Below are 55,723 nucleotides of genomic sequence, written 5' to 3'. Positions count from 1 at the left end.
TTCGAGCACCATTGGACACGGTGCGACCCGACGTCACCGCTTCGGAGATCGGAGAACATCGTGAGGTTCAGGGTCTGTCGGTTCCTTCCGCCCTGGGGACGATGATGAGGGAACTCGTCGTGGAGATCGAGGTCGTCGAAGAGCTGCTTGGCCCCCGAGTATGTGTCGACCTCGGCATAGAGCCGAACGAGGTCCTCGTCGGACATCGCCAACGAGCGTCCGACGGCGTGGAAGCAGGCCGTGGGGAGACCGTAGGTCGCCGCGAACCACGATTCCCACCACGACGCCTCGGCGGGCGTGTCGACCACCTTCAGGATCCACGCCTTGTCGGCATGCTCTTGGTTGCAGCGAACCCGCAGCCCGATGTCGAGACCGGCCTTGCCCGACCGCATCGCTCTGGTCTGCCCGATCCGGTAGCCACGGTCGTGGCGGTACATCAGATAGACCACGTGCTGCGACGGATCGAGATCCAGTCGGGCCGGGACGATGTGGTGCGGGGTGCCCTCGATCGTGTGGCCGCCGGCGGTGACGCGATAGCGGCGCCCGACGTGGCGAGACCGGTGCACGTGGGTGATCGGTCGGGCGACGAGATCAGCACCGCCGCCGGTGCCGAGCACCTCGTCGCCCTCTTCGAGGCTTTCGATCGGTCGCAACCCCGAGGGCGTCTCGACCATCGTGCCGGACGGGAGACACTGGTCGCTGTCGCCCACAACGGTGACCTGGCGGTGTTCCTCGGCGAGCATGAGCACCAGGTCGTTCTGGACCGGGTTGGTGTCCTGGTACTCGTCGACCAGCACGTGACCGAAGCGGCGCCGCCAGCTGTCGAGCACGTCGGGATGGGTGCGGAACAACTCGACGGTGCGCTGGAGCAAGTCGTCGAAGTCCATCGCCCCCGCAGTGAGCAAACGCTTCTGATACTCGAAGTAGACGTCGGCGATCTTGCGTTCGTAGATCTGCTGCACGGCTTCGGCATAGGCAGCGGCACCGATGTTGTCGTTCTTCGCGGCGGAGATGGCGCCGTGTACCGAGCGGGGCGGAAAGCGCTTCGGGTCGAGGTTGAGGTCGCGGATGACGTAGCCGACCAGGCGCACGGCGTCGGCCTGGTCGTAGATCGAGAAGCGCGACGGGAACCCGAGCCGCTCGACATCGCGCCGCAGGATGCGCACACAGGCCGAGTGGAAGGTGGACACCCACATCTTCTGGGCGACGGGTCCGACGAGCTCGCCCACCCGGTGCTTCATCTCGCCGGCGGCCTTGTTGGTGAAGGTGATGGCCAGGATCTCGAACGGCGACAAGCCCTCGTCCATCAGATGGGCGATGCGATGGGTGAGCACCCGGGTCTTGCCCGAACCGGCACCGGCAACGACGAGCAGTGGCCCGCCCGTGTGCACGACGGCGTCGAACTGGGAGGGATTCAGGCCGTCGAGCAGGGGGGAATCAGGCACCGGGCCACCCTATCGACGGCCGCTGACACCCACGGGACGGGACAGGTGTCTGACACCGACGGGACAGGTGTCTGACACCGGGGGGACGGGTCAGCCGACGAGTTTGTAGCCGAGGCCGCGGATGGTGACGATGAGCTCGGGGGTGTCGGGGTTGGGTTCGACCTTGGCCCGCAGACGTTTGATGTGCACGTCGAGGGTCTTGGTGTCGCCCACGTAGTCATAGCCCCACACCCGGTCGATCAGGGTCTGGCGGGTGACCACGAGACCCTTGTTCGCCATCAGCAGCGCCAACAGCTGGAACTCCTTGAGCGGCAGCTGCACGTCCTCGTCGCCGAGCGTGACCTCGTGGCGGTCCTTGTCGAGCACGATCCCGCCGACCCGCAACAGGCCGTCCTCGACGAGCTCTTCCTCGGAGCCCGACCAGTTCGAGCGGCGCAGCAGCGAACGCATGCGGGCGACCAACTCGCGCAGCCGGTAGGGCTTGGGCACATAGTCGTCGGCTCCGACCTCGAGCCCGACGACCGTGTCGATCTCCTCACCCTTGGCCGTGACCATGATGATCGGCACCTGCGACTGGCTGCGGATCTCACGGCAGACATCGATACCGCTGATCTTCGGCAGCATCACATCGAGCAGGACGAGATCAGGCTGGACCTCGGCGAAGCGGTCGAGTGCCTCCCGGCCGTCGCGGGCCACCTCGACGATGAAGCCCTCCCGCTGGAGGCCGACACGCAGCGCTTCGACGAAGCTCTCCTCGTCCTCGACGATCAGGATCTTTGCGGCGGAGTCGGACATCAGGGTCTCATCTCGTGGTCCAGGTCACCATCGGACCGGTCGTCGGGGGGCATCTCGGCATCGGGCGGCGGCACCGCCGGCAGGAAGATCGTGAAGGTCGTTCCTTCGCCCTCGACCGAATCGACGCCGATGCGGCCTCCGTGGTTGGCGACGATGTGGCGGACCATCGACAGGCCCAGGCCGGTGCCACCGCTGTGACGGCTGCGTCCGGAGTCGACCCGGTAGAACCGTTCGAAGACGCGGTCGAGATCCTTGCGCGGAATTCCGATGCCGCCGTCCTGCACCGTCAGTTCGATCTGTTCGTCGACCAGACGAGCCCGGATCGACACGACACCGGCCGACGGTCCGCTGTACTTCACGCCGTTGTCGAGCAGGTTGAAGACGGCCGAGGTCAACTGGCGACGATCGCCCATCACGACGAGCGGCTTCTCCGGCATCGTGACGCCGATCTCCACGCCCCGCTGCTGAGCGGCCGACCGCACCCGGTCGTGGGCGCCGGCCACCACACCCTGAAGTTCGATCGGCTCGAAATCGACATCGCCGCTGTGCTCGATCCGGCTCAACTCCAGCAGATCGTCGACCGTCGTGGCGAGACGGTCGGCTTCGCGGCTGAGACGCTCGGCCAGCGACTCGACCACCTCGATGTCGGTCTCGCCGACCAGCGTCTCGGCCAGGAGGCTCATTGCACCGATCGGGGTGCGTAGTTCATGGCTGATGTTGGTGATGAAGTCTCGACGGATCGCATCGATCCGTTCCTGTTCGGTCACGTCGTCGATGAGTACGAGAGTGCCGAGAGACCGCTCGTCGTCGAGGATCTGCGCGGCGGTGACATGCAGGCGCCGACGGGGTGGACCGTAGAGCTGGATCGTCTCCTCGTGCGTACCACCATCGGCACACAGCGCGAGGAGGCGGTCGATCGCATGGGCGACGACCGCTTCACCGTGGCGGCCCTCGCGGAACCACGCCGCGGTGTCATTGACGAAGAGTGGGAGTTGGTTGGCGTCGACGACGACGACGCCGAGCGGAATGGCCTCGAGCGCGGCCCGGTAGCGGTGCTCGTGCGCCATGTCGACCACCGAGGCCCGCCACGTCTCCACGGCCACCTCGAGGCGCTCCGTCGCCGTCATCGGCGAATCGGACGGGCTCTGGTTCCTCCCGAGCCCGACGGCCAACCGGTCGAGCCGGTGGGTCACCCGTCGCCGCTCGCGTCCGGCCATCACCACGAGCGCGAGCGCGACGATGAGCGATGCTCCGGCGATTCCGATGAAGAAGGCCGTCACGATGCGACCCGCCGGCCGAGATCAGTCGGCGTCTGAATCCTGCGTCGCGTCAACGACTTCCTGCTTCCGTGCGTTGGCCCGCATGGCACCGGTGTGCTCGGGGTGCCACCCGTCGACCATGTAGCAGACCCGTTCGCCGATGTTGACGGCATGGTCGCCGATGCGCTCGTAGAACCGACACACGAGGGCCAACTGCACGCCCGCCTGAAGGTCGTAGCTGTGGTCCTGTTGCGCTTCGAAGATCGCCTGGATGGTCTCACGATGGAGTTCGTCGAGCCGGTCGTCGATGTCTCGCAGCGCCGCCCCGAGGCCGCTGTCGCCTTCGGCGTAGCTGTCGATCGCCAGACGGAAGAGTCGGGCGGCCTCCTCGCTCATCTGCACGATGAGACCCCGCACGCGGGGATCGATCGTGGTGCCGTAGATGCGGCGGGTGGCCTTGGCGATGTTCGCCATGAGGTCACCCGAGCGTTCGATCTCGGCATTGAGCCAGAGCGCACTCGTGATGGCGCGGAGGTCCGACGCCATCGGCTGCTGGAGGGCGAGCACGCTGTAGCAGCGCTCCTCCAGCTCGATGGACAACGCATCGAGGATGTCGTCGTCCTCGATCAGGTTCTGTGCCTCGTTGAGGTCGGCGGCCAGGAAGATCTCGGTGCCCCGGGGAATGAGCTCGCTGACCAGCCCCGCCATGCGGACGATCCCGTCGCGGATCCCGGCGAGTTCCTCGTGGTAGTTCTTTCGCATCTCCGCAGTCATGGAGGTTCCTCTTCTCAGCCGAAGCGGCCGGTGACGTAGTTCTCGGTCCGCTCGTCGGACGGGTTCGAGAAGATCTTCTCGGTGGCGTCGTACTCCACCAGAATCCCGGTTCGGGTGTCGGAGTCGGGGTTCACCTCCACCGAGAAGAACGCGGTCCGGTCGCTCACGCGAGCGGCCTGCTGCATGTTATGCGTCACGATGACGATCGTGTACTCGTTCTTGAGCTCCTGCATCAGTTCTTCGATGCGGGTGGTGGCGATGGGGTCGAGGGCCGAACAGGGCTCGTCCATCAGCAGGACGTCGGGATTCGTGGCGATGGCCCGCGCGATGCACAGACGCTGCTGCTGGCCACCCGACATGCCGAGTGCGCTCTCCTTCAGTCGGTCCTTCACCTCGTCCCAGATCGCCGCCTTGCGCAGTGACGTCTCGACGAGCTCGTCGAGGGCCGAACCCTTGCGGGCGAGCCCGGCGACCCGGGGCCCGTAGGCGACATTGTCGTAGATCGACTTGGGGAACGGGTTCGGCTTCTGGAACACCATGCCGATGCGACGACGCACCTCGACGGCGTCCACCTTCCGGTCGTAGAGGTCGATGCCGTGATAGTTCAGCTTTCCCGTCACCCGGGCGGTCTCGATGAGATCGTTCATCCGGTTGAAGCAACGCAGCACCGTGGTCTTTCCGCACCCCGAGGGTCCGATGAACGCCGTGATCTCATGCTCGTGAACCTGCAGCGTGGCGTCGTGCACGGCACGGAAGTCGCCGTAGTACACGTTCAGCTGCTCAACGTCGAACACGACATTCGTGGAAGGAAGGGCGGCAGCGTCGGGAACGACCTCGATCTCGTCCTCGGGCCCGGCGTCGAATCCGGTGGTCGTCTCGTCGTTCATCAGGTCTTCCATGATCGTTCCAGTGTGTTCTGACAGGTCTCGGGTCTCATCCACGTCGTTTCTCGAATCGGTTGCGGAGCAAGATCGCCGCGAGGTTCAACACCAGGACCAGAACCAGCAATACCACGATCGCGGCAGCGGCGGCGGTGCCGAACCCTTCATCACGACCCCGTTGTTGGACCCAGGTCACGATGACGATGGGCAGGGCCGTGAACTTCTCGGTGAGGCCCGAGGTGTCGAGCATCCCGGGATTGCGGGTGAGCCCGCCGCTGATGGCACCGACGAGGATCAGCGGCGCCGCCTCACCGATGGCACGCGACATCGCGAGCAGTGTGCCGGTGAGTATGCCGGGGGCGGCATAGGGCAGCACCTGGCTGCGGATCATCTCCGACTTCGTCGACCCGAGGCCGTAGGCCCCTTCCTTGAGCCCCGACGGCACCGCCCGGATCGCCTCCTGGGCGGTGATGATCACGATGGGGAGGACGAGTACGGCAAGCGTGAGCCCGGCCGAGACGACGGTCGAGCCGCCGGTGAGATCGACCAACCAACCGAGTCCGATGAAGCCGAAGAGGGTGTTGCTCTGCACGAAGAGGAACAGCCCGAGCAGGCCGTAGACCACCGACGGCACTCCGGCGAGGTTGCGGATGGCGAGCTGGATCACGTTCGTGAAGCGACCCCTGGTCGCGTACTCCTCGAGGTACAGCGCCGCCGCGACACCCATCGGAAAAGCGATGACGGCGACCATCACGCCGATCCAGAACGAGCCGTAGATGCCCTGATGGACGCCGAGCTGCCCGTCCTCGGAGCGCGATCGCAGCGTGCCGTTGAGGAACGCCCCGAGGCGAGACGAGAGCTGGTTCCAGCCGTCGCTGAGCACGTCGACGAGCAGCACCCCGAGAATCAGGAGGGAGATGAAGAGGGCAAGGGCGATCAACGACTCGAACGCACGTCCCCAGATGTCGACCCGGCGACCGGTCAGCGCGTCGGCGGCGATCTTCTCGCCCTGGCGGCGGGCTTGGCCGCCGATGGTGGTGACGGCCATGTCAGTACTCCTCACGGATGCGGGCGACCACGCGGTTGCCCAGGGTGTTGAGCAGCAGCGTGATCAGGAAGAGCACGAGGCCGACGAAGAACAGTGACTGGAAGGTGAGCGCCTCGCCGACCACGGAGTCGGTGCCCGACGCGAGCGAGGCCATCGCCGCCGTCATCGTGAGACTGCCGTCGTACGGCGAGTCGGTGAAGATGGCGGCGTCGGCTGCGCCGCCGGCCATGAAGACCACCATCGTCTCGCCGAGTGCTCGGGACACGGCAACGATGAGCGCGGCGACCAGGCCGGAGATGGCGGCCGGGAGCACCACCCGCAACGTGGTCGTGACCTTGCGGGCACCCATGCCGGCCGACGCCTCACGTAGTGCCGAAGGAACGGCCGCCATCGCGTCCTCGGAAATCGACGCGACGAGGGGAATGGTGAGGATCCCGACGCCGATGCCGGCGGCCATGATCGAGCCGCGACCGGCCTCGCCGCCGATGTTGCCCACGATGTTGGGAGCGATCCAGAGAAGGGCGAAGAACCCGAGCACCACGCTGGGGATGCCGGCGAGCACCTCGAGGATGGGCTTGAGGATCTTGCGGGTGCCGGGTCGGGCGTACTCCGAGAGATACACGGCCGCACCGAGCCCGAGCGGCGTGGCGACGAGCATGGCGATCAGCGTGGTCCAGAGACTGGCGATCAGCAGCGTCGGCATGTCGTAGATGCCGCGACGGGGGAACCAGCCGATCTGGCCCCACGTGACCGCCCAGTCGACCTCTCGCATGAAGACCCACGCCTCGGAGAGGAGGGCGTAGATGATCAGAAGGGAGACGACGACCGAGAACATCGCGGCCCCTTGGAGGGCAAGGCCGATGATCGACTCTCGTCGTGCCCGTCGCGGTGCCCCGGCGAGAGCTTCGAGGCTGACGATGGGGTGATCGGTGCCGGCGGTGGCAGTCATCGAGATTGAACCTAGTGGTCGAAGAAGAACGAGGACAGCGGCACCGCAGCGAGGCGGTACCCGGGTCCGCACCCCGGCAGCGGCCGCGATCCCGATTGGGAGCGCGACCGCTGCCGGCCGTGCGATTGGGGGATCAGCCGGCCCAGTTGGCCCGGGTCTCGGCCTTGGCGTCGTCGGAGAGGGCGACATAGTCGACCTCGGCCACGGCGGTGTCGAGGCCGTCTGCCATGTAGAAGTCGACGTAGGCGGTGAGCGCGTCGCTCTCGGCGGCCTTGTCGGCGTTGACGTAGATGAACAGCGGACGGCTCAGCGGGTACTCACCCGAGGCGATGGTCTCGGCCGTGGGAGCAACACACCCGGACTCGCCGTTGTCGACCTCGAGGAGCCTCACGTCGCTCGCGCTGTCGGCGAAGGCGAAGCCGACCCAGCCGAGGCTGGTGTCGCTGCCGGTGATACCGCTGACGATCACGTTGTCGTCGCCCGAGGGGTTGTAGTCGGGGCGGGTCTCGCTCTCCTGACCACGGTCCTCGTTGAACTCGTCGACGACGAACTCGACGAAGGTGTCATAGGTTCCCGACTCTTCGCCGGGACCGAAGATGTCCAGCGGTGCGTCGGGAAGCGCACCGTCGCCACCGAGTTCGGCCGAGAGCTCGTTGGCATCGGACCACGAGGCGAACCCCGTCGACTCCGGACCGGTGAGGGCGTAGAGGTCGGCGAACGAGACACACTCGACGGCGTCATTGGCCGCGTTGGTCATGACGGCCAGGCCGTCGATGCCGACCTGCAGCTCGACATAGTTGATGCCGTTCGCTTCACAGGTGGCCGCTTCCTCTTCCTTGATGGCTCGCGAGGCATCGGAGATGTCGGTTTCGCCGTCGCAGAACAACGCGAAACCGTCGCCGGTGCCGGGACCGTCGACCGCGATGTTCACGTCGGGATAGATGTCGTTGAACATCTCCTGCACGCGAACGGAGATGGGCTCGACGGTCGAGGAGCCGGAGATGAAGATCTCACCGGACAGGTCGGCCATGTCACCGGTGTCCTCATCGGCCATGTCGCCGGTGTCCTCGGAGCCGGTGTCGGTGTCCTCATCGGCTGTGTCGCCGGTGTCCTCGGAACCGGTGTCGGTGTCCTCGGCGCTGGTGTCGGTGTCGTCATCGTCGCCGCAGGCCGCGGCGACCAGCGAGAACGACAGGAGAATTGCGAGCAGCCAAGCCACGCGCTTCGAAATAGTCACGGAAGAATTCCTCCAGGTATGGATCGACGTACCACTTGTACGCCTGTTTGCCAGGAGTGAAAGCTACGGACGGGGCGTGACCCGCAAACCCCAACGAGATGAACACGGAGTAAACGGTTCTCGAACGGTCGGAACCGGGTGACATCGGTCGCACTAGCGTGGCCGGACCATGACGCATCCACTGCGCTTCGGCGTGTCCGCCGGCGCCCTGACCGACCCCCACGACGTCGTCGCCCTCGCCCGGCGGGCGGAAGCCGCCGGCTACGACACCCTCGCGATCAGTGACCATCTCGACGACGGCTGCGCGCCGCTGATCTCGCTGACCGCCGCGGCGATGGCCACCGAGACCATCCGCCTGGCCACCCTCGTGCTGGCCAACGACTTCCGCAATCCCGTGGTGCTGGCCAAGGAACTGGCCACGCTCGATGTGTTGTCACGAGGCCGCCTCGAGTGGGGCATCGGCGCCGGCTGGAAGGTCACCGACTACGAGAAGGCCGGCTTCCCTCTCCACGGGCCCGGAATCAGGATCGAGCGGCTGGCCGAATCGATCACGGTGATGAAGCGCTGCTTCGCCGACGGGGAGTTCTCCCACACCGGCACGCACTACTCGGTCGTCGGACTCGACGGTCTGCCTGCGCCGGTACAGCGCCCCCACCCGCCGCTGATGATCGCCGGTGGCGGGCCGAAGGTGCTCGGCCTCGCCGGGCGAGAAGCCGACATCGTCGGCATCAACCTCTCGCTGGCGTCCGGCACGATCGATGCCGCGGCCGGGGCATCGGGGTCACCGACCCGCACCGACGAGAAGGTCGCCGCCATTCGCGACGCTGCCGGCGCACGGTTCGACTCGCTCGAGCTCCAGACCCGCATTCACTTCGTACTGCCGAGCGACGATCGGGCCGCCCTCATCGAATCGATGGCGCCGGGCTTCGCCCTCACCCCGACCGAGGCCGCCGAGATGCCCCATGTCCTGGTGGGCACCGTCGACGAGATGTGCGACGACATCCGGCGTTGGCGCGACCGCTGGGGCATCTCCTACGTCACGTGGAGCGCCGACGCCCTGGAGACGATGGCTCCCGTCGTCGAACGCCTCACCGGCACCTGACGGCCCTCTCGCGCCCGAACCCGGTTCGTGGATGTCAGGCGGTACGGCCGGTGAGGGCGAGCAGGCGGGTGACGGCGTCGGCGTCGACGGGGGGTTCGATAGGGGTTTCGGGCAACACCCCGCCGCCGATCACCGCGTCGGCGTGGCTCATCCAGAAGTCGAGACACCATTCGGCGAGATCGGCGGGAATCTCGACCGGGGCGCCGAGCGCCTTGCCGATGTCCCACGCCCGCACCAGGTTCTCGCTCACCCGTTGACCGACGAGATCGGCGACGGCCAGCGATCCGTCGGGATGCGCCACCACCCGGTCGATCGCGCCGGGCTCGCGCAACGCGGCGATGGCGGCGACCGCGGTGCCCCGCCACGCGGCCACTGGCGCAGTGCCGAGGACCGCCGCGTCGAACTCGCCCACCGACCGCAGGGGTTCGCCGGCGACCGCGGTGGCGATGTGGGAGTCGCCGACGACGACCCACGCGACGGTCGTGACGACCGTCCAGTCATCGCCGGTCTGCGCCTCCCACTCGTGGTCGGCCAGCGCCGCGATGGTCTCGCCGAAGACCGCAGCGGCCCGCTGGTACGCGTCCACCGGCGAGAGGGCCGTCCCTTCTCTCACGTCTCCGGCCCCACTACTCCCACTCGCTATTCCCACTCTCTATTCCCATTCAATGGTGCCGGGCGGCTTCGACGTGATGTCGTAGGCCACACGATTGACGCCGGGCACCTCGTTGATCACCCGACTGCTCATGGTCTCGAGCACATCGTAGGGAATACGGGCCCAGTCGGCGGTCATTGCGTCCTCGCTGGTGACGGCGCGGATGATGATCGGGTAGCCGTAGGTGCGTTCGTCGCCCATCACACCGACACTGCGGATGTCGGGCAGTACTGCGAACGACTGCCAGATCTCGCGTTCGAGGCCGGCGATCTTGAGTTCTTCGCGCACGATCGCGTCGGCGTGTTGCAGCGTGGCCACCTTGTCGGGCGTGACCTCACCGATGATCCTCACGCCGAGACCGGGGCCGGGGAAGGGCTGGCGCTCGACGATCTCGTCGGGCAGACCGAGCTCGCGCCCGACCTGGCGGACCTCGTCCTTGAACAGGCTGCGCAGCGGCTCGATCAGCTCGAAGTCGATGTCGTCGGGGAGGCCGCCGACGTTGTGGTGGCTCTTGATAGTGGAGGCGTGCTCGCTGCCCGATTCGATGACGTCGGGGTACAAGGTGCCCTGGACGAGGAAGTCGGCCCCCTTCACCTGGGCCTTCGCGTTCTCGAACACCCGGATGAACAGCTCCCCGATCGCCTTGCGCTTCGCCTCGGGCTCGGTGATGCCGGCCAGCGCGGCGAAGAAACGATCGGCGGCGTCGACGTGGATCAGCTCGAGCCCGTAGTTGCGCTCGAATGTCTCGACGACCTGGGCGCCCTCGTTGAGCCGCATCAGGCCGGTGTCGACGAAGACACAGGTGAGCTGATCACCGATGGCCTTGTGGACCACCGCGGCGGCGACCGCGGAATCGACGCCACCGCTCAACGCACACATCGCCCGCCGATCGCCGACCTGTTCGCGGATCTGCTCGACGGCGGTGTCGATGATGGACGCCATGGTCCAGGTGCCCTTGGTCGCGCACCCGTGACGAAGAAACTGCTCGATGACGTGTTGGCCGTGGGCGGTGTGCATCACCTCGGGGTGGAACTGCACGCCGTAGAGCTTGCGATCGGCGTCTTCGAACGCGGCGACGGCCGCGTCGGGCGTGGACGCCGTGGCGGTGACGCCCGTCGGCGGTTTGACGATCGCATCGAAGTGACTCATCCACACCGGCTGCGTGGCCGGGGTGCCGCCGAGCAGAATGCCGCCGTCGCCGTCGAGCGTGAGCGTGGTGCGGCCATACTCACCGCGGTCGGTGCGGTCGACGAGACCGCCGTTCTGCTGGGCGATCAACTGGGCGCCGTAGCAGATGCCCAGGATCGGCACGCCGAGTCCGTAGACCTCGGGATCGATGGCGATCGCGCCCTCGGCGTGGACCGAGTCGGGCCCTCCGCTGAAGATGATGCCGATCGGCTCCTTCTCGGCCACCTCGGCCGCGGTGATGGTGGGCGCCACGATCTCGCTGTAGACGTTGGCCTCGCGCACACGCCGCGCGATCAGCTGGGCGTACTGCGCCCCGAAGTCGACGACCAGCACCTTCTCGTCACCCACGGGCGCTACCCGGTTCGCCGGCACATCGTTCATCGGACGACCACCTCTGCCTTCTGGAACGCCTTCAGATCGGTGTAGCCACACAGCGCCATCGACTCGCGGAGATGTTCGACCATGTCGCCGCCCTGCGGGTCGGCACCGATCAGGACCGACGAGTCGACGAGGACGGCGTCGGCACCACAGGCAACCGCCCTGGCTGCGTCAGCGCCGGAGCGGATGTCGCCGCGGGCGATGAGGTGGCAGTAGACGCCGGTTTCGTCGAGATGGCGGACACGGGCGGAACGCACGTCGCCGATCGCAGTGGCCAGCGGCACGCCGATGCCGAGCTCGCTGCGGTCGACACCCACGATCACGCCGGCCGCGCCGGTCCGCATCAGATGCAGGGCCGCCGAGTAGCTGGCGCAGCCACCGACGATGACCGGGATGTCGAGCGTGCGGATGAACGTCTTGAGATTGAGACCGGCGCCGTCGGCGGTGACGACCTCGGCGGAGATGACGCCATCGTGGATCACCAGGATGTCGGCCTCGGCGGAGATGGCGTGGGGGGCGAGTTCTTCCGCGTGGGGGACACCGACCGCGGCGGCCACGCGCACGTCGGCCGCCTTGATCTGCGCGATGTGGTCACGCAGGGCGCCGGCATCGGGACGAGCGGCCCAGAGCGCCTCGAGGTCGACCAGCGCAAGGCCGCCGAGTCGGCCGATGGCGATGGCGTCATCGGCCTCGATCGGCCGCTCGATGCCCGCGGCGAGGAACGGCAACGCGAACTTGTAGGCGTCGATCTTCCAGGACAACTCGACGTCGCCGACCGCACGGGTGCGCCGGGTGGGCACGATCGAAACCTCGTCGAGACTGATGCCCCGACGCCCGTCCTTGCCTCGCCCGATCTCGATCTCGGCCACGCGTTCCGAACCCTTCGTCGGGCCGCACCGACCTGGTGGGGCCCGAGTGGAAAGAGAGGAGCCTAGCCGCGGAGAATCGACTTCAGGAGCTGTTTGGCGACCTTCGTGTTCATCTCGTACGCCGCTTTCGCCCCGCCCTCGGAGACCCGGCGCACCAGGGTTCCGTCGGTGACTGCGGCGAGTCCGTCGAGCCCGGCGAGCGTGGCGTCGCGGCTCGCGTCGGTGGCCCGATGACCCAGCTCGGTCAGGCCTCGCACCAGTTCGCTGTCGGCCAACGGGGCCGGCGCAGCGGCAGCGATCAGGCGCAGCGCATCCTTGGTGAGCGCGGCACTCCCCTCGACGACATCGACCGCCGAGCGTTCACCCTCGGTCGACTCGAGCCAGACCGTGACCTGGCGCACGAGCTCGGGATGGGTGTCGGCGGTGAAGCGAATTTCGGGCACCCGGAGAGTCTACGACGCTCCGTGGCCTCAGCCCGGCCCACCGCGGATCGTGTCGTCGGTGCCGGTGGCGATGGCCAGCAGCTGGCGCAGCATGGCGCCTGTGGCGCCCCAGACGGTGTCGCCCTCGAGTTCGAAGAACGTGATCGCCCGCGGTGCCCCGAAGTGACGCAGCGGCCAGATCTCCTCTCGCCACACCTCGGCCTGCAGCAGCTCCGCCAGGGCCACGTGGCGCACGGATTCGACCTCGGCCGGCGACGGAACGAGTAGAGGGCGACGCTCGGTGACGGCCACGAAGGGCGTCACGAGGGTGCGCGAGCCCACGGTGACGAAGCTGTCGAGGGAGCCCACGCGTTGGATCGTCGACGCATCGAGCGCCACCTCCTCCTCGGCCTCGCGCACGGCTGTTGCCCACAGGTCGGGGTCCTCGGGGTCGCGGCGGCCGCCGGGAAAGGCCACCTCGTGGGCGTGGAGGCGCATCTTCGGCGAGCGCCGCGTGAGCACGACGTGGGGTTCACCGTCCTCCTCGTAGAGCAGACACATCACCGCGCTGTCGTGGGCATCGTCGGGGACGGCACCGAGGGTCCGGGGCGCCGACCGGCGTTGCAGGGCCGACACCACACGGTCGAGATCGGGCGACAGCGCCTCGGGCGGCGCCTCGTGCCACGGTGGCGGGCCGCCGAGGGCGGCACCCTCCGGGCGCGGGATGCGCTGTGGCCCGCCGCGACCGGGCGGAACCGGCGCGAGCGGTTCCGTGGCCTCCGGCCACTCCCCGACCGGCGCGGTCGGGTCGCTCAGGACTGCGCCTCGGCCAGCGCCTTCAAGAGGTCGGGGAGTCCACCGGTCTTGAGGTTGCTCATGACCCGGCCGGGCGGGGTCTCACCGCGCTCCCACTCCTCCCACTGGGACAGCAGCTTCGCGGGGTCGGGTGGTGGTCGATCCATGGAGATGAGGGTACTGATTCAGCCGCCGACCTGGTTGCGTAGTGCATCGACCGACAGCTCATGGAACTCGCTGTACGTCGCCACGAAAGCGATGCCATCGTCAGTACGGGCGATGGCCGTCTCGATACCCCATTCACTGACATGGTCGACATAGGTGAACCCGTCGTCGGTGACCACGGTGGTCCCGCCGACCCACGCGGCCAGCTCCTCGTCGGTCTCGAAGACGAGACCCTGCAGCACACCGATCTCCACATGGTGGTTCCCGGCGAGCACCGCCTGCCCGACGACGCCGGCGTCGAAGTCCTGCGGTACTGCGTCCGGGAACTGCACCGACCAGAACTCATCGCGGGCGCCGGCGACCAGGTCGTAGACGAACACGAAGTCCGGGCCGTCGGCGAGCAGGCCGACGTTCTCATCGGAGAACTCCGGATAGACGTCGAGTTCATCGGGAGGGTCAACGGGGTATTCGTCGATCTCGAAGAGGAACTCGTCGTCGAGGAACTCGTCGTCGAAGAAGGCACCGCCGAAGGGGTCACGGAAGAGCTCGGTCAGGGAGTCCACGGTCTCGGCCAGCGCCTCGGCGTCGAGCGCCTGCAGGCTCTGCACCACCAGCGCCGATCCGGTGCGAATCGGCGAGAGGTACCAGCGGCCGTCGACCTCGCGCACGATGATCCCCGCCCCGGAACCGCCCGCCCCCGTGAGTCCGGGCGAGGTGATCGAGCCGAGTCCCATCGCCGAGAGGAGGTCGCCGGCGCACGTCTCGTCGGTCTCCACTCCACGACCTTCGTCGACGGAGACCGTCACACAATCGCCCTCGGCGACGACGTCCACGGCGGCCCCTTCGACCTCGAACGACATGATGACCCGGTCGCCGGTGTACGAGATCTCGAACGAGGCGCCAGGACCGCCGGCGACGACATCGAGACGTTCGATGACCACCGTGGCCAGGTCGCCGTCGGTGTCGGCTCGCAGGTCGAGCTCGGTGATCTCCCACGACCAGCCCTCGTCGGCGGCGAAGTCGAGGAAGCCGTCGGCCGCGTCCTGGGCATCGCCGACGAACAACGATCCGTAGTCGTAGAGCACCGCCATCTCCTGCGGATCCAGCATGCCGACCATCGTGGCGAGGTCGAGCCTCTCCGTCGCTCGAACGAAGTTCTCGACCGCTCCCTCGGGGGTGGCGGCACCGATCTCCGCCAGGCGATCCGCGGGATTCGGTAGCGGCGCGCCCATCTCGAGACGGGCGTTCTCGGCAACGGAGTACCAAAGGCTGAGGTACCAGCGGCCATTGCGCTCGACGGCCACGATCGGTTGTTCGGCGCGTGTCAGTTGCTCGGTGGACTGCTCGGTCACCGCCAGCGTGTCGGCGTCGACTCGGTCGGTGATCAACGCCCCGAGGGGAACGGCGCTGCCGTCGAGACTCGTGGTCGCGGTGCCGCCGGTGATGAAGAGGTGCGCGAGACCGGGTTGCACCTCGATCGCGTCGATCTCCACGTCGGTGAACTCGAGATCGATGCCCTCGACCGAGCCGAGATCGAGGGACTCGTCGAACACCTCGAGCCGGATCAGTTCGTCGATCACGTCGAATCCGGCGTCGACCATCGTGTCGCGCTCGGCCGGTTCGACGAACTCGGCGGCGCCGACGAAATCTTCGGTCGACAGCGCGGCGAGCGCCCCGTCCAGGGCACCTTCCGGTGTCTCTGCGCCACCATTGGCCGCGCCGGCGTTGACGGCGAGGTAACCGCCGCCGCCGACGAGCATGACGGCGGCCGCCAGGGCCGCGCCCCGACCGATCCATCCACGACGGGGCGCGGGTTCGGCCTCGGCCGGTCCGGCGGTGATCGTCACGGGCGGCGGTGGCGGTAGCGACGAAAGTGGGCGCGCCGGCGGTGGCGGAAGATGCGCGAACGAGGGAACCGAGTCCCCGGGAGGCGACCACTCCGACGGCACGTCGCCCGGGTTGGCGGCCGGTCGACTCGGATTCGGTCCGGTCTCGTCGCTCATGAGGTGGGTGCCGCCTGTGTCGATCGGGTGAAGAGAAGTGATCCGGCCAGCGTCGTCGCCGCCGTGCCCGTCATCGTGCCGAGCCAGGCGCCCCAGCGGGCGTCGAACGGCGACCACACGACTGCCAGCCATGCCATTGCCATCAGAGGTCCTATCGGCACGACACACCACGCACTGAACCTTCGGTGCCCCCACGCAGCCGCGAGCGCGGCCGCTGCGGCGAGGACCGGCAGGAGAAACCACGCCCCCAGCGCGATCGCCTCGTCGCGTCCGTCCCACAGCTCGAGCGCGCTCGCCGACGACAGCAGGTCGATGGTGGATCGATCGACGCTCCCGCTGCGAACCCACGGGGCCAACAGGCAGAGCACGGCGAGGACGCCCAGGGTCGCCGGCAGCCCGATCGGTACCCGGATCAGCCGCCGTCCCCCGTGAGATGCCATCAGCGCCGAACCTAGTGACAAAACCGGAGCGGCCCGGGCAATCGCCCGGGCCACCCCTACATTTCGGTTCTGTGAGCTTGGATGGGCACGTGTGCGCCGTTCGAGCTCACAGAAGGGCTACATCATGCCCATGCCGCCCATGCCACCCATCGGGTCGCCGCCGCCCATCGGCATGGCCGGGGCTTCCTCGGGCTTGTCGGCGATGAGCGCCTCGGTGGTGAGGAGCAGACCGGCGATGGACGCCGCGTTCTGCAGCGCCGCACGGGTCACCTTGACCGGGTCGATGACACCGGCCTCGATGAGGTCTTCCATCTCGCCGGTGGCGGCGTTGAAGCCGTTGGAACCCTCGGCATCCTCGACGCGCTGGACGATGACCGCACCCTCGTGACCGGCGTTGCTCGCGATGAGCTTGGCCGGCGCCTCGAGCGCATGGAAGATGATGCGAGCACCGGTGGCCTCGTCACCCTTGAGCTTCTTCTCCACCTTGGCAACCGCGGCACGTGAACGCAGCAGGGCAGTGCCGCCACCGGCGACGATGCCTTCCTCGATCGCGGCACGGGTGGCCGAGACGGCGTCTTCGATGCGGTGCTTCTTCTCCTTGAGCTCCACCTCGGTGGCCGCACCGACCTGGACGACGGCAACGCCGCCGGCCAGCTTGGCGAGACGCTCTTGGAGCTTCTCGCGATCCCAGTCGGAATCGGTGTTGTCGATCTCGGCCTTGATCTGCTTGACCCGGCCCTCGACCTCGGCGGAGTCGCCGCCGCCCTCGATGATGGTGGTGTCGTCCTTGGTGACGACGACCTTGCGGGCGGTGCCCAGCAGGCTCATGTCGGCGGTGTCGAGCTTGAGTCCGACTTCCTCGGCGATGACCTGGCCACCGGTGAGGATGGCCATGTCCTGCAGCATCGCCTTGCGACGCTCGCCGAAGCCCGGAGCCTTGACCGACACCGAGTTGAAGGTGCCGCGGATCTTGTTGACCACCAGCGTGGCCAGGGCCTCACCCTCGATGTCCTCGGCGATGATCAGCAACGGCTTGCCCGACTGCATGACCTTCTCGAGGACGGGGAGCAGCTCCTGGACGTTGGAGATCTTGCCCTGGTTGAACAGGATGTAGGGCTCGTCGAGCACCGCTTCCTGACGCTCGGGGTCGCTCACGAAGTAGGGCGAGAGGTAGCCCTTGTCGAACTGCATGCCCTCGACGAAGTCGAGATCCATGCCGAACGTGTTGGACTCTTCGACGGTGAGCACACCGTCCTTGCCGACCTTGTCGATGGCCTCGGCGATGACCTCGCCGATGGCGGGATCGGCGGCGGAGATGGACGCGACCTGAGCGATCTTGTCCTTGCTGTCGTCGACCTGGACGGCCTGCTTGGCGAGGTCCTCGACCGCCGCAGCGACAGCCTTCTCCATGCCCTTCTTGAGGCCCATGGGGTTGGCGCCGGCGGCGACGTTGCGCAGACCCTCACGCACGAGCGCCTGGGCGAGCACCGTGGCAGTGGTGGTTCCGTCACCCGCGATGTCGTTGGTCTTGGTGGCCACCTCCTTCACGAGCTGGGCGCCCATGTTCGAGAAGTGGTCGTCGAGCTATATATCACGAGCGATGGACACACCGTCGTTGGTGATGGTCGGCGCGCCGAACTTCTTGTCGAGGACGACGTTGCGACCCTTGGGGCCGAGCGTGACCTTGACCGCGTCGGCCAGCTTGTTGACGCCGGCCTCGAGGCGACGACGCGCGTCGTCGTTGAACTTCAGTTCTTTGGACATGTATGACTCCTTCAGCCCAGCTTGGCGAGCACGTCGCGGGCATTGAGGATCAGGAGGTCTTCACCTTTCACGGTGATCTCCGTGCCGCCGTACTTGCTGTAGACGACGGTGTCGCCCACGGCCACGTCGACGGGGATGATCTCGCCGGTGGTGTCGGAACGACGGCCGGGGCCGACCGCGATGACTTCACCCTGCTGGGGCTTTTCCTGTGCGGTGTCAGGGATGACGAGACCGCTGGCGGTGGTGGATTCCGCTTCGCTGGAGCGGACCACAATGCGGTCCTCGAGGGGCTGCAAGCTCATTCGATCCTCCGAGATCGGTTTCTTCACGCTCGCCGGCATGGCGAGCGGGGTCGTTAGCACTCTGATGTGCCGAGTGCTAACGATACGACCAGCGCACGGCGCGGACAACTACGGGCGCGGGAGAATTTTCGACATCGTCACGACGCCGCGATTCCGTGAGGATCGTCGGCTGCGGCATCGGCGGCGAAAGAGCCGAGTACCGGTCCCTGGACGACCCGATCCCGGCCCTGGGTCTTCGCGGCCAGCAACGCGTCGTCGGCGAGCCGCACGAGCTCATCGGCGCCGGAGGCAGCGGACGTGTCGACCACACCCATGGACACGGTGACCGCCGGCGTCTCCGCCCGGTCACAGGCATCGGCCAGCCGGCCGCGGACCCGATCGAGCGCAACAACTGCTTCCGAGGCGTTCATGCCCGGCAGAACGAACAGGAACTCCTCGCCACCCCAACGTCCGATCCAGTCCTCACCTCGCAGGGCCTCGCGGACCGCTTCGGCGAACATGCGCAGGGCGCGATCGCCGGCGTCGTGACCGTGCCGATCGTTGAGAAGCTCGAAATGGTCGAAGTCGGCCATCGCGATCGACCCCGTCCCGCCGGTCGAGAGCAGCCGACGCAGCCGGTCCTCGGTGGCCCGACGATTCGGCAGCCCCGTCAACGGATCGATCGACGCCTGCATCTCCACCTGCGCGAACGACCGAAGGGTCCCGAGGCGGATCGACACCTGGCTCGCGACCATGCCGAGGAGATCGATCTCTTCCTGCCCCAGCGACTCGCCGACATCGTGGGTCGCGTGGAGCACTCCCATCGACTCGCCCATGAAGCTGATCGGGACGCAGGTCGCGGCCCGGGCGCCGCCCTCGCGGCCGGTCAGGTGGGGGCACGCGTTGATCGCCGCCGAGTCGTCGTACGTCATGGTCCGGCCACGCCGTACCGCAGGACAGGACCGCGTGGAGTCGACCGTGCACCCCGGACCGCCGTGTACCGGATGTACGACCGCCGAGGTGAGTGCGCCGCGTCCAGTGGGGCTGATCAGCATCTCGACCTCGTGGTCGGGGATCAGCTTGGCGAAGGCGCGACCGACCACCAGGTTCGTCTCGCCCTCGGTCTCGGCAGCCTCCAGGCCGTCACTCAGATGCGTCGCCAGTTCCTGGCGCCGCGCCTCGGCCTGGTGGACGAGGTTGGCGTCCGTCAACGCCGCCGACTCCAGCTCCAATCGCTTCCTCAGTGGCCGCAACAACAGGCCGACGAGCAACAGGAGGAACCCGACGGCGGCGACGAAGAGCAGGTGGCTCGCTGTTCGAGCGTCCGCGATGGCACGATCGGCGAGCGCTTCCTCGGCGCGGATCGCAGGTTCCACCCGATCCGCGATCTCGAACGCGATCCCCTCCAGCCGGCTCGCGGCAACGCGTGGTTCCTCGTCGAGAGCGTCAGCGCCCGCTGCACCGGAGCCAGCGAGAAGGTCGACATCGTCGAGGAAAGGGGTCACCTGTGCCGCCAGGCCCTCGCTCCCCGAGAGGAGCCCTCGAACGTCGTCGGGCTGATCGGCGAACGGTGCCAGCTTCGTCCAGCTCTCGCGGAGCGTCGTCGCGTGACGGGCCAGATCGGCCCGCAGGACCAGCGACTCCGGCGCGTCCTCGATCTGGCCGAGTGTCGCGCCCACGGACTGTGCATCGAGGGCCACGGCGGCGGCGATACGAGCGTCCTCGTTGGACGCCTGCACCGCGTCGAGTCCGGACTGTGTCGAGAACCAGACACCCGCGCCGATGAGGACACCGATCACGAGACCGATCTGATAGCCGCGAGCGAACCGCAGGTGCAGGGGCCTCATGCGAGCGCCTCGAAGGTCGCCCCGTCAGCTGCGACGGTACCGACCGGTCCGACGATGACTCGGTCGCGGCCCGCTTCCTTGGCCGCGTAGAGACACTGGTCGGCGAGCCCGATCAGGGTCCCCAGGCCGGTGCCGGCGTTCGTGTCGACAACGCCGATCGACACCGTGAACAGCGGCCCGTCGCCGCGAGCACAGGCGACCGCCAGGTCGGTACGGATACGGTCGAGAATCGAGACGCTCTCGCGAGCCGACATCCCGGGGAGCACGAGCACGAACTCCTCACCGCCCCAGCGTCCGGCGATGTCCTGCTCACGCACCGCTCCCCGCAAGACCTCCGCGAACACCCGAAGCGAGCGATCCCCGACCTCGTGGCCGTACGTGTCGTTGAGTGCCTTGAAGTGGTCGAGGTCGGCGATTGCGACTGCGCCGCTTGTTCGAGTGCCGAGGAACCGGGCGAGGTGGTCTTCGACTGCTCGGCGGTTCGGCAATCCCGTCAGCACATCGGTACCGGCCTGGATTTCGGCCTTCTCGAACGACCGGATCGTACCGAGGCGGACGGCCGCCTGGCCGGCCAGCGCCTCGAGGGCGAACACCTCGAAGTCGTTCGGTGTCCATCCGACCTCACCGGTGACGTGCAGGACACCCATCGAATCGTCGACGAACGCCACCGGCACGCACACCGCAGAGCACGCGCCCTCCGGGCGCCCGGAGAGATGCGGACACGCCCGCAGCCCATCGGAATCGTCGAACACCTGCGTCCGGCCGCGGCGCACCGCGGGGCACGACCAGGGCGACTGGACATCGCACCCCGGGGTCGGCAGCAGCGGGTTGCCGGCCTGAACCGCCAGATGAGCCTTCGACGAATCGGCCAGGAGCATCTCGGCCGGACGCGTCGGCATGAGCCGCGCCAGGGTCCGCTCGACGACCACACGGACACCCTGCTCGTCGTCGACCGCTTCCATGCCCTCGGCCAGGCGCGACGAAACGATCGATCGCATCTGGATCTCGACGCCCTCCTCGGTGGTGCGCCGGTACTCCTCGTTGTCGATCTCGAGTTGGCGCACCAGAGGGCGCCCGAGCACCACCAGCCGCAGGATCGCAGCGGCGAGCGCGAGACCGGCCACCCATCGACCTTGCTGCCGGAGGGTCGCGGTGGTCTCGAACACCGCGTCGGCCCGGGTGTCGGTCCGGGCCTCGTAGACGGGGTCCAGCGCAGCGAGGGCCGAGATCGTCGCCACGACCGACTGCGAACCGACGAGCGCCGAGGCGTCGGGATCGGCGAGAAGCTCGACGGACTCGTCGAGCAGCGCGAGCGCAGAGGCGAAGGCGCGGTCGAACTCCACGACAGTGCCCTCCCACTCGACGGTCGACGCGGCGAGTGCGGGGTCCGTACGTTGCAGCTCTGTCTGGCGACGCGCCACATCGACGACGGCGGAGCCCATCTCGATGCGAAGTCGGTTCCCTTCGGCCGCGTCATCGACACCGGCGAGCAGGGCCAGACGTTCGCTGAGCCGAGCGACCTCGGCCCGCTGGGTCGCGAGTTCGTGCCCGTATCCGACATCGTGGTTCAACGACGAGGTCGCGACCTCGACGAGAACCAGCGTTCCGACCGCCAGTCCGGCAGCGACGAGAAACCCCGCCCGCAGACCGCGACGAAAGCGCACGACCAGGGAAAGGTCTCGTTCGACGAAACGCCGGAGAAGTCGGTTCACTCAGAGGAGATCGGCCAGGGCCGGAAGTCACTTCAGCCGAGACCGACGTCTGTCATGACCAAAGGGGCCGTTCGGCTCAGAGGGCGGGCAGCCGCAACGAGGGGTCGGCGCCCGTGTCGAGGCGCGACGGTCCGTCGGCTCGCAGGCGCCACCACCCCGCCGCGGCGACCATTGCCGCGTTGTCCGTGCACATCGCCCGGCTCGGCAGGAACGCGCGCACACCCTCTCGCTCGGCCGCGGCGGCCATCTTCTCGCGTAGCCGGCTGTTGGCGGCGACCCCGCCGGCGAGACACAACCCCTTGGCGCCGTGTTCTCGAGCGGCCCGCACCGCCTTGGTCACCAGTACATCGGCCACCGCCTCCTGGAACGACGCGGCGACGTCTTCGACCGCCACGTCGGGATGCTTGCGGACATGGTTGACGACCGCGGTCTTCAGGCCACTGAACGAGAAGTTCCATCCGTCGTTGACCATCGCCCGCGGGAACGCGATGGCCTCGGGATCGCCATCGGCACTCAGGCGGTCGATGATCGGGCCACCCGGGTAGCCGAGCTCCATGAACCGAGCGACCTTGTCGAACGCTTCGCCGGCGGCGTCGTCGAGGGTCGAGCCGAGCACTCGATAGCGGAGGTGGTCCTCCATCAGGATCAACATGGTGTGACCACCCGACACCAGCACGATGACCAGTGGCATCTCGAGGTCGGGTTCTTCGAGGAACGCGGCGTAGAGGTGTGCCTCGAGATGGTTGACGGCTACGAACGGAACGTCCCACACGAGCGAGATCGCCTTGGCTGCGGACACCCCCACCAGCAGCGCACCGACGAGGCCCGGACCGTGGGTGGCCGCGACCGCGTCGATGCCGGACGGCGACGTGTCCGCCACGCGGAGGGCCTCCTCGACGACGGGCATGATCGTCTCGACATGGGCGCGGCTGGCGACCTCGGGGACGACGCCACCGAAGCGCGCGTGGATCTCGACCTGGCTCGACACGACGTTCGACCGCACGTCACCGGCCCGAGCGACCACCGCCGCCGCCGTCTCGTCGCAACTCGTCTCGATGCCGAGAATGACGTCACTGCTCATGTCTGCCTGCTCATGTCTGCCTGTTCATGTCTGTCCCTCGGCGGCCAGGTCGCCTGACGACAGATCGGCAAGTCGGCGGGCGACGTCCTCGCTGTCGAGGTCGTGCAACCACATCACGATGCCGTCGTCGATCGGGTCCTGGTAGTACTTGCGCCGCACTCCGGCAGGGCGAAATCCGAAGCGACCGTAGAGGCGCTGCGGGCGGGCCGACCCGGAACGCACCTCGAGCGTCGCCGCAGTGGCCCCGTGGTCGCGGGCCGCAGTGAGCAAGCGCACCAACAGCGCCGTGGCGATGCCCTCGCTCGCCCGGTCCTCGGCGGTGGCGACCGTGGTGATGTGGACCTCGTCGAGCACGTAGAGCAGGCCGGCGTGGCCGACCACGCGAGCACCGTCGAGCGCCACCATGTGCAGTCGTTCGGCGGCCGCCAACTCCTTGCGCCAGGTGGCAGCCGACCAGGGGTTGGGATAGGCGACGGTGTCGATTGCGATGACCGCGTCGATGTCACGGGGGGCCATCCGCGTGTAGTGGATGTCGCTCACGCCATGTCCCACTTCGCCACGGCATCGGGACGACGCAGGTAGAGCGGCTGCACCTCCACCGGTTGCACCGCCCGCTCGAGTCGACTGGTCGCCAACGCGAGAATCGAGTCGGGCGAGGGCACGTGGACGCCGTCGGCATCGATGTGGAGACCGGCCGCCGAGAGGGCCTCGGCATGGACGAGCACGCCGTCGCCCACGACGCGGGTGGGGCCGTCGGAGGGAACCGAGGACGGGGACCCGACCGCAGGTTCGGTGCCGTCGATGCTGCCACCGGGGCTGATCGTGAACGCCGCGTGGAACACCTCGCCCCGCCGGGCGTCGATCGTCACCGTCATGGCGCCACCGGCGCGGTTGGCGTGGGCGATCGCTTCGAGCGAGGAGACTGCCAACATCGGCACGCCGAGCATGTGGGCCATGGCCCGGGCGGTCGTGATGCCCACCCGCAACCCCGTGTAGAGCCCCGGGCCGACGTCGACCGCCACCATCTCGATGTCGGTGACGTGCACGCCCGCCTGGGCGAGGACGAACTCGATCTGCGGGGCGAGCGACTCGGCGTGGCGTCGGGCCCGGGTCGAGTGGGTGGACGCGATCACTCCATCGGCCGTGCCGATCGCGCAGCCCACGCAGGACGTGGCCGACTCGATGGACAACACCAGTGGGGTGGTCACGTCGCCCACTCGCCGGCGGCGGTGCGGAGCAGATCGAGCCTGGCCGTCCACCGCTCCCCGACCGCGGTGAACTCGAGTCGACGCGCATCGTCGTCGTCGCCGAACAAGATGCGCACATCGAGTCGATCGGCCGGGAGGGCGGGAAGGATCACGTCGCCCCATTCGATCAGCGTCACGCCGTCGTCGAGCAACTCGACCAACGCGAGGTCCTCCGCCTCGGCCAACGCCTCGACGCGATAGACGTCGAGATGGTTCACCGTCAGCCGCCCCTGATAGCGGTTGGCCAACGTGAAGGTGGGGCTCGTGATGGGTTCCTGCACCCCGAGGGCTCGACCCATGCCTTGCGTGAACGCGGTTTTCCCGGCGCCGAGGTCGCCCACCAGCACGAGAAGATCTCCGTCGGTGATCAGCGGCGCGATGGCCATCGCGAGGGCCTGGGTGCTCGCGGCGGAGGCCGTGGCGCAGCAGAGGTCGACGGGAGCGTTCACTCCCCGATGCTACCGACCGACTCCCGGACGGCCTGCTCCACCGCGACGACCGCCATCAGCCGCACATCGTCGACATGGGCATCGACCAGCCCGGTCGCCGCGCCGACGAACCCGTCGCCGTCGCTTCGCATGTGCGGCGGGGTGATGGCCCGAGCAAGGCCGTCATGGGCCCCTTCGGCGATCAGGCGGCAGGCGGCCTTGTCGAGCGTCGCGTTGGTGACCACGACACCGATGACCGTGTTCGAGGCCTCGGCCCAGGCCGCCCGATCGGGCCAGTCGTCGAATGTCCCGTCGAGCAGGGCGCGTTCCACCTGACCGTCGGCGACCTCACCGGCGGCGTTGTTCGCCACGATGGCCGTGACCGTGAGCTCGCCGCGTCGCAGGTTCACGATCCCGATCCCGCCCGGGCGGATGTGGTCGGGGCCGCGCCACTTCCCCACGGTCGCGCCGGTACCCGCTCCGACACGGCCTGTCGCCGCGTCGCTGGAGGCGGCGCGCGCGGCCGCGGCGCCGGCGGCCGCATCGGGCCTGACCGAGGCGTCGCCCACGGCGAGATCGAAGAGCGACAGCCCGACCACGATGGGCACACGACCGTGCGGGGTCGGGTGCCCCCGATCCTCGGCTTCGAGCACCGACATCACACCGTCGGCGGCGGCCAGGCCGAAGGCCGAACCACCGCTCAGCACCACCGCATCGACCGTGCCCACCGTTCGCGTGGGTTCGAGCAGGGCGAACTCCCGGCTCGCCGGGGCACCGCCGCGGATCTCGCCCGACGCAATCGTGGCCATGGGGAACCGCACCACCGTGCAACCGGTGCGAGCGGTGGCGTCGGTCCAGTGTCCGACGGTGACTCCTTCGACCGCGATGTCCACGCGGCACACGCTAGTGGTCGCCGCTGCGCCGCGACCCGGCCAGACCTTCGAGCGCCCGGTCGTAGTCCGGCGCCACCACTTCCCACGAGAATCGGCCCATCGATTCGGCCAGTCCTTCGACCGCCACCCGGTGCCGTTCGAGGTCGGCCAGCGTGGCAGCCAGTGCACGGCGAAGGTCGCCCCGCTCGTAGAGGACCGACGCGTGATACGCCGACGGAACGACCTCGGGGTAGGCCACGTCGTGCGGCAGCACGGGCACGGCGCCGGCGCCGACCGCCTCGACCACGGCGATGCCGAAGAACTCGGTGCGGGCGGCCGACACCACGACGTCGGACTCGCCGACAAGCTCCTCGTAGCGCGCACGGGTCTGATGCCCCCGGGCCACGACACGATCGCCCAGTCGGTCCAGCAGCGGGTCGATCACCTCGGCGTGGCCACCCTCGTGGTCGCCGATCACCGCCGCCCTGAACACCACGCCATCGTCGGCGAGCCGGATCATCGCCCGGACCACCGACTCGACGTCCTTGTCGTCGTGCCATCGCTGGTTGCTGAGCACAAGCGGAGGGTCGTGCCGGGAACGCGATGCCGGAAGGTCGACTCCCGGATGACGCACGCGCATGCGCGCCGCCACCCCCGCCAAGAGGTGGGAGTGGTCGTGATCGGGCACGGCCTCGAGGAAGGCCGGCAACGCGCCGAGCAACTCATCTCGATGAAACGCCGAGTTGCACCAGATCTCATCGGCCAGCGTGAGGTTTCGCCAGGTGATCCATGCGAGACCGGCGTCGAGCGGTTCGTCGGGGCGTCGCGGATAGGTGAGCTGATTCTCGTGGAGGTAGAGGACCATCGGCACGCGGGAATGCGTCGTCATCGTGCGCGCCCGCAGGTCACCGAGGTCGATCATGTCGGACACGACCACGACATCGGGCGGGCCGTCCTTCGTCGCGCCGTCGACCAGCGTGGGCGCCAGCGTGGTCGCCGCGCCTCGCATGCGCCACCGCCACGCCTGGGCCGGCAACGTGTGGAGCCGGACCCGGTGCGCCGACGTCGCCGTCCATCCCTCGGCCCAGGCGCGGTGTGATCCCCCGTGAAACGGGTCGACGAGGTCCACGACGAGGTGCATCGACTCGGCCCCGGCTCAGTCGACCGGCCGGAGTTCGGCGAGCAGTGCGGGCAACTGCTCGGCCACCTCCGAGGCAACCAACCCCAGCCCCAATCGAGCACCGGCGAGACCGTGCACATGGGCGGCGATCGTGGCGGCGTCGGGTCCGGCGTGACCTCGGGCCAGCAGGCCCAGGATGGCACCGCCGAGTACGTCGCCGGTGCCCGCCGTCGCCAGCGCGGCGGTGCCCGACGTGACGACGCGAGCCGAGCCATCGGGCGCCGCCACGATGGTGGTCGGACCCTTGCGGGCGACGGTCACGCCGTGTTCGAGAGCGAATGCCTGCGTCGACGAGATCCGGTCCGCTCGGTCGGGGCCGGCGAGCCGATGCCACTCGCCGTCGTGCGGGGTCAGCACCGTGGGTGCCTCCCGAGCCCCGAGCAGCGGAACGAGCTCCGGTTGGAGCGCACCACCGTCGAGCACGAGGGGCCGGTCGACGCGGCACGCGGCCTCGAGCGTCGGTCTGTCGATCGGGCCGAGCCCACACCCGAGCAAGAGCGCCTGAATTCGCTCGTCGACCGATGCGAAGGCCTCGTCGGCCCAGTCCTCTCTGGGCAACGGATGTCCGACCGTCTCGAGTGGCCCCTCGTCGCCGCGTCCGCCGGGCATGGCCATCTGGACAATGCCGGCCCCGCACCGTTGGGCGGCGCGGGCGGCCAGCGCGGCGGCCCCGGTCATCCCCGGTGCGCCACCCACCACCCGCACGCCGGCCTTCCACTTGTGGTCATCGGCCGACCGGCCCGACAGCAGCCGGGTCACGTCGGCATCGTCGACGGCGTGGACCCGCACCTCACCGAGTTCGAGTCCGATGTCGGCCACCACCACCGCACCGGCGAGGCTGCGACCCGGCTCGAGTACCAGGCCCGGTTTGAGTCCACCGAACGTCACCGTGCGATCGGCCGCCATCGGCTCGCCGACGCGCTCGCCGGTCAGGCCGTCGACCCCCGAGGGAATGTCGACGGCGAGCACCGAGGTCCCGGCGAGGACGTCCGGGGCGAGGTAGGGCCGACGCAGGCCGTTGCCGAACGCCGCGTCGATGACCAGATCGGCCGCCGGAAGTACGGCCGGCTGTTCCCCGACCTCGATCTCCCTCACCCGAACCCCACTGTGCCGAAGCCGGCGCGCGGCGGCGCGGCCGTCAGCGCCGTTGTTGCCCGGACCGACCAGCACCACGACGCGACGCCCATAGGTGCCGCCCAGCATCGTCAGCGCTTCGCGAGCGACGGCGCGCCCGGCGCGTTCGATCAACTGGTCGAGTTCGCTGGCCGCTGCGGCATCGACCGCCGCCATCCGGTCCGGCGTGACGATCGGGATCACGACGCCAACGCCACGACGGTCGCCTGCGCGACATGATCGGTGTGGGAGATCGTCAACAGGAACCGTTGCGCTCCCGCCGCGGCCGCGATGTCGACGGCGCCGCCGTGCAGGCGGAGCTCAGGGCGACCGTCGGCGTGTTTCACCACCTCGATGTCGGCCATCGCCATGGCGCCGAGGCCGAGGCCCAGTGACTTGAGCGTGGCCTCCTTGGCTGCGAAACGAGCGGCGAACCGCGCCGTCGGATCGCCGGCCTGTTCGGCATAGGCCCGTTCGTCGGCCCGAAAAAGACGATCGACGATGCCCGGGGTGCGGTGGAGGACCGTGCGGAAGCGGTCGATGTCGACGAGGTCGGTGCCGATGCCGATCATCCGCCGACGCTACTCGTCGGTGCCGACTCGCCAGCGATCGGCCAACGCGTTGATCGGGAGCGTCAAGAGATCGACGACCGGTTGCTGAGCCAGGATGTCTTCGCGGAAGGAGTCCTCGGTCTCGAGCACCGCGTCGCGCAGGGCCGAGTAGCGGTTGCGATACCCCTGCAACACGCCCCGAGAGGCGGCCGGTGAGAGTTCGTCGGCGAAGCGCACCTGGAGAAGGGTCAGGCCGGTCGTGACGTTGTCCTTGAGTTCGGGCACGAACACGAGCGAGCGTCCGTCGCTGCGACCGAGGGCGACGAACACCCGGCGCTCGAGCGCCACCTGGTGCTTCGTGCCCCGCAGGGTCGGGGACCGGTCGGTACGAGACGGGATGCCCTGGCTGATGCCGCCCCGATCGACCACGACGGCGGTGGCCGTGCCATCACCGTTCTCGTTGAGCCCCTCGATGCGATAGCGGGTGTGACCGAGGACCTCGGCGATGGCCGGGTCGAGGTCGGCCAGGGTGCGCAGCGACGCATAGCTGAGGCGATCGCGGGGCGCACCGGCATCGAGGGCGGCGCGGGCCAGGGCCACCTCGAGCAGTGTCTCGTCGGAACGAGAGATGCCCACGGTGACGGTCTTGGCCTGATGCTTGATTGCGTCGATCGGGCGCGTGAGTTCCTCGATGCCAACGGTGAGCGCGGCCGCCAGGTCATCGAGAACGACCGCCGGCGTGCCGACCTTGCCGTACTCGATCTGGTAGGCCTCGAGCGGCGCCGAACGCAAGGCGAACCGCAGCAGCGAAGCGATCTTCACCGCAGTACCGGCCTCGAGGTGGCCGTTGTAGGCGCCACTGCGAAGACCGTCGAAGAAGGTGGAGGCGGTACGTTCGAGCACCGGCTGGAGCGCACTGAGCGCGGCCTCGCCGTCGACGTCGGATCGGGCCGCGATCTGTTCGATCGCACTGCGCGACTCGCGCAACGGCATCGCCTGGGCGTCGATGGCCAGGGCGACCTCGTAGCCGAACAGGTGACCGGCCATGGCCGACAGGATGAACCCCAGCCGGGAGTCGACCGCCGGTACGGGCAACACGGCCAGCGCCGCGTCGAATCGCGACTCGCCCTCGTCGGCGATCACGATCGGGGCCGCCTTGTGGGCCCGGAAGATCGCAACCTCCTTGGCCACGTCGTCGGCGGTCGAACCCGAGAGCCCGGCCGCGCACACGAGAATCAGCGGCTCCGACGACAGATCGATGTGCTTCTTGTCCTCGGTGCTGTCGGCGGCGATGGACTTGTAGCAGAGCTCGGAGAGCTTGATCCGCACTTCGCGTGCGGCGATGCGGTTGGCTCCGTTGCCGACCAGCGCCCAGTAGCGGCGACTCGGCGCGAACTCGCGCGCGGCCTCACCGATGAGCCCGCGACGACTGATCACGGTCTCCATCGCCGTCGGGATCTCCTGGACACCGGCCAGCAGCGAGCGCCGGTCGGCGGCACCCTCGTCGCCGAGGATCTCATCGGCGATCGCGATCGCGATGAGGAGGCCGGCCGCGATCTGGGAGTAGAAGGCCTTCGTCGACGCGACCGACATCTCGACGTCGCGACCATCGGACGTGTAGAGCACGCCATCGGCGCGGTCGGTCAGGTCGCTCCCGCGCCGGTTTACCACCGCGATGACCTTGGCCCCGCGGTTGCGCACGATGTCGACCGTGCGGTTCGTGTCGGTGGTCGTGCCCGACTGGCTGACCGCGACGATGAGCGTATCGCTCATGTCCGAGCGCAGGGAGAAGCCCGACAGCTCGGTGGCCAGGATCGCCTCGGCACTGATCTGCCCTTCCGGCACGAGCACGTCGAGCGCCGCGGCCAGCGACTGGCCGGCCACCGCCGCCGTGCCCTGGCCGATGACGAGGACTCGGGTGATGCTGCCGTCGGCCAGGCCGGCGCGCACCTCGGTGGGAATGATCTCGGGGCCGAGCGAGACGGCGGGACCGTCGGGGCCGGCGACGATCTTGCCCCGCAGCGTCTTGCGGAACGAGGTCGGCGCCTCGCCGATCTCCTTCATCAGATAGTGGGGGTGGTCGCCACGGTCGATGTCGCGGGTGGTGATCTGGGCGACGGCGACATCGTCCTCGGTGACGGGAAGATCGGTGCCGTCGTAGGCCTTGCGCAGGATGCCCTCGAGCGAGCCGGCCTGATTGCCGTCGAGCTCGATGATCTGGCCTCGGCTGGCGTTTGGGTTCTCCGGGTTGCCGGGCGTCTCGCCGTCCATCCGGATGTAGCGGGCCGTCTCCTCGACCACGCCGTAGGGCTCGCTGGCCACGATGTAGGCGTCCTCGGCCAGACCGACGTAGAGGGCCTGGCCACTACCCCGCAGGGCCAGCTGCAAGCGGTCCGGCGCGCTGGCGGTGGACGCGCCGATCGCGACGGATCCCTCGAACGTGGCGACGGTACGCCGGAACGCTTCGGCCGATTCGAGTCCTTCGCCGAGACGGCAGCTCATGAGGCTGGGGATGACCTTGGCGTCGGTGGTGATCGACGGCGTGATCTTCACGCCTTCCTCGGCGATCAGGTCGGCGAAGTTGTCGACGTCGCCGTTGAGCACCCCGACGACATAGGGACCCGCAGCGTCGACGAGCTCGCTGTTGAGGGGGTGGGCGTTCGGCTCGCTGATGATGCCGATCGAGGCCCAGCGGGTGTGGCCGAGCACCAGTGTGCGAGCGGTGTCGTTGGCGAGAGCGGCTCGAAGCAGCTCGTCCTCGGTCAGTGCCCGACGGATGGCGGCCGTGTTGTCACCGAGCTCGCCGATCTCGGCCGCGACCTTGTGCACGACGCTCAGCACACCGTCGACGATTCGCACGCTGCCCGAACCGAAGTTCGGGTCACCGGCGCGGGCGTCGATCGCGGCGCGCACGGCCGGATCATCGAGGTCGAGGGCGTGATCGTGCACGAGCAGGTGCAGACCGGCCGAGTCGCGGCCACGGACCTCGAGGCGGTCGATGGCGCTGAGGGCCTGGTGCACCGAGAGGAACGCTTCCAGTGCACCCGTGCTCCGGATGTCGCCGGCCAGCGTGGCCACGGTCTGCGCGGCACGGAGGCGATCGCGGGTGATGGCCCAGACGCCGTCGCGCACGCGGATCAGTTCGTGGTTGCGGCGCTCGAGTTCGGCGGTGGGCAGCGCCGCGCGAGCTTCCATCGCGATCTCGATGGCCTCGACCTCGGACTGGATCTCGCCACAGTGGTGGCGCAGTGCCGGGGCGACGGACGCGTCGTCGAGCAGCAGGCGCACGCCGGGTACGCCCTGCAGCAACCCGTCGACCGTGGCCAAGGCGTCACCGGTGTCACGAAGCGCATCGGTGATCCGGTCGGCCCCCCGCAACGAGGAGGCCAGACCGAGCAGCGGATCGACGACGTCGACCCCCATGGGTGTCGGTCGGCTCGAGGGACGCCGAACAACGGCGATGATCCCGCACATGGGTGCTACTCCCGATCTCGTTGGCTTCGTACCCGTCGGCCACCGGGCGCAGCCAGTTTAGGTCCGGGGTCGGCGCAGTTGACCCTCACCCGAAGAGGGACTCGACCGCGGCAACGAGCCCGTCCGCTTCCATCTGGGCCTCGGCATCGGTCTCGGCTTCGACCATGACGCGGATCAAGGGCTCGGTCCCCGACGGCCGAATCAGCACCCGACCCCGCCCGGCCATGCGGCCCATCGAGGCCTCGACGAAGGGCGCCAGCACCGAGTCGACGTCGTCCGGGCGCGTGGCGACCCTGACATTTCGCAGGACCTGCGGAAGGCGGGTCATGGATGCCGAGGCGAGATCGCCGAGGGGCCGAGCGGTCCGCGCGACGACATCGATCAGTTGCACGGCGCTCAACACGCCATCGCCGGTCGGGGCCAGATCTCGGAAGATGATGTGCCCGGACTGCTCACCGCCGAGGCTGTAGCCACCGGCGTCGAGGGCCTCCAGCACATGGCGATCGCCCACCTTCGTGTCGATCACGTGGATGCCGGCGGCGGCCATCGATCGACGAAAGCCCAGGTTCGTCATGACGGTGACGACCACGGCCTCGCCGGTGAGCACCCCCCGCTCGTGGCGGTCCCGCGCGCAGATGGCGATGATCTGATCGCCGTCGACGATCCGGCCGCCGCCGTCCACGGCGACCAGTCGGTCGGCGTCGCCGTCGAACGCCACACCCAGATCAGCTCCCTCGGACAGCACCGCCGCACAGAGGCTCTCGGGGTGGGTCGAGCCGCAGTGGTCGTTGATGTTGTGGCCGTCGGGCGACGCGTGGATCACGACCACGTCGGCGCCCAGCCGCCCGAAGACCTCGGCGATGATGGTGGAGGCGGCACCGTTGGCCGCGTCGGCCACGATGCGCAGGCCGCCCAACGTCCGGCCGTCGAGGCTCGCGACCAGCGCAGCCACGTGACGCTCGACCGCGTCGGCATGGCGGTCGTCACCGACCGCGTGGGTCGGCGTGTCGGCGCTCGCCAGCAGCTCGTCGAAACGGGTCTGGATCCGGTCCTGGACGACGTCGCCCAGCTTGGCGCCCCCGGGCGCGAAGAACTTGATGCCGTTGTCGTGCCACGGGTTGTGACTGGCCGACACCATCGCGCCGGCCACGTTCTCGTGGGCACACCAGAGGGCAACGGCCGGCGTCGGCACGATCCCGAGGTCGACGGACCCTCCCCCCGCCGCCTGCACGCCCGCATGCAGCGCAGCCGCGAGGGAGGGACCCGACGCTCTGGTGTCGCGGCCGACGACGAGGCCGTCCGCGCCCAGGACCTCGGCGCCGGCCCGCCCGAGGGCGGCCACCACCGGGGCGGTCAGGGCATCGCGAGCGTCCGCTCGGATGCCATCAGTGCCGAAGCGAAGGCTCACGGCGTCTCCATCGGCCGTCGGGCGGCCGCCGAAAGCACTGCACGGGCAGCACCGTCGACCTAACCGACTAGCGCTTGCTGTACTGCGGAGCCTTGCGGGCCTTCTTGAGGCCGTACTTCTTGGACTCCTTCTTGCGCGGGTCGCGGGTGACGAAGCCGGCCGCACGCAGCGGGGCCCGGTGTTCTTCGTCGAGGGCGATCAGCGAACGGGCGATACCGAGACGCAGCGCGCCGGCCTGGCCGGTCGTACCGCCGCCGTGGATCGTCGCGTCGACGTCGTAGGCCTCGCTCAGCTCGACGATGGCGAGCGGCTGAATGGCGTTCTGACGGTGGGTGCGCGACGGGAAGTAGTCGTCGAGAAGCTTGCCGTTGACCATGACGACACCGGTGCCGGGGCGCAGACGCACACGAGCGACAGCGCGCTTGCGGCGACCAGTGGTTTGGGTGAGGGGAGCAGTCATCGAAAGGTTCCTCTTCAGGCCCGGGGACGCGCGACGGCGTGGGCGATCTCGAGCGGCTGGGGGTTCTGCGCGGCGTGCGGATGGGTGGGACCGGCGTAGACCTTGAGCTTCTTGATCTGGGCTCGGCCGAGTCGGGTCTTCGGGATCATGCCCTTGATGGTGTCCTGCACGGCCTGTTCGGGCTTGCGGGCCATCTTCTGGGCGTAGGTCTCGCTCTTGAGTCCGCCCGGGTAGCCGGAGTGACGATGGACGAGCTTCTTCTCGGCCTTGCCGGCCGTGAGCACGACCTTGTCGGCGTTGATGATGATCACGTGATCGCCGGTGTCGAGGTTGGGCGTGTAGATCGCCTTGTGCTTGCCGCGCAGGATGTTGGCGACTTCGGTCGCGAGCCGGCCGAGGACGAGGCCTTCAGCATCGACGACGTGCCACGAGCGTTCGATCTCGCTGGCCTTGATTGAGGTGGTGGACACAACTGTCTCCGAGACTGGAATCCGACGATTCGGATAGGACCGTTCAAGGCTATGGGCAGCGTCGCCCAACGACAAACGTCGACGGGCGCGAATCGCGATCATTCGTAGAGGGCGTCCCACAGGACGAGTCCGTGTGGTGGTGCCGGACTCGGCGCGATCGACCGATCCATCCCCTGCAGCACGGTGGCCATGTCGCCGACCGCCCGACGCCCGAGGCCGATGGCGATGAACATGCCGACCAGGCTGCGCACCATCTGGTGGGTGTAGGCGTTGGCGGTGATGTCGAAGCGAACCGTGTCCTCGTGGCGCACCCACTCGGCCGAATGGACCCGTCGCAGGAACACCTCGGCGGGGCGCGACTTGTTCCTCTTGCTGAACGCGGTGAAGTCGTGGAGCCCGATGAGATCCACGGCGGCGAGGTTCATCGCCTCGACGTCGAGTGGCGACGGTACGTGCCAGCAGTGGCGCCGACGGAGGGGGTCACCGACCCGGCGGTTCAGCACGGAGTAGCGATAGTGGCGCCCGGTGCAGCTGAGTCGCGCGTCGAAGGTGGGCGGCGCCGTCTCTATCTCGTCGACGGCGATCTCGGGCCCGAGCTTGCGATTGAGGGCTCGACCGAGGGCATGCGCGTCGAAGTGCGACGCGTCGGCGTCGAGGCTGATCACCTGACCGCGGGCGTGTACTCCCCGATCGGTGCGCCCCGCGCAGTTGACCTTGACGGGATGGCGCAGCGACTCGGTGAGCGCGGCCTCGAGCGCGGCCTCGATGGTGTTCGCCTCGGGGTTCTTCGCGAATCCCGAGAACCCCCGGCCGTCGTAGGCGACCCGCATCCGGATCCGCACGAACCCGTCGGGAGGAGGTGGCGGAAGACGCTCGACCATTCAGCCCCGAGGATACGCCCCCACCCGTCCCAAAGGTGTCAGACACCTGTCCCGGCGCAGGGCGGGCGGGACGGGTGTCTGACACCTTTGGGACGGGGACGGCGAACGCCCCGCGAGTGGCGGGGCGTTCGATCAGCGTGCATGGGTGACACCCGGAGGTGCCAGGAATTTCAGACGAACTCGATTCGGGCCATCGGGGCGTTGTCGCCGGACCGATTGTCGAGCTTGATGATGCGCAGGTAGCCGCCCTGACGATCCTCGTAGCGGGGACCGATCTCGTCGAACAGCTTCGACGCCATCTCTCGGTCACCGAGGAACTTCACGACCTGACGATGGTTGTGGACCCCGCCCTTGCGTGCCTTGGTGATCATCTTCTCGGCGATGGGACGAAGGGCCTTCGCCTTCGCCTCGGTGGTGGTGATCCCCTCGGCCGCGATCAACGAGGCGACGAGGTTGGCCATCATCAGCTTCTGATGCTGGGCGCTGCCGCCGAAATTGCGGCTCTTGCGTGGTCGTGCGGGCATGTCAGTCTCGGTTTCTCAGTCTCTATTGCGCAGGGTGAGGCCGCGCTCGTCGAGCTTGGCAATGACCTCGTCGAGGCTCTTCTGACCGAAGTTGGTGATGGCCAACAGGTCGTCTTCGCTCTTGAGCAGCAGCTCGCCCACAGTGTTGACCTGGGCTCGCTTGAGACAGTTGCGAGGACGCTCGGAGAGCTCGAGATCTTCGATGGGCAGGTCCATGTCGGGGCCGCCGGTGGCGACCTGGACGGCTTCCCCGAGCTCGAGGCCCTGGGGTTCGTCGCTCATCTCCTCGACCAGCTGGACGAGGGCCCGAAGGGTGCCGCCGGCCGAGGCCAGCGCATCACGCGGGGTGATCGAACCGTCGGTCTCGATCTCGAGCACGAGGCGGTCGAAGTCGGTGGACTGCTCGACACGGGTGGGCAGCACCTCGAACGACACCCGGCGGACGGGCGAGTAGATCGAGTCGACCGGGATCACACCGATGGTGGTGCTGGTGTTGTTTCGGTCCGCCGACACGTAGCCACGACCGGTCTGCACCGTGATGTCGATGGCGAGGCGGCCCTTGGCGTTGATGTTGGCCAGCGGCAGTTCGCCGTTGAGCACCTCGACGTCGGGGTGGGGTTGGATGTCGGCGGCGGTCACCTCGGCCGGGCCACGCGAGTCGAGCCGCAGGGTGACGGGCTCCTCGCTGTGCACCGCAAGGACGAGGTCCTTGAGGTTCAAGATGATGTCGGTGACGTCCTCCGCGACACCGGTGATGGTGTCGAACTCGTGGAGGGCGTCGTCGAAACGCACCTGGGTGACCGCGGCGCCGGGAATCGACGACAACAGGGTGCGTCGAATCGAGTTACCGATCGTGTGACCGAAGCCGGGCTCGAGTGGGCCGATGGCAAACCGCTGAAGGTTGCCTTCCGCTTCATCGATCGCTTCGACGGTGGGACGCTGAATGACGAGCATCGTGAACCTCGGCTACTTCGAGTACAGCTCGACGATGAGCTGTTCGCGGACGGGAATATCGATCTGTTCACGGATGGGGAGTTCCCGCACCGTGACTTGGAAGTCTTCGCCGGTTTCGAGCCACGCCGGCGGCGTGCGGTCGAGCACATCGGAGTTCCACTGGACGACGGTGAAGTCACGCGCCTTGGTGCGGAGCTCGATCACGTCGTCCTTGCGGACGCGGTAGCTGGGAATTGTTACCCGGCGACCGTTCACGTTGATGTGCCCGTGGTTGACGAACTGACGCGACTGGGGACGAGTGGCCCCCCAGCCGGCGCGGTACACCACGTTGTCGAGACGGAGCTCGAGGAAGCGGAGCATGTTCTCGCCGGTGACGCCCTGGCGGCGACTGGCCTCGGCGAAGAGGTTGCGGAACTGACGCTCCGTGAGTCCGTAGGTGAAGCGGGCCTTCTGCTTCTCCTGGAGCTGCAGGAGGTATTCCGACACCGATCCACGGCGACGCGAACGGCCGTGCTCGCCGGGCGGGTACGGGCGCTTGTCGAGCGCGACGGTCTCGCCCTTGGTGCCCCAGATGTTGGTGCCGAGGCGACGCGAGACGCGCGCCTTGGGTCCGGTGTAGCGAGACATGTCAGGCCCTCCGCCGCTTGACGAGGCGACACCCGTTGTGCGGGATCGGGGTGACGTCCTTGATGCCCGTCACTTCGATACCGGCATTCTGAATCGAGCGGATGGCGGTCTCTCGGCCGGAGCCGGGGCCCTTCACCTGCACGTCGACCTTGCGGACGCCGTGCTCCATTGCACGACGGGCAGCCTGTTCGGCGGCCATCTGCGCGGCGAACGGCGTGGACTTGCGCGAACCCTTGAAGCCGACGTTGCCCGCCGACGCCCAGGCGATGATGTCGCCCTGCTGGTCACTGATCGCGATGATCGTGTTGTTGAACGAGCTCTTGATGTGAGCGATTCCGTGCGTGACGTTCTTGCGTTCACGCTTGCGCGGTCGACGACCGCCGGCGGCTGGAGTTGCCATTACTTCGTCACCTTCTTCTTCCCGGCGACCGTCTTCTTCGGTCCCTTCCGGGTACGAGCGTTGGTATGGGTCCGCTGGCCGCGAACGGGCAGGCCGCGACGGTGGCGGAGACCCTGGTAGCAGCCGATCTCCATCTTGCGCTTGATGTCCTGGCTGACCTCGCGACGCAGGTCGCCCTCGACCTTGAGGTCGGATTCGATGTAGCCGCGGATCTTCGCGACCTCGTCGTCGGTGAGGTCGCGAACGCGAGTGGTGTTGTCGATGTCGGTCGCCTCGCACACGTGAAGTGCGGTGGTGCGGCCGATGCCGTAGATGTAGGTCAGCGAGATCCCCACTTGTTTTTCACGGGGGATGTCGACGCCGCTAATGCGTGCCATTTCAGCCTTGCCTCTGCTTGTGACGCGGGTTTTCGCAGATCACCATGACGCTGCCATGGCGACGAATCACCTTGCACTTGTCACAGATCTTCTTGACGCTGGGTCGAACCTTCATTGAGAGCTACTTGTACCTGTAGGTGATACGGCCTCGTTGGAGGTCGTAGGGGGTGAGTTCCACTTGGACGCGATCGCCGGGGAGAATGCGGATGTAGTGCATTCGCATCTTGCCGCTGATGTGTGCGAGCACTTCTGGGCCGTTCTCCAGCTCCACGCGGAACATGGCGTTGGGGAGCGACTCGGTGACCGTCCCCTCGAGAACGATCGCATCTTCCTTTGGCTTTGCGATGGGGAAACCTCTTCAGAACGGCGAGCTGGTTGCTCGCACGCGGAATGGCCTGGGTGGCCCAGGCCAGTGGACTACGCTACCGGACGCGCGGAAGGCGACCAACCCGTCGCGGCATCACTGCCGCGCCTGATCGATCACACCGGCGAGCCGGGCGAAGACTTCTTCTTCGGATCCGACACCGTCGACCGTCGCGAGGAGGTCTCGGGAGCCGAACCAGTCGAGCAACGGTGCCGTCTGTTCCTCGTAGAGCGACAGTCGGCGTTCGATCGCTTCTGGCGTGTCGTCCTCACGCTGGCGGGCCAGCATGCGTTCGGTCACGACTTCCACGGGGACATCGAGATTGATGGCGACATCGAGGGGAACGCCCTGGTCGGCACAGATTCGTTCGAGGGCGTCGGCCTGGTCCGCGGTGCGGGGGAAGCCGTCGAGCAGCACGCCGTGGGACATGATGTCGTCGGCGCCGAGGCGTTCGGCGACGATGCCGTTCATGATGTCGTCGCCGACGAGCCCACCGCTGTTCATGACCGCCTCGGCCTGCTTGCCGAGCTCGGTACCCGCGGCGACCGCGGCGCGCAGCATGTCACCGGTGGAGACATGGATGCAGCCGTACTCGTCCGCGATGCGAACGGCCTGCGTGCCCTTGCCCGAACCCTGACGGCCGAGAATCACGAGGCGCATCGAGCGTGTGCCGGGAGCCGTCATGACTACTTGAGGAACCCTTCGTAGTTCCGCATCATCAGCTGGCTGTCGATCTGCTTCATGGTCTCCAGGGCCACGCCCACGGCGATGAGCAGGGAGATACCGCCGAAGGCGAACCCGCCCGCACCGCCGCCCGCGCCGGAGGCATCGGTCCCACCGAGCGTGACGTTGATCAAGACCGACGGAATCAGCGCAACGCCGGCGATGAACAACGCACCCGGGAAGGTGATGCGGCTCAGGATACGGGCGAGGTAACGCTCGGTCTGCGGGCCGGGACGAATGCCGGGGATGAAGCCACCCTGTTTGCGGATCGTGTCGGCCTGCTTGGCCGGATCGAAGCTGATGGCGGTGTAGAAGTACGCGAAGCCGATGATGAGCAGGCCGAAGAACACCAGATAGGTGATCGCAGCCGGGTTGGCGAGGTTGTTGTCGACCCAGCGCTGCACACTGCCGCCCCAACCTTCGTCGGGCAGGGCGACGGCGATCAGGTTGGGGAGGTACAGCACGGAGCTGGCGAAGATGATCGGGATCACGCCCGACTGGTTCACCTTCAAGGGGATGTAGGTGGACTGACCGCCGTACATCCGGCGGCCCACCACTCGCTTGGCGAACTGCACCGGAATACGGCGCTGACCCTGCTCGACGTAGACGATGGCGACGAGGAGCATGACGGCCACGGCGATCAGAGCGACAAGGGCGAGCGTGCCGTTCTCGGCCTGGACGAGGGTGCCCTGGGCCGGAAGCGTCGAGACGACGCTGGTGAAGATCAACAGCGACATGCCGTTGCCGATGCCGCGCTGGGTGATGAGCTCACCCATCCACATCAGCAGCGCCGTACCGCTGGTGAGGGTGAGGACCACGACGAACACGGTCCAGGCGCTGAACTTCGGGAGCAGGTCGACGTCGCCGACCAGGCCGCCGTTGTGGAACAGGAAGGCGAACGACGTGGATTGCACGACCGCGATGGACACCGTGAGGTAGCGGGTCCACTGGGTGATCTTGCGCTGTCCGACGGCCCCCTGCTGCTGCCACTGCTCGATCTTCGGGATGACCACGCCGAGGATCTGCATGATGATCGACGAGGTGATGTAGGGCATGATCCCCAGCGCGAAGATCGCGAACTGGGTGAGCGCGCCGCCCGAGAAGAGCTGGATGTACCCGAGAATGCCACCGGTGTTGGCCTGATCGCGCAAGGCCTGGACGGCCTCGATGTCGACACCCGGCGCGGGAATGAACGACCCGAGTCGGTACAACCCGATCATGGCCAGGGTGAAGATGATCTTGTTCCGCAGGTCGGCGACCCGGAACATGTTCAATACCCGCGACAGCACGGCTCTCTCCCTCCCCGATGGGGAAATCAGCGATTGGTGTGTTGGTTGAAGCTGCCGTGCGGAGGACGACGATCGCCCCACGGAAGCGGCAGCGTTTCGACACTACCCCCCGCGGCGGTGATGGCTTCCTCGGCCGACTTGGAGAAGGCGTGGGCCTTCACCGTGAGCGCCGTGGTGACCTCGCCCCGACCGAGGATCTTGACGAGCGACCCCTTGCCGATGAGTCCGCGCTCGAGCAACGTCTCGGGCGAGACGTCGGTCATGCCGGTCTCCTCGAGCGTGTCGAGGTTGATGCCCTGGTACTCGACCCGGAACGGGTTGGTGAAGCCGCGCAACTTCGGAATGCGTTGCAGGAGCGGCATCTGGCCACCCTCGAAACCGATCGGCACGGTGTTGCGGGCGCGCTGGCCCTTGGTGCCACGGCCGGCCGTCTTGCCACCCTTGCCGCCGATGCCGCGAGCCTTGCGCTTGCCGCGCTTGTTCGAGCCCTCGGAGGGCTGGAGATCGTGAAGCTTGATCATGAGTCGACCTCTTCTGTGTCTTCCTCGACACGGACCAGATGGGGAACCCGGGCGATCATGCCCCGGATCTCGGCCCGGTCCTCGAATGTGTTGTGCTTGCCGATGCCGCGCAACCCGAGGGCCCGTAGCGTGCCGCGCTGCTTCGGCTTGATGCCGATCGACGAACGGATCTGAGTGACCTTGATGTTCGCCATCACGACACCTCGGTGGCGGCCGGAGCAACCGGACCGCGCTCGCTCTCCTGGTAGGCGGCCCAGAGACCTGCCGGCAGGAACTCGTCGGGCTCGAGGCCACGAAGACGAGCGATCTCGTCGGGACGACGCAGACCCATGAGGCCGTTGATCGTCGCACGAGCCACGTTGATGTGGTTGGCCGAGCCCAGCGACTTGCACAGCACGTCGGCGATACCGGCCTCTTCGAGGATGGCACGGGCGGCGCCACCGGCGATCACGCCGGTACCGGGAGCGGCGGGCTTCAGCATGACGCGTCCCGCACCCATCTCGCCGATGGTCTCGTGGACGATGGTCGAACCGGCCATCGCGACCGAGAACAGGTTGCGACGCGCTTCTTCGGTGCCCTTCTGGATGGCCAGCGGCACTTCCTTGGCCTTGCCGTAGCCGAGGCCGACCTTGCCGGCGCCGTCACCGATCACCACGAGTGCGGTGAACGAGAAACGGCGACCGCCCTTGACGACCTTGGCGACGCGGTTGATGTTGATGACCCGCGACTCGCGCAGGCCCTCGCCACCATCGCGGGGATTCGGCTCACGTTCTCTACGTTCGTATGCCATCAGAACTTCAGTCCTCCCTCACGGGCTGCGTCGGCAAGCGCCGCAACCCGGCCGTGGTAGCGGAACCCACCACGATCGAATACCACCGTGTCGACGCCGGCCGCCTTGGCCCGCTCCGCGAGGAGCGCACCGCACTTGCCGGCTGCTTCGGCGTTGCCGTTGTTGTCGGCGCGCAGCGCCTTCTCGGTGGTGGATGCCGCGGCGAGGGTGACGCCCGTGAGGTCGTCGATCACCTGCGCGGAGATGTGCTTGTTGGAACGGAACACGGCAAGGCGCGGACGCTGGGCGGTGCCCCGCATCGTCTTGCGGATCCGATAGTGGCGACGCATGCGGTCGCTGCGGCGCTTCTTCGCGGTGTAAGCCATGTCTACTTGGCCGCCTTTCCGGCCTTGCGAATCACACGCTCGTCCACGTAGCGGATTCCCTTGCCCTTGTAGGGCTCCGGCTTGCGCCACTTGCGGATGTCGGCGGCCACCTGACCGACCAGCTGCTTGTCGATCCCCTTGACGAAGATCTGCGTCTGGACGGGCACGTCGAACTCGATGCCCTCGGGGGCCTCGATGTTGACGGGATGGCTGAAACCGAGCGCGAGCTCGAGGGCGTTGGAGCCCTTGGCGGTGGCACGATAGCCAACGCCCTGGATCTGGAGTTCCTTGGTGAAGCCTTCGGTGACACCGATGATCATGTTCTGGATCAGGGTGCGGCAGAGGCCGTGGTACGACTTGCTGGCGCCGGTGTCGTCGGGGCGCTCGACGATGAGGTTGCCCTCTTCCTCGTGCACCGAGATACCGCCGGGCAGCCGCTGCTCGAGGGTGCCCTTCGTGCCCTTGACCGTGACGTCGGCGCCACTGATCGAGACCTCGACACCGCTCGGGATGATGATGGGGTTGCTACCAACTCGACTCATGTCGGCTCCCTCACCACACGAAGCAGAGGATTTCGCCGCCCATGCGGTTCTTCCTCGCTTCTCGGTCGGACATCAGGCCCTTGTTGGTCGACACCACCGCCACGCCGAGTCCACCCTGCACGCGGGGGATCTCGTCACGCTTGCGATAGATGCGCAGACCGGGCTTCGAGACACGGGTGAGACCGGAGATGACACGTGCTCGCTCAGGCGAGTACTTCATCTCGATGGTCAGTGTCTTTCCCGGCTTGTCACCGTTGTCGGCTTCGGAGAAGCCGGCGATGTAGCCCTCGCTCTGGAGCAGGCCCGCCAGGGCGAGCTTCTGCTTCGAGGATGGCATGCGGACGTCGTCGTGCATCGCCACGTTGGCGTTGCGAATACGAGTGAGCATGTCGGAGATGGGATCTGTCATTGTCATCGCGGTGTCACCTCCCTACCAACTGGCCTTCTTCACACCGGGCAATTCGCCCGCGTGTGCCATCTCTCGCAAGCAGACTCGGCACAGGCCGAACTTGCGGTACACCGAACGGGGCCGGCCACAACGGCGGCACCGGGTGTAGGCACGCACCTTGAACTTCGGGGTGCGTTGCTGCTTTTCGCGGAGTGCTTTCTTCGCCATGGGTCACTGCCCCTCGCGTCGGAACGGGAAGGCGAACGCGGCGAGCAGTGCTCGACCGTGGTCGTTCGTCGTCGCCGTCGTGACGATCGTGATGTCCATTCCCCGGGTGGTGTCGACCTTGTCGTAGTCGATCTCGGGGAACATGAGTTGTTCGGTCACACCGAAGGTGTAGTTGCCGTTGCCGTCGAACGACTTCGGCGAGAGCCCTCGGAAATCTCTGATTCGCGGGATCGCCAACGAGATGAGGCGATCCAGGAATTCGTACATGCGGTCGCCCCGAAGGGTGACCTTGCAGCCAATGGCCTGGTCCTCACGGAGCTTGAAGCTCGCGAGGCTCTTCTTGGCCCGGGTGATGACGGGCTTCTGGCCGGCGATCGTCTCCATGTCGGCCAGTGCCCCTTCGAGCAGCTTGGCCGAGGCGACGGCTTCGCCGACGCCCATGTTGAGGACGATCTTCTCGACCCTCGGCACCATCATCACGTTGGGGAGCTCGAGCTGGTCCCTCAGGGCCGGTCGGATCTCCTCGTTGTACTTGGTGCGAAGGCGCGGGATGTAGGTGGTGGTGCTCATCAGAGTTCCGCCCCGGTGCGCTTGCAGACGCGGACCTTGGTGCCGTCGTCGAGGATCTTGAAGCCCACGCGGGTGGCCTTGCCGTCCTGGGGGCTGACCACCGCGACGTTGGAGACGTCGAGCGGCATCGCCTTGTCGATGATGCCGCCCTGTTGGTCCTGGCGAGTCGGGGCCTGGTGCTTCTTCGCGACGTTGACGCCTTCGACGATGACCTTGCCCTTCTCGGGAATGGAACGCTCGACGATGCCCTCGACGCCCTTGTCCTTGCCGGACAAGACGACGACGCGATCGCCCTTGCGAATCTTCATGCCTGCCATTTTCAGAGAACCTCCGGCGCCAACGACACGATGCGCATGAACTGCTTGTCACGCAGTTCACGACCCACCGGACCGAAGATGCGGGTACCACGGGGCTGACGCTGATCGTTGATCAGCACGGCCGCGTTCTCGTCGAACCGGATGTAGCTCCCGTCCGGACGACGCTTTTCCTTCTTCACGCGGACGACGACGCACTTGACGACGTCGCCCTTCTTGACCTGCGCGCCCGGGATGGCGTCCTTGACCGTGGCGACGAAGACGTCACCGATCGAGGCATAACGACGCTTCGAGCCACCGAGGACCTTGATGCACAAGACCTCCTTGGCGCCCGAGTTGTCGGCCACCCGCAAGCGGGATTCCTGCTGGATCACTTGGCACGCTCCAGGACTTCCACGAGACGCCAGCGCTTGTTCTTCGACAGCGGTCGGGTCTCCTGTACGCGCACGCGGTCGCCGACGTTGAGGGTGTTCTCCTCGTCGTGGACGTGCAGCTTCTTGTTGCGCTGCACGGTCTTGGCGTAGCGGCGGTGACGAACGCGGTCGACGGTCTCGACGACGGCGGTCTTGTCCATCGCGTTCGACACCACGAGACCCTCGCGGACCTTGCGGGCGTTCTCGCGAACTCCGGTGTCAGGGGTTGCCTCAGCCACTGGTGGCCTCCTCGGTTGCGGCGATCGCCTCGGCATCGGCGATCTCGCGGGCCCGGAGCTCGGTGAGCACACGGGCGATGTCTTTCTTCACGGCCTTCATGGCCGCGGAGTCGTCGAGCTGGCCGGTGGCGAACTGGAATCGCAGGTTGAACAGCGACTCCTTGTGATCGGCCAACTGCTCGAGCAGGTCGGTGTCACCGAGATCGGCGAGCGCCTTTGCCTTCGCCATCTAAAAGCCCTCCTCACGGCTCACGAAGCGGGCCTTGATCGGCAGCTTCTGGATCGCGCGGTCGATGGCCTCGCGAGCGATGTCTTCCTCGTGGTACGAGAGCTCGAAGAGAATCCGACCCGGCTTGACCACGGCGACCCAGTGTTCGGGGTTGCCCTTGCCCGAACCCATGCGGGTCTCGGCCGGCTTCTGGGTGACGGGCTTGTCGGGGAAGACGTTGATCCACACCTTGCCACCACGCTTGATGTGGCGGGTCATGGCGATACGACCGGCTTCGATCTGACGAGCAGTGATCCATCCGGGCTCGAGGGCCTGGATGCCGTAGTCGCCATAGGTGACCTCGGTGGCGCCCTTGGACATCCCGCGGGTACGTCCACGGTGCTGCTTGCGGTGTTTGACCTTCTTTGGCATCAACATGTCGGCAACCTCAGTCGTTCGCCCGGAAGTGCGGGGTCTCGCTCTGCTCACGGGTCGATGCTTCGATCGCATCTTCCTCGTCGAGGAGCTTCTCGAACTCGGGATCGGCTTCCTTGATCAGCGGTGCCGGCTCTTCCTCGACCTCGGCATCGGCCTCGGTGTCGGTTTCGGGAGTGGCAACCCGCTTACGGGCAGCAGCGGAGGAGACGACCTTGCGGGGCTTGGCCTGACCAGAGGTCTCGCCGGCCGCCATGGCCGCCTCGAGGGTGGCCTTGTCGTCGTTGGTGGTCTTGTAAGGGAGGATGTCGCCCTTGTAGAGCCACACCTTGACGCCGATGCGCCCGTAGGTGGTCTTCGCCTCGCGGAAGCCGTAGTCGACATCGGCGCGCAGCGTGTGCAGCGGCACTCGACCTTCGCGGTACCACTCGGTACGAGCCATTTCCGAACCGCCGAGGCGGCCCGAGCACTGGACCCGGATCCCGAGGGCGCCGGCCTTCTGGGCGTTCTGCACGGCGCGCTTCATGGCACGACGGAACGCGACGCGGCCGGCGAGCTGATCGGCGACACCCTGGGCGATCAGGGCAGCGTCGAGTTCGGGCTGCTTGATCTCCTGGATGTTGAGCTGCACCTTGGCGTTGCCGGTGATCGCGGTGAGACCGGCGCGGAGGCGATCGGCCTCGGAGCCACGGCGACCGATGACGATGCCCGGACGCGCGGTGTGGACGTCGACCCGCAGACGATCGCGGGTGCGCTCGACCTCGACACGACTGATCGCCGCATGCGGCAGCTCGGTCATGAGGAAGTCGCGGATCTTCCAGTCTTCGATGACGTAGTCGGCGTAGTCCTCACGGTCGGCGAACCAGCGGCTCTTCCATTCCGTGGTGACGCCGAGGCGGAACCCGTAGGGGTTGACCTTCTGTCCCATCAGGAATCCTCTTTGCTTTCGCCGGCATCCGCCGGATCTGCGTTACCTGCGCCGGCCTCGGTGAAACCGGCGGCTTCGGCGGCGTCGGTCGTGGCGAACCACACTTCGGCGACGGTCTGTTCGAACCAGCGCCCGTCGGCCTGGTGGTACTTCATGGAGTCGGCGTTGCCCTTGATCGGGTAGCCGTCGGGCGCCTCGTTGGGATCGTCGAGCGGCGCGTGACTCAAGGGGCCGAAGGGCGACTGGTCGTCATCAGAGTCGGCCGTCTCGGCGTCGTAGTCGTCGTCGCCGGCCGGCGACGACATCGCTGCTTCGGTTGCGGCAACCACTTCGGCGGCCTTCTCTTCGGTCGATGCCTCGTGATCATGGTCGTCGTGATCGTGATCATCGTGATCGTGATCGTGGTCGTGTTCGGCCTCGCGGGCCTCTTCACGCTCCCGGCTCTGCTCGACACGACGACGTCGGGCCTCGGCGGCGTTGGTCGTGGTCGACCGACCGGCGCTGGCCTCCTTGTCGCGGAGCTGCTCGAGCTTCTCGTCGGAGTAGCGCGACACGATCACCGTGATGTGGCAGGTGCGCTTGCGAATGCGGGTGGCGCGGCCACGGGCACGGGGACGCCAGCGCTTGAGTGTGGGACCCTCGTCGGCGTAGCAGGCCGAGACGAACAGCTCTTCGGCGAGCTGGCCGTCGTTGTGCTCGGCGTTGGCCACGGCCGAGTCGAGCACCTTGGCGATGTCGGCGCTGATGCCCCGCTCGGAGAACGCGAGGATCTCCGAGGCTTCGGCGTAGGACTTGCCCCGGATCAGGTCGAGGATCTCGCGGGCCTTGTAGGCCGACGCACGAACGTGCGACACCTTGGCCCGGGTTCCCGGACGCTCGTTGGTCTTCGTCCCGGTCATCAGCGGCGAGCTCCCCGTTCCTGGCCCGCGTGGAACTTGAAGGTGCGGGTGGGGGCGAACTCACCGAGCTTGTGGCCGACCATCGACTCGGTCACGTAGACCGGGACGTGCTTGCGACCGTCGTGGACGGCCAGGGTGTGGCCGATCATGTCGGGGATGATGGTGGAGCGACGAGACCAGGTCTTGATGACCTTCTTCTCTCCCGATTCGTTGAGCACGTCCACCTTCTTGAGCAGGTGATCGTCGACGAATGGGCCCTTTTTGAGGCTGCGCGGCATTGTGATTACCTCCGCGAACCGCGCGTCCGGCGACGGCGCACGATCAGCTTGTCGGATTCTTGGTTGCTCTTGCGGGTCCGGCCCTCGGGCTGGCCCCACGGGGACACGGGATGGCGTCCACCAGAGGTCTTGCCTTCACCACCGCCATGGGGATGGTCGACCGGGTTCATGGCGACGCCGCGAGTCTGCGGGCGCTTGCCCTTCCAGCGGTTGCGGCCGGCCTTGCCGATCTTGACGAGCTCGTGCTGACGGTTGCCGACCTCGCCGATCGTGGCCCGGCAGTCGATGGGCACACGGCGCATCTCGGTGCTGGGCAGACGCAGGGTGGCGAAATCGCCCTCCTTGGCGACCAGCTGGACCGACACGCCGGCCGAGCGGGCCAGCTTGGCGCCGGCACCGGCCTTGAGTTCGACATTGTGCACCGTGGTGCCCACGGGCACGTAGCGCAGCGGCAGGCTGTTGCCCGGACGGATCTCGGCGCCCTGACCGGACATGACCTTGTCGCCCACGTACAGGTCGCGGGGAGCGAGGATGTAGCGCTTCTCGCCGTCGTGGTAGTGCAGCAGGGCGATGTTGCAGGTGCGGTTGGGGTCGTACTCGATCGTCGCCACGGTGGCGGGCACGCCGTCCTTGGTGCGATCGAAGTCGATGACGCGGTACTTCTGCTTGTGACCGCCGCCGCGATGGCGACTGGTCTTGCGACCGTGGTTGTTGCGTCCACCGGTCTTGGACTCACCCTTGACGAGGCTGCGCTCGGGGCTGGTCTCGGTGATTTCGGAAAAGTCCGACGACGTCTGGAAACGCCGTCCCGGACTTGTCGGCTTGCGCTTGCGAATGGCCATGTCAGTTACCTCAGGCCTCGAAGAGATCGATCGAGTCACCCTCGGCGAGGGTGACGAGGGCCCGCTTCTGCCCGGTCTTCGTGCCGAAGCCTCCGGTGCGGCGGTTGCGCTTGCGCTTGCCCTTGCGGTTGAGCGTGTTCACCTTGAGCACCGAGACCTCGAAGATCGACTCCACGGCGTCGCGGATCTCGGGCTTCGAGGCGCCCGGGGCGACCACGAACGTGTACACGTTGGTGTCGAGGAGCCCGTAGGACTTCTCGGAGACGACGGGACGGATGATGACGTCGCGATGGTCCTTCATGTCACTCGCCTCCTTCGGCGGAAACGGCCTGCTCGGCCGGAGCCGCACCCGGGAGGGTCTCCTTGGTGAACACCACGACGTCGCTTTCCAGCACGTCGTAGGTGTTGAGCTCGCCGGCGTGCAGGCAGTGCACGTTGGTGAGGTTGCGGAAGCTCCTGTACGCCATCTCGTCGCCGTCGCCGAGCACCAGGAGGACCTTGCCCTCGGCGCCGATGGCCGAGAGGGCCTCGAGTGCGGTCTTGGTCTTGGGCGTGTCGAAGTTCCAGGCGTCGACCACGATCACGTTGCCGTCGCTGGCCCGATCGGACAGGGCACTGCGCAGGGCGAGACGGATCATCTTCTTGGGGGTCTTCTGGCTGTAGTCGCGCGGCTTGGGGCCGTGGGCGATGCCGCCACCACGCCAGATCGGCGAGTTGGACGAGCCGGCACGGGCACGACCGGTGCCCTTCTGACGCCACGGCTTGGCGCCGCCACCACGAACCTCGGAACGGGTCTTGGTGGAGTGCGTGCCCTGGCGCTTCGCCGCGAGCTGCGCCGTGACGACCTGGTGCATGACGGGGATGTTCGGTTCGATCCCGAAGACCTCGTCGGAGAGTTCGGCCGAGCCGGCGTCGGTGCCGGACTGGCTCTTGATCGCGATGGATGCCATGTCAGGAGCCCTTCACTGCGTCGCGGATGACCACGGTGGCGCCGCGGGGGCCGGGAACCGAGCCCCGCACCAGCAGCACTTCCGCCTCGGGGTCGCTCTTGACGACCTCGAGGTTGAGCGTGGTGACCTTGTTGTTGCCCATGCGGCCAGGCATCTTCTTGCCCTTGAACACACGGGAGGGGGTGGCGCACTGGCCGACAGCCCCGGGCTTGCGATGGTTCTTGTGGGCACCGTGCGAAGCGGGCGCACCGCCGAAGCCGTGACGCTTCATCGCGCCGGCGAAGCCCTTGCCCTTGGAGACGGCCGTGACGTCGACACGCTGGCCCTGCTCGAGCAGGTCCACGGCGATCTCCTGGCCGACGGTGAACTCCGAAACGTCGTCGAGACGGAGCTCGACGAGCTTGCGGCCGGCATCGACGCCGGCCTTTTCGAAGTGGCCGGCCTCGGGCCGGGTGAGCTTTCCCGCATCCTTCACGCCGAGCGTGACCTGGATGGCGCTGTAGCCGTCGTGCTCGGGCGTCTTGACCTGCACGACACGGCACGCGGACACGCGCAACACGGTGACCGGGACGACGCGGTTCTCCTCGTCCCAGACCTGCGTCATACCGACCTTCTCGCCGATGATCGCCTTGGTGGCCATGATTGCTTCCTGTGGTCTCGTGGCGTGAATCGCAAGCGTTCACGCGGTCTCGTTGGCGTGAATCGCAAGCGTTCACGCGAACGCTCCGCTCGGGCAGACCCGGCGGAGCGTTCATTCGGTTTTGCGGCGTGGTTCCCGGAGGCCTGCGCCGACGTCGATTCTGTAGTGCGAAGTGATCGGTGCTGCCGCCCCGAAGGACGTCTCACCGCACAAGGACGCAATGCTATCGGTACCGGTCTCGTGTACCAACCGGCATCCCCGGCTCTTTCTGGGGTAAACGGTAGCGTCCGCAGCTGATGACCACCGACGCGCCCGGCGACGGCGAAACCCGCGCCACCGACACCTGGATGGCCGCCACCAGCGTGCCGAGGTGGATCGTCAAGGCCATCGCCCTGTTCTGGCTCGGGTGGATCGCCGTCTACGTGGGCACCGGCATGGTGCGATCGCTGCGATCGCTCCTGATCGTCGCGCTCATCTCGCTCTTCATCAGCTTCGCCATCGAGCCGGCGGTCAACCGCATGGAACATCGAGGCATTCGACGCGGGCTCGGCGTGTGGATCGTGTATGTCTTCCTGCTGATCCTCGTCGCCGGCTTCTCGGCGGCGATCGGTACGGCACTCGCGTCACAGATCAACGATTTCATCGACGACGCTCCAGAACTGATCGAGGACGCCGAATCCTGGCTCCAGACGCACATCGACAGTGACATCGATCTCGATCAGCTCCAGCAGGAGTTCGTGGACGACGGCCGGGCCGCCGACCTCGCCACCACCTTTGCCGATGACATCGTCAACCTGGGCACGACCCTGCTGAACATCGTGTTCCAAGCGTTCACCATCGCCCTCTTCACCTTCTATCTGGTGGCAGAGGGCCCGAAGCTGCGGCGGACGGTCTGCTCCTTCCTCGAACCCGATCGCCAGGCAATGGTGCTCGACGTATGGGACCTCGCCATCCGCAAGACCGGCGGCTACATCTACTCGCGCGGCATCCTGGCGTTGCTGTCGGCCGGCGTCCACTGGTTCGCCTTCGAGATCATCGATCTCCCGTTTCCGCTACCGCTGGCGCTGTGGGTCGGCGTGATCTCACAGTTCATTCCCGTGATCGGCACCTACATCGCCGGCGCGCTGCCCGTCCTCATCGGCTTGCTCGAGGACCCCAGGAAGGGCCTCGCAGTGCTGATCGTCATCGTGGTCTACCAACAGGTCGAGAACTACATCTTCGCCCCGCGGGTGACTGCGCACACGATGGAGATCCACGTCGCCGTCGCGTTCGGCGCGGTGCTGGCGGGTGCGGCCCTGCTCGGCGTGGTCGGCGCGCTGCTGGCGCTGCCCTTCACGGCCACGGCCCAGGCGTTCATCTCCGGCTATCGCCAGCATCACGAGGTGGCCGCCGAAACCCTGTCCGGCACCTCCGCCCGTCGAGGGCGCTGGCGCAGGCCGGGGTCACGTTGACCAGCCACCGGTCGGCACGCCGGACGACAGCGGTGAACGACGTTACGAGTGCGACACGGCGCCGTCGTGCCGACGAGCCCGGGTCGCCAGCTGGGCGTTGACCGTCGTCACGAAGACGGCCGCCTCGGTGCGGCTGCTCATCTTGAGCTTGCGCAGCAGGTTCGACACGTAGTTCTTGACGGTCTTCTCGGCCAGGTTCATCCGCTCGGCGACCTGTCGGTTGGTGAGACCTTCGGCCAGGTGATCGAGAAGACGCCGTTCCTGCGGACTCAGCGCGTCGAGCAACGCCGCGTCGCCTCCGCCCCGGCCCACCCGCAGACGATCGAGGAGCCGGCCGGTGACGGTGGGGTCGATCAGCGATCCGCCGTTGGCGACGAGCCGGATCGACCGCACCAGTTCGGTGCCCGGCGTGCGCTTCAGGAGAAAGCCGGAAGCCTCGGCCCGGATCGCCGACAGCAACACGTCATCGTTGCAGTAGGAGGTGAGGACCAGACAGCCGGTCTCGGGGAGTCGTTTCTTGATCCAGCGACACACGTCCAGGCCGTCGCCGTCGGGCAGCATCAGGTCCACCAGCGCCACGTCGGGCCGGCAGGCCGCGACCCGATCGATGGCCTCTTTGGCCGTTCCCGCTTCACCGACCACCTCGATGTCGACCTCGCGCTCGAGCACCGATCGAAGGCCTTCCCGCACGAGCTCATGATCGTCGATGAGAAACACCCGGATGGTCATGTCGCTTCATCGGGAGTGGCTGTCCTCGGCCTTGACCCTCATACGTCGACAGTCACCGCCGAAGCGTTCAATGGCCCAGCCGGAGGCGTGACACTCGTCCCGGGACTGCCTGGGCCGAATGGCGCACGGCGACCTCTGCTTAGAGACAGGGGATGACTTCCAGCTGGACCCTCGTAGGGCTGTTGGCAGTGTTCCCGGCTGCGTCCGAGACCGTCGCAGTGACCTCGACGAAGGTGACCGTCAGGAAGGTGCCCCGGGGAAACGAGAGCGAGCCGGTCCACTCCGACCGCGGCGGTGGCGCAGCCGCTGTCGTCGTGGTCGTCGGCGCCTCGCCGACCACGTCGAACCGGCCGGCATCGGGTCCGCCCGCCGGGTTCTCGCCCATGACCAGCGCGATCGCGGTGGTCAGAGCGAAGAGGATCACCCCGAACGGTCCGGGAGCCGACGGCGTTTCTTTCGCGGGATTCGCGTCTGGCGGCGATGGAGTGTGGAAACCTGGTGTAGTCGAGCCATGGCGGCGCGTCGACGAGTTGTGTGCGCACCGTCGAGACCCTCGACGCTCCATTCCCGAAGAGAGGCCCACATGACCATCACCTTTACCAAGACGAAGGTTGCGCTCGCCATCGTCGTCGCCGCACTGCTCGTGCCCGCGACCGCCTACGCGACACACGTGTTCGACGACGTCCCCGACGACAAGTTCTACGCGGGCCCCGTCGAATGGGCCTTCGACAACGACATCACCACCGGCAAGAGCCCCACCAGCTTCGCCCCCGAGGACAACGTCACCCGCGGCGAGAGCGTCACCTTCCTCAAGCGCTACAACGACAACATCGTCGAACCGGCCGACACCGCCCTCCAAGCCGACATCGACAACCTGACGGCCCAGACCTACACCCAAGCGGAAGTAGATGCGCTTCTGGCCGACAAGGCCGATACCGCCGACATTCCCGCGACCACGGTCGCATCCGCCGAACGGAACGCGAGCCTGACCCTCACCACCGGCAATCAGACAGCGGTGAATACCGACATCGCCACGGCAGGACCGGCAACGCTGCTCGTTTCCGCAGCGATCGAAGCAGACGGAGATGGCGGCAACGACGACAACATGAACTGCAACATCGACGTCGACGGCACGGACGGACTTCGGCAGTCGGTGAGCCTCGATGCCAACACCCTGGACAACGCTGCAGTGGTGACCCTGTCCCAGGCGTTCCCGGTCGCAGCCGGGACCCACACCGTTATCGTGGAATGCAACGAGGGCCTCGGCTCGGGCACGTTCGTCGAGAGCGCGTCGCTCGTCGTTCTCGCAGTCGACTGATCACACCCGCCGTATCGACCGTGACAGCCCCGGGCTCGTGGCTCGGGGCTGTCACGCGTTTCGACGGCTGCGAGCTGGGCCCGGACAACCGTGGATCGCCCACGATCAATGTCGGCCGGCCGACAGGATCGTCGTGGAACAGGCAGATCACCCTCCGACGGCCGACGACGTGACGGAACGCCGCGACTACGCGACGCTGATCGCTCACGCGCCCATCTGCATCCACGAGATCGATTCTCGATGGTCGACTGACGTCGATCCAACCCGCGGGCTGGGCATCCTGGGCATGGAGATCGAGAACGTCGTCGATCGGCAATATCTCGAGTTCATCGCCGACCACGACCTGGAGCGGATCTCCGCCCTCCTGCGACGACGCCCGATTCCGTGGGAAGGCGTCGACGTTCGAGTTCACCGTCGAGCTCGACGGCCAAGTTGCGCCATCTCGCCTCCGGCTTCGTGCCGGTGCGCAACGAGTCCGCCCAGGTGATCCGTCTCATGGGACTCACCGAGGACATCACTGATCGCATCGACGCGCTCCAGCGCGCGCAAGAGAGCGAGACCCGCTTCCGCGATCTCGCCGAGACGGCAGCGGAGTTCTTCTGGGAGGTCGACGGCGAGCGCTTCACCCAGATCGAACTCGTGTCCGACGATCGAGGATCGGTCCGCACCGTCTCCGTGAGCGGCAAGCCGGTCCGCGACGACACGGGAACGATCGTCGGCTGGCGCGGCTCGGGATCCGACATCAGCAACGCCTGCACTCTGGCCAACCAGCTCACCTGCCAAGCGACACAGGACGAGCTCACCGGCCTCCTCAATCGCCGGGAGTTCTCGCGTCGTCTCGACCAACTGATCTGGCCGATCGCCGGCGACCCGCTCGATTCCCACCACGTGCTGTGCTTCCTCGATCTCGACCAGTTCAAGGTGGTCAACGACACTTGTGGTCATGTTGCGGGCGATGATCTGCTCCGTCAGGTGAGCGGACTGCTCCGATCCACATCCGCCAGACCGACGTGTTCGCCCGCCTCGGTGGCGACGAGTTCGGCATCGTCATGTACGGCGCTCGCGTCGACGACGCCAAGCGGCTCCTCCACACTGTCCTCGAGGCACTCGCCGATTGGCCCTTCGAGTGGGACGATCGAGTCTTCGCAGTCGGTGCCAGTATCGGCGTCGTGCCCGTCTCGTCGGAGAGCGGCTCGGTCGACCGCGTGCTCGCCGCCGCCGACAGCGCCTGCTAACAAGCACCAGGGTCGGAACCGGTGCGTCGTCTTCAATCCGACCGACGCGGAAACCGTGCGTCATCGTGGCGAGGTCGACGCGGTCTCGCTCGTCACCAAAGCACTCGACCACGACGAGTTCTGCCTCCATGCCCGACCGATCGTGCGGGTGGGCCACGCCTGGCGTCCATCACACGTTGAGATTCTCGTCCGGATGAATGCTCCCGACGACGGCGCCGTGCTGACCCCGGACGAGTTCCTGCCCGCCGCGGAGCGGTTCGGTCTGGCCCATCGACTCGACCTCTGGGTCGTGATGCACACGCTCGAGGCCCTTCGCCGCGCGCCGGCCATCACGACGTGTGCGATCAACCTGTCGGGCGTGTCGCTCGGCCGATCGACGTTTCTCCAGGAGGTCAGCGAACTGCTCGATGCCAGCGACATCGACCCGGGGCGTGTGTGCTTCGAGATCACCGAGACGGCGGCGATCACCAATGGCGGCTACGCCGACAGCTTCATCTCGTCGCTGCGGGCTCGCGGCTGCCGGTTCGCGCTCGACGACTTCGGCAGCGGTCTCGCGTCGTTCGCCTACCTGAAGAACCTCGACGTCGACTTCCTGAAGATCGACGGATCGTTCGTACAGAACATCCTCACCGAGGAAGTGGACGGCGCCCCCCGGTGGTGAGCCTGGCCCAGGGGTACCACATCGGGCGACCGGTGCCCCTCGAGGAGTTCCTCGACTGACGGTCGGCAGGTGGTCGTCCCCGTTGTGCGAGGGTGGTGCGCCGCGTGCGGCACTCCATTCCCGTAGAGAGGCCCCATATGACCATCACCCTGACCAAGACGAAAGCGGCAATCGCCGTCGTCGTCGTCGCACTCCTCGTTCCCGCCACCGCCTTCGCGGCCAACAGCTTCACCGACGTCCCCGCCGAAAAGTTCTACGCCGGCCCCGTCGACTGGGCCTTCAACAACGACATCACCACCGGCAAGACCGCCACCAGCTTCGCCCCCGAGGACAACGTCACCCGCGGCGAA

68 protein-coding genes and 3 pseudogenes (1 of these 71 cut by a window edge) are annotated in these 55,723 nt (G+C 67.4%); 6 read left to right on the top strand and 65 right to left on the bottom strand.

What is annotated here, in order from left to right; genetic code table 11:
- The 8 genes from RIB98_15820 to RIB98_15785 form a co-directional block, all read right to left on the bottom strand.
- Positions 1-1,445, bottom strand: partial view of a 3'-5' exonuclease gene (locus RIB98_15820; GenBank protein ID MEQ8842451.1) — the beginning only. It extends 1,846 nt beyond the left edge of the window; only the first 1,445 of its 3,291 coding nucleotides appear in the window; the start codon lies at positions 1,443-1,445; the stop codon falls past the left edge of the window.
- A 90-nt stretch (positions 1,446-1,535) separates the two neighbouring features.
- Positions 1,536-2,240 carry a response regulator transcription factor gene (locus RIB98_15815; protein MEQ8842450.1) on the bottom strand — a complete coding sequence of 235 codons (705 nt, stop codon included), beginning with the start codon at positions 2,238-2,240 and terminating at the stop codon, positions 1,536-1,538.
- Positions 2,240-3,520 carry an ATP-binding protein gene (locus tag RIB98_15810; protein ID MEQ8842449.1) on the bottom strand — a complete coding sequence of 427 codons (1,281 nt, stop codon included), beginning with the start codon at positions 3,518-3,520 and terminating at the stop codon, positions 2,240-2,242. The genes RIB98_15815 and RIB98_15810 overlap by 1 nt, the downstream gene beginning before the upstream one ends.
- A gap of 21 nt (positions 3,521-3,541) precedes the next feature.
- On the bottom strand, positions 3,542-4,273 hold the full coding sequence (gene phoU / locus RIB98_15805; protein ID MEQ8842448.1) for a phosphate signaling complex protein PhoU: 732 nt from the start codon (positions 4,271-4,273) through the stop codon (positions 3,542-3,544).
- Between the two features lie 14 nt (positions 4,274-4,287).
- Positions 4,288-5,172, bottom strand: a complete 885-nt coding sequence (gene pstB, locus RIB98_15800) for a phosphate ABC transporter ATP-binding protein PstB (protein MEQ8842447.1) — start codon at positions 5,170-5,172, stop codon at positions 4,288-4,290.
- Positions 5,173-5,206: 34 nt separating this feature from the next.
- The gene (pstA, locus tag RIB98_15795; GenBank protein MEQ8842446.1) at positions 5,207-6,202 is read right to left on the bottom strand and encodes a phosphate ABC transporter permease PstA; all 996 of its coding nucleotides are present in this window, start codon (positions 6,200-6,202) and stop codon (positions 5,207-5,209) included.
- Between the two features lies 1 nt (position 6,203).
- On the bottom strand, positions 6,204-7,151 hold the full coding sequence (pstC, locus tag RIB98_15790) for a phosphate ABC transporter permease subunit PstC (GenBank protein MEQ8842445.1): 948 nt from the start codon (positions 7,149-7,151) through the stop codon (positions 6,204-6,206).
- A 133-nt stretch (positions 7,152-7,284) separates the two neighbouring features.
- Positions 7,285-8,388, bottom strand: a complete 1,104-nt coding sequence (locus RIB98_15785) for a substrate-binding domain-containing protein (GenBank protein ID MEQ8842444.1) — start codon at positions 8,386-8,388, stop codon at positions 7,285-7,287.
- A 169-nt stretch (positions 8,389-8,557) separates the two neighbouring features.
- On the opposite strand from RIB98_15785, the gene RIB98_15780 reads away from it, so the two are divergent.
- Entirely contained in the window at positions 8,558-9,490 is a 933-nt protein-coding gene (locus RIB98_15780; GenBank protein ID MEQ8842443.1) for a TIGR03621 family F420-dependent LLM class oxidoreductase, read from the top strand.
- Positions 9,491-9,524: 34 nt separating this feature from the next.
- Here the strand turns inward: RIB98_15780 and RIB98_15775 are convergent, their stop codons facing one another.
- From RIB98_15775 to rplC, 54 genes and pseudogenes are all read right to left on the bottom strand, one after another.
- Positions 9,525-10,103, bottom strand: a complete 579-nt coding sequence (locus RIB98_15775; GenBank protein ID MEQ8842442.1) for a hypothetical protein — start codon at positions 10,101-10,103, stop codon at positions 9,525-9,527.
- Positions 10,104-10,142: 39 nt separating this feature from the next.
- Positions 10,143-11,711 carry a glutamine-hydrolyzing GMP synthase gene (gene guaA, locus RIB98_15770; GenBank protein MEQ8842441.1) on the bottom strand — a complete coding sequence of 523 codons (1,569 nt, stop codon included), beginning with the start codon at positions 11,709-11,711 and terminating at the stop codon, positions 10,143-10,145.
- Complete coding sequence (locus tag RIB98_15765) at positions 11,708-12,577, bottom strand: IMP dehydrogenase (protein ID MEQ8842440.1); 870 nt, start codon at positions 12,575-12,577, stop codon at positions 11,708-11,710. Before RIB98_15765 ends, guaA begins: the two co-directional genes overlap by 4 nt.
- Before the next feature lie 62 nt (positions 12,578-12,639).
- Complete coding sequence (locus tag RIB98_15760; GenBank protein MEQ8842439.1) at positions 12,640-13,020, bottom strand: hypothetical protein; 381 nt, start codon at positions 13,018-13,020, stop codon at positions 12,640-12,642.
- Between the two features lie 27 nt (positions 13,021-13,047).
- A complete protein-coding gene (locus tag RIB98_15755; protein MEQ8842438.1) occupies positions 13,048-13,635 on the bottom strand; it encodes a CoA pyrophosphatase in 588 nt (195 codons plus the stop codon).
- Between the two features lie 176 nt (positions 13,636-13,811).
- Positions 13,812-13,961 (bottom strand): hypothetical protein, encoded by a 150-nt coding sequence (locus tag RIB98_15750; protein MEQ8842437.1) that lies wholly within the window; start codon positions 13,959-13,961, stop codon positions 13,812-13,814.
- Between the two features lie 18 nt (positions 13,962-13,979).
- On the bottom strand, positions 13,980-15,806 hold the full coding sequence (locus RIB98_15745) for a hypothetical protein (GenBank protein MEQ8842436.1): 1,827 nt from the start codon (positions 15,804-15,806) through the stop codon (positions 13,980-13,982).
- 152 nt (positions 15,807-15,958) lie between these two features.
- Positions 15,959-16,402: a hypothetical protein gene (locus RIB98_15740; protein ID MEQ8842435.1), complete on the bottom strand. Its 444-nt coding sequence runs from the start codon at positions 16,400-16,402 to the stop codon at positions 15,959-15,961.
- Between the two features lie 117 nt (positions 16,403-16,519).
- Positions 16,520-18,166 (bottom strand): annotated as a pseudogene (groL, locus tag RIB98_15735) (chaperonin GroEL).
- Between the two features lie 11 nt (positions 18,167-18,177).
- Positions 18,178-18,507 carry a co-chaperone GroES gene (gene groES, locus RIB98_15730; protein MEQ8842434.1) on the bottom strand — a complete coding sequence of 110 codons (330 nt, stop codon included), beginning with the start codon at positions 18,505-18,507 and terminating at the stop codon, positions 18,178-18,180.
- A 98-nt stretch (positions 18,508-18,605) separates the two neighbouring features.
- A complete protein-coding gene (locus RIB98_15725; protein ID MEQ8842433.1) occupies positions 18,606-20,294 on the bottom strand; it encodes a sensor domain-containing diguanylate cyclase in 1,689 nt (562 codons plus the stop codon).
- Entirely contained in the window at positions 20,291-22,006 is a 1,716-nt protein-coding gene (locus tag RIB98_15720; protein MEQ8842432.1) for a sensor domain-containing diguanylate cyclase, read from the bottom strand. Before RIB98_15720 ends, RIB98_15725 begins: the two co-directional genes overlap by 4 nt.
- Before the next feature lie 76 nt (positions 22,007-22,082).
- On the bottom strand, positions 22,083-23,087 hold the full coding sequence (gene tsaD, locus RIB98_15715; GenBank protein ID MEQ8842431.1) for a tRNA (adenosine(37)-N6)-threonylcarbamoyltransferase complex transferase subunit TsaD: 1,005 nt from the start codon (positions 23,085-23,087) through the stop codon (positions 22,083-22,085).
- Between the two features lie 24 nt (positions 23,088-23,111).
- On the bottom strand, positions 23,112-23,627 hold the full coding sequence (gene rimI, locus RIB98_15710; GenBank protein ID MEQ8842430.1) for a ribosomal protein S18-alanine N-acetyltransferase: 516 nt from the start codon (positions 23,625-23,627) through the stop codon (positions 23,112-23,114).
- Complete coding sequence (gene tsaB / locus RIB98_15705) at positions 23,624-24,295, bottom strand: tRNA (adenosine(37)-N6)-threonylcarbamoyltransferase complex dimerization subunit type 1 TsaB (protein ID MEQ8842429.1); 672 nt, start codon at positions 24,293-24,295, stop codon at positions 23,624-23,626. The genes rimI and tsaB overlap by 4 nt, the downstream gene beginning before the upstream one ends.
- Complete coding sequence (gene tsaE, locus RIB98_15700; protein ID MEQ8842428.1) at positions 24,292-24,783, bottom strand: tRNA (adenosine(37)-N6)-threonylcarbamoyltransferase complex ATPase subunit type 1 TsaE; 492 nt, start codon at positions 24,781-24,783, stop codon at positions 24,292-24,294. Before tsaE ends, tsaB begins: the two co-directional genes overlap by 4 nt.
- Entirely contained in the window at positions 24,780-25,655 is an 876-nt protein-coding gene (locus tag RIB98_15695) for a P1 family peptidase (GenBank protein ID MEQ8842427.1), read from the bottom strand. The genes tsaE and RIB98_15695 overlap by 4 nt, the downstream gene beginning before the upstream one ends.
- Before the next feature lie 10 nt (positions 25,656-25,665).
- Positions 25,666-26,775 carry a DUF3524 domain-containing protein gene (locus tag RIB98_15690; protein ID MEQ8842426.1) on the bottom strand — a complete coding sequence of 370 codons (1,110 nt, stop codon included), beginning with the start codon at positions 26,773-26,775 and terminating at the stop codon, positions 25,666-25,668.
- A gap of 15 nt (positions 26,776-26,790) precedes the next feature.
- Positions 26,791-28,131: an NAD(P)H-hydrate dehydratase gene (locus RIB98_15685; GenBank protein ID MEQ8842425.1), complete on the bottom strand. Its 1,341-nt coding sequence runs from the start codon at positions 28,129-28,131 to the stop codon at positions 26,791-26,793.
- Positions 28,128-28,499 (bottom strand): holo-ACP synthase, encoded by a 372-nt coding sequence (gene acpS / locus RIB98_15680; GenBank protein MEQ8842424.1) that lies wholly within the window; start codon positions 28,497-28,499, stop codon positions 28,128-28,130. Before acpS ends, RIB98_15685 begins: the two co-directional genes overlap by 4 nt.
- Positions 28,500-28,508: 9 nt before the next feature.
- Complete coding sequence (locus RIB98_15675) at positions 28,509-31,901, bottom strand: SIS domain-containing protein (protein MEQ8842423.1); 3,393 nt, start codon at positions 31,899-31,901, stop codon at positions 28,509-28,511.
- 136 nt (positions 31,902-32,037) lie between these two features.
- On the bottom strand, positions 32,038-33,360 hold the full coding sequence (glmM, locus tag RIB98_15670) for a phosphoglucosamine mutase (protein MEQ8842422.1): 1,323 nt from the start codon (positions 33,358-33,360) through the stop codon (positions 32,038-32,040).
- Between the two features lie 67 nt (positions 33,361-33,427).
- The gene (gene rpsI / locus RIB98_15665; GenBank protein MEQ8842421.1) at positions 33,428-33,820 is read right to left on the bottom strand and encodes a 30S ribosomal protein S9; all 393 of its coding nucleotides are present in this window, start codon (positions 33,818-33,820) and stop codon (positions 33,428-33,430) included.
- A 14-nt stretch (positions 33,821-33,834) separates the two neighbouring features.
- Complete coding sequence (rplM, locus tag RIB98_15660) at positions 33,835-34,290, bottom strand: 50S ribosomal protein L13 (GenBank protein MEQ8842420.1); 456 nt, start codon at positions 34,288-34,290, stop codon at positions 33,835-33,837.
- Between the two features lie 98 nt (positions 34,291-34,388).
- Positions 34,389-35,171 carry a tRNA pseudouridine(38-40) synthase TruA gene (gene truA / locus RIB98_15655; GenBank protein ID MEQ8842419.1) on the bottom strand — a complete coding sequence of 261 codons (783 nt, stop codon included), beginning with the start codon at positions 35,169-35,171 and terminating at the stop codon, positions 34,389-34,391.
- A gap of 170 nt (positions 35,172-35,341) precedes the next feature.
- A complete protein-coding gene (gene rplQ / locus RIB98_15650) occupies positions 35,342-35,695 on the bottom strand; it encodes a 50S ribosomal protein L17 (GenBank protein ID MEQ8842418.1) in 354 nt (117 codons plus the stop codon).
- A gap of 15 nt (positions 35,696-35,710) precedes the next feature.
- Entirely contained in the window at positions 35,711-36,649 is a 939-nt protein-coding gene (locus tag RIB98_15645) for a DNA-directed RNA polymerase subunit alpha (GenBank protein ID MEQ8842417.1), read from the bottom strand.
- A gap of 12 nt (positions 36,650-36,661) precedes the next feature.
- Positions 36,662-37,276, bottom strand: coding sequence for a 30S ribosomal protein S4 (gene rpsD, locus RIB98_15640; protein MEQ8842416.1), 615 nt, complete (start codon positions 37,274-37,276; stop codon positions 36,662-36,664).
- 1 nt (position 37,277) lies between these two features.
- A complete protein-coding gene (gene rpsK / locus RIB98_15635) occupies positions 37,278-37,676 on the bottom strand; it encodes a 30S ribosomal protein S11 (protein MEQ8842415.1) in 399 nt (132 codons plus the stop codon).
- Positions 37,676-38,053, bottom strand: coding sequence for a 30S ribosomal protein S13 (gene rpsM / locus RIB98_15630; GenBank protein MEQ8842414.1), 378 nt, complete (start codon positions 38,051-38,053; stop codon positions 37,676-37,678). The genes rpsK and rpsM overlap by 1 nt, the downstream gene beginning before the upstream one ends.
- 1 nt (position 38,054) lies before the next feature.
- The gene (rpmJ, locus tag RIB98_15625; GenBank protein ID MEQ8842413.1) at positions 38,055-38,168 is read right to left on the bottom strand and encodes a 50S ribosomal protein L36; all 114 of its coding nucleotides are present in this window, start codon (positions 38,166-38,168) and stop codon (positions 38,055-38,057) included.
- Between the two features lie 6 nt (positions 38,169-38,174).
- On the bottom strand, positions 38,175-38,399 hold the full coding sequence (infA, locus tag RIB98_15620; GenBank protein MEQ8842412.1) for a translation initiation factor IF-1: 225 nt from the start codon (positions 38,397-38,399) through the stop codon (positions 38,175-38,177).
- A gap of 114 nt (positions 38,400-38,513) precedes the next feature.
- On the bottom strand, positions 38,514-39,101 hold the full coding sequence (locus RIB98_15615) for an adenylate kinase (GenBank protein MEQ8842411.1): 588 nt from the start codon (positions 39,099-39,101) through the stop codon (positions 38,514-38,516).
- A 2-nt stretch (positions 39,102-39,103) separates the two neighbouring features.
- Positions 39,104-40,408, bottom strand: a complete 1,305-nt coding sequence (gene secY / locus RIB98_15610) for a preprotein translocase subunit SecY (protein MEQ8842410.1) — start codon at positions 40,406-40,408, stop codon at positions 39,104-39,106.
- 47 nt (positions 40,409-40,455) lie between these two features.
- Positions 40,456-40,947, bottom strand: coding sequence for a 50S ribosomal protein L15 (gene rplO / locus RIB98_15605; GenBank protein MEQ8842409.1), 492 nt, complete (start codon positions 40,945-40,947; stop codon positions 40,456-40,458).
- Positions 40,947-41,147, bottom strand: coding sequence for a 50S ribosomal protein L30 (gene rpmD, locus RIB98_15600; protein ID MEQ8842408.1), 201 nt, complete (start codon positions 41,145-41,147; stop codon positions 40,947-40,949). Before rpmD ends, rplO begins: the two co-directional genes overlap by 1 nt.
- The gene (gene rpsE, locus RIB98_15595; protein ID MEQ8842407.1) at positions 41,144-41,740 is read right to left on the bottom strand and encodes a 30S ribosomal protein S5; all 597 of its coding nucleotides are present in this window, start codon (positions 41,738-41,740) and stop codon (positions 41,144-41,146) included. The genes rpmD and rpsE overlap by 4 nt, the downstream gene beginning before the upstream one ends.
- Positions 41,740-42,105 (bottom strand): 50S ribosomal protein L18, encoded by a 366-nt coding sequence (gene rplR / locus RIB98_15590; GenBank protein MEQ8842406.1) that lies wholly within the window; start codon positions 42,103-42,105, stop codon positions 41,740-41,742. Before rplR ends, rpsE begins: the two co-directional genes overlap by 1 nt.
- A 2-nt stretch (positions 42,106-42,107) precedes the next feature.
- Positions 42,108-42,647, bottom strand: a complete 540-nt coding sequence (gene rplF, locus RIB98_15585; GenBank protein MEQ8842405.1) for a 50S ribosomal protein L6 — start codon at positions 42,645-42,647, stop codon at positions 42,108-42,110.
- A gap of 10 nt (positions 42,648-42,657) precedes the next feature.
- The gene (rpsH, locus tag RIB98_15580) at positions 42,658-43,062 is read right to left on the bottom strand and encodes a 30S ribosomal protein S8 (protein ID MEQ8842404.1); all 405 of its coding nucleotides are present in this window, start codon (positions 43,060-43,062) and stop codon (positions 42,658-42,660) included.
- Positions 43,063-43,077: 15 nt separating this feature from the next.
- Positions 43,078-43,263: a type Z 30S ribosomal protein S14 gene (locus RIB98_15575; GenBank protein ID MEQ8842403.1), complete on the bottom strand. Its 186-nt coding sequence runs from the start codon at positions 43,261-43,263 to the stop codon at positions 43,078-43,080.
- Positions 43,264-43,266: 3 nt separating this feature from the next.
- Positions 43,267-43,833, bottom strand: coding sequence for a 50S ribosomal protein L5 (gene rplE, locus RIB98_15570; GenBank protein MEQ8842402.1), 567 nt, complete (start codon positions 43,831-43,833; stop codon positions 43,267-43,269).
- Positions 43,833-44,141 carry a 50S ribosomal protein L24 gene (gene rplX, locus RIB98_15565; protein MEQ8842401.1) on the bottom strand — a complete coding sequence of 103 codons (309 nt, stop codon included), beginning with the start codon at positions 44,139-44,141 and terminating at the stop codon, positions 43,833-43,835. The genes rplE and rplX overlap by 1 nt, the downstream gene beginning before the upstream one ends.
- A gap of 11 nt (positions 44,142-44,152) precedes the next feature.
- Complete coding sequence (rplN, locus tag RIB98_15560) at positions 44,153-44,521, bottom strand: 50S ribosomal protein L14 (GenBank protein MEQ8842400.1); 369 nt, start codon at positions 44,519-44,521, stop codon at positions 44,153-44,155.
- Positions 44,518-44,799 carry a 30S ribosomal protein S17 gene (rpsQ, locus tag RIB98_15555; protein ID MEQ8842399.1) on the bottom strand — a complete coding sequence of 94 codons (282 nt, stop codon included), beginning with the start codon at positions 44,797-44,799 and terminating at the stop codon, positions 44,518-44,520. Before rpsQ ends, rplN begins: the two co-directional genes overlap by 4 nt.
- Entirely contained in the window at positions 44,792-45,028 is a 237-nt protein-coding gene (gene rpmC / locus RIB98_15550; protein ID MEQ8842398.1) for a 50S ribosomal protein L29, read from the bottom strand. Before rpmC ends, rpsQ begins: the two co-directional genes overlap by 8 nt.
- Positions 45,029-45,445, bottom strand: a complete 417-nt coding sequence (gene rplP, locus RIB98_15545) for a 50S ribosomal protein L16 (protein ID MEQ8842397.1) — start codon at positions 45,443-45,445, stop codon at positions 45,029-45,031.
- Positions 45,446-45,740: 295 nt separating this feature from the next.
- Positions 45,741-46,370, bottom strand: a pseudogene (gene rpsC / locus RIB98_15540) (30S ribosomal protein S3).
- A 548-nt stretch (positions 46,371-46,918) separates the two neighbouring features.
- A pseudogene (gene rplV / locus RIB98_15535) lies at positions 46,919-47,269 on the bottom strand (50S ribosomal protein L22).
- Complete coding sequence (rpsS, locus tag RIB98_15530; protein ID MEQ8842396.1) at positions 47,269-47,547, bottom strand: 30S ribosomal protein S19; 279 nt, start codon at positions 47,545-47,547, stop codon at positions 47,269-47,271. Before rpsS ends, rplV begins: the two are co-directional and overlap by 1 nt.
- Positions 47,548-47,552: 5 nt before the next feature.
- On the bottom strand, positions 47,553-48,389 hold the full coding sequence (gene rplB, locus RIB98_15525) for a 50S ribosomal protein L2 (protein MEQ8842395.1): 837 nt from the start codon (positions 48,387-48,389) through the stop codon (positions 47,553-47,555).
- A gap of 10 nt (positions 48,390-48,399) precedes the next feature.
- Positions 48,400-48,690 (bottom strand): 50S ribosomal protein L23, encoded by a 291-nt coding sequence (gene rplW, locus RIB98_15520; GenBank protein MEQ8842394.1) that lies wholly within the window; start codon positions 48,688-48,690, stop codon positions 48,400-48,402.
- A gap of 1 nt (position 48,691) precedes the next feature.
- A complete protein-coding gene (gene rplD, locus RIB98_15515; protein MEQ8842393.1) occupies positions 48,692-49,339 on the bottom strand; it encodes a 50S ribosomal protein L4 in 648 nt (215 codons plus the stop codon).
- 1 nt (position 49,340) lies between these two features.
- Positions 49,341-49,979, bottom strand: coding sequence for a 50S ribosomal protein L3 (gene rplC / locus RIB98_15510; GenBank protein ID MEQ8842392.1), 639 nt, complete (start codon positions 49,977-49,979; stop codon positions 49,341-49,343).
- Positions 49,980-50,275: 296 nt separating this feature from the next.
- Between rplC and RIB98_15505 the strand changes: the two genes are divergently transcribed.
- Complete coding sequence (locus tag RIB98_15505) at positions 50,276-51,430, top strand: AI-2E family transporter (protein ID MEQ8842391.1); 1,155 nt, start codon at positions 50,276-50,278, stop codon at positions 51,428-51,430.
- A 42-nt stretch (positions 51,431-51,472) separates the two neighbouring features.
- Here the strand turns inward: RIB98_15505 and RIB98_15500 are convergent, their stop codons facing one another.
- Together RIB98_15500 and RIB98_15495 are read right to left on the bottom strand one after the other, a co-directional pair.
- Positions 51,473-52,159, bottom strand: coding sequence for a response regulator transcription factor (locus tag RIB98_15500; protein MEQ8842390.1), 687 nt, complete (start codon positions 52,157-52,159; stop codon positions 51,473-51,475).
- A 139-nt stretch (positions 52,160-52,298) separates the two neighbouring features.
- Positions 52,299-52,583 (bottom strand): hypothetical protein, encoded by a 285-nt coding sequence (locus RIB98_15495; protein MEQ8842389.1) that lies wholly within the window; start codon positions 52,581-52,583, stop codon positions 52,299-52,301.
- A 159-nt stretch (positions 52,584-52,742) separates the two neighbouring features.
- Between RIB98_15495 and RIB98_15490 the strand changes: the two genes are divergently transcribed.
- Complete coding sequence (locus RIB98_15490) at positions 52,743-53,477, top strand: S-layer homology domain-containing protein (protein MEQ8842388.1); 735 nt, start codon at positions 52,743-52,745, stop codon at positions 53,475-53,477.
- A gap of 408 nt (positions 53,478-53,885) precedes the next feature.
- On the opposite strand, the gene RIB98_15485 is transcribed toward RIB98_15490, so the two are convergent.
- Positions 53,886-54,422 (bottom strand): hypothetical protein, encoded by a 537-nt coding sequence (locus tag RIB98_15485; protein ID MEQ8842387.1) that lies wholly within the window; start codon positions 54,420-54,422, stop codon positions 53,886-53,888.
- 44 nt (positions 54,423-54,466) lie between these two features.
- On the opposite strand from RIB98_15485, the gene RIB98_15480 reads away from it, so the two are divergent.
- The 3 genes from RIB98_15480 to RIB98_15470 all read left to right on the top strand — a co-directional run.
- Entirely contained in the window at positions 54,467-54,712 is a 246-nt protein-coding gene (locus RIB98_15480) for a diguanylate cyclase (GenBank protein MEQ8842386.1), read from the top strand.
- A gap of 55 nt (positions 54,713-54,767) precedes the next feature.
- The gene (locus tag RIB98_15475) at positions 54,768-55,373 is read left to right on the top strand and encodes an EAL domain-containing protein (GenBank protein MEQ8842385.1); all 606 of its coding nucleotides are present in this window, start codon (positions 54,768-54,770) and stop codon (positions 55,371-55,373) included.
- Between the two features lie 137 nt (positions 55,374-55,510).
- The coding region (locus RIB98_15470) for an S-layer homology domain-containing protein (protein MEQ8842384.1) at positions 55,511-55,723 on the top strand (213 nt) is incomplete at its 3' end.

Source organism: Acidimicrobiales bacterium (genome assembly GCA_040219515.1).
Taxonomy (GTDB): Bacteria; Actinomycetota; Acidimicrobiia; order Acidimicrobiales; family Aldehydirespiratoraceae; genus JAJRXC01.
This window is presented reverse-complemented; position numbering and strand designations above follow the sequence as displayed.

Coding starts and splice junctions, on each gene's coding strand:
- RIB98_15725 (MEQ8842433.1), bottom strand. CDS start 20,294: ATGAGGCCCCTGCACCTGCGGTTCGCTCGCGGCTATCAGATCGGTCTC.
- rpsK (MEQ8842415.1), bottom strand. CDS start 37,676: ATGGCAACTCCAGCCGCCGGCGGTCGTCGACCGCGCAAGCGTGAACGC.
- RIB98_15575 (MEQ8842403.1), bottom strand. CDS start 43,263: ATGGCGAAGAAAGCACTCCGCGAAAAGCAGCAACGCACCCCGAAGTTC.
- rplX (MEQ8842401.1), bottom strand. CDS start 44,141: ATGAAGATTCGCAAGGGCGATCGCGTCGTCGTCTTGTCCGGCAAGGAC.
- RIB98_15740 (MEQ8842435.1), bottom strand. CDS start 16,402: ATGGCATCTCACGGGGGACGGCGGCTGATCCGGGTACCGATCGGGCTG.
- rplW (MEQ8842394.1), bottom strand. CDS start 48,690: ATGAAGGACCATCGCGACGTCATCATCCGTCCCGTCGTCTCCGAGAAG.
- RIB98_15485 (MEQ8842387.1), bottom strand. CDS start 54,422: ATGACCACAAGTGTCGTTGACCACCTTGAACTGGTCGAGATCGAGGAA.
- rpsS (MEQ8842396.1), bottom strand. CDS start 47,547: ATGCCGCGCAGCCTCAAAAAGGGCCCATTCGTCGACGATCACCTGCTC.
- RIB98_15750 (MEQ8842437.1), bottom strand. CDS start 13,961: ATGGATCGACCACCACCCGACCCCGCGAAGCTGCTGTCCCAGTGGGAG.
- guaA (MEQ8842441.1), bottom strand. CDS start 11,711: ATGAACGATGTGCCGGCGAACCGGGTAGCGCCCGTGGGTGACGAGAAG.
- pstA (MEQ8842446.1), bottom strand. CDS start 6,202: ATGGCCGTCACCACCATCGGCGGCCAAGCCCGCCGCCAGGGCGAGAAG.
- RIB98_15780 (MEQ8842443.1), top strand. CDS start 8,558: ATGACGCATCCACTGCGCTTCGGCGTGTCCGCCGGCGCCCTGACCGAC.
- rplE (MEQ8842402.1), bottom strand. CDS start 43,833: ATGAGCACCACCACCTACATCCCGCGCCTTCGCACCAAGTACAACGAG.
- truA (MEQ8842419.1), bottom strand. CDS start 35,171: ATGGTCGAGCGTCTTCCGCCACCTCCTCCCGACGGGTTCGTGCGGATC.
- rpsE (MEQ8842407.1), bottom strand. CDS start 41,740: ATGGCATACGAACGTAGAGAACGTGAGCCGAATCCCCGCGATGGTGGC.
- RIB98_15505 (MEQ8842391.1), top strand. CDS start 50,276: ATGACCACCGACGCGCCCGGCGACGGCGAAACCCGCGCCACCGACACC.
- rplD (MEQ8842393.1), bottom strand. CDS start 49,339: ATGGCATCCATCGCGATCAAGAGCCAGTCCGGCACCGACGCCGGCTCG.
- secY (MEQ8842410.1), bottom strand. CDS start 40,408: ATGTTCCGGGTCGCCGACCTGCGGAACAAGATCATCTTCACCCTGGCC.
- rpsM (MEQ8842414.1), bottom strand. CDS start 38,053: ATGGCACGCATTAGCGGCGTCGACATCCCCCGTGAAAAACAAGTGGGG.
- rplP (MEQ8842397.1), bottom strand. CDS start 45,445: ATGTTGATGCCAAAGAAGGTCAAACACCGCAAGCAGCACCGTGGACGT.
- phoU (MEQ8842448.1), bottom strand. CDS start 4,273: ATGACTGCGGAGATGCGAAAGAACTACCACGAGGAACTCGCCGGGATC.
- rplF (MEQ8842405.1), bottom strand. CDS start 42,647: ATGAGTCGAGTTGGTAGCAACCCCATCATCATCCCGAGCGGTGTCGAG.
- rplC (MEQ8842392.1), bottom strand. CDS start 49,979: ATGGCCACCAAGGCGATCATCGGCGAGAAGGTCGGTATGACGCAGGTC.
- RIB98_15500 (MEQ8842390.1), bottom strand. CDS start 52,159: ATGACCATCCGGGTGTTTCTCATCGACGATCATGAGCTCGTGCGGGAA.
- rplB (MEQ8842395.1), bottom strand. CDS start 48,389: ATGGCCATTCGCAAGCGCAAGCCGACAAGTCCGGGACGGCGTTTCCAG.
- rplQ (MEQ8842418.1), bottom strand. CDS start 35,695: ATGCCCGCACGACCACGCAAGAGCCGCAATTTCGGCGGCAGCGCCCAG.
- pstB (MEQ8842447.1), bottom strand. CDS start 5,172: ATGGAAGACCTGATGAACGACGAGACGACCACCGGATTCGACGCCGGG.
- RIB98_15690 (MEQ8842426.1), bottom strand. CDS start 26,775: ATGCACCTCGTCGTGGACCTCGTCGACCCGTTTCACGGGGGATCACAC.
- tsaD (MEQ8842431.1), bottom strand. CDS start 23,087: ATGAGCAGTGACGTCATTCTCGGCATCGAGACGAGTTGCGACGAGACG.
- rpsH (MEQ8842404.1), bottom strand. CDS start 43,062: ATGACAATGACAGATCCCATCTCCGACATGCTCACTCGTATTCGCAAC.
- RIB98_15815 (MEQ8842450.1), bottom strand. CDS start 2,240: ATGTCCGACTCCGCCGCAAAGATCCTGATCGTCGAGGACGAGGAGAGC.
- RIB98_15490 (MEQ8842388.1), top strand. CDS start 52,743: ATGACCATCACCTTTACCAAGACGAAGGTTGCGCTCGCCATCGTCGTC.
- RIB98_15615 (MEQ8842411.1), bottom strand. CDS start 39,101: ATGACGGCTCCCGGCACACGCTCGATGCGCCTCGTGATTCTCGGCCGT.
- rpmJ (MEQ8842413.1), bottom strand. CDS start 38,168: ATGAAGGTTCGACCCAGCGTCAAGAAGATCTGTGACAAGTGCAAGGTG.
- acpS (MEQ8842424.1), bottom strand. CDS start 28,499: ATGATCGGCATCGGCACCGACCTCGTCGACATCGACCGCTTCCGCACG.
- groES (MEQ8842434.1), bottom strand. CDS start 18,507: ATGCCGGCGAGCGTGAAGAAACCGATCTCGGAGGATCGAATGAGCTTG.
- pstC (MEQ8842445.1), bottom strand. CDS start 7,151: ATGACTGCCACCGCCGGCACCGATCACCCCATCGTCAGCCTCGAAGCT.
- RIB98_15675 (MEQ8842423.1), bottom strand. CDS start 31,901: ATGGGGGTCGACGTCGTCGATCCGCTGCTCGGTCTGGCCTCCTCGTTG.
- rpsD (MEQ8842416.1), bottom strand. CDS start 37,276: ATGTCTCGCTACACCGGACCCAAGGCGCGCGTCTCGCGTCGCCTCGGC.
- rpsI (MEQ8842421.1), bottom strand. CDS start 33,820: ATGACTGCTCCCCTCACCCAAACCACTGGTCGCCGCAAGCGCGCTGTC.
- RIB98_15645 (MEQ8842417.1), bottom strand. CDS start 36,649: ATGCTCGTCATTCAGCGTCCCACCGTCGAAGCGATCGATGAAGCGGAA.
- rplR (MEQ8842406.1), bottom strand. CDS start 42,105: ATGGCTTACACCGCGAAGAAGCGCCGCAGCGACCGCATGCGTCGCCAC.
- rpmC (MEQ8842398.1), bottom strand. CDS start 45,028: ATGGCGAAGGCAAAGGCGCTCGCCGATCTCGGTGACACCGACCTGCTC.